Genomic DNA, 40,785 nt, shown 5'->3' on the forward strand with positions numbered 1-40,785 from the left:
GCTTCGGCTCGAGGTGGATGTCCGACGCGCGTTGCTCGAAGGCGTAGCTCCATAGCCAGTCGACGATGTTGACGATGTGCTGGTCGTTCGCGTCGAACTGTTTGTTCGCCTTGCCCAGTTCGACCAGTTGCTCGAAGTTGCTGCGCAGTGCGAGATCCTGGGCGCTGGTCTTGCTGGCGTCGCGGATGGATTTCGCCAGGCTGAAGAACTGGGAAATGTATTGCGCGATATCGAGTGGGTTCGCCAGCACCAGTTCGATGCGGCGGCGCGCCACCTTGGCGATCTCGGCTTCCCATTCGGTGGCGAACGGGTCGGCGGTGGCCACCGTCAGCGTCGTCGCGCTGATGTCGAGCGGCAGGATGTTAAAGCGTGCCGCATAGCTGGCCGACATTACGTCGGCCACCTTGGTGAAATCGATTTTTAATGGATCGATGCGGATGAAGGGCAGGCCGACCTTCGCCGCGCACCATTCGCTCAAGACGTCGAGCGTCAGCAGGCGGTGCGGCGGCTGGTGCGAGAGCAGCTTGCACTGGGCCACGGCGGTCAGCGGGTGCATCGAACCGACCGCGTTCTTCAGGATGGCCTGGGCCTGGGCGAACTGCGCCTTCACCTTGTCTTTCTCGACAATGCCATCAGCCAGCAGCCACGAGAAAATGGCTTGCAGGTCGAGCCGGCGTGGCCGTGCGGGACTGCGGGGGAGGGAAGCGGATTGCGGTGCGTTGGCGTTCATGTTCCCTCGTTTCGCTGTTACCGGGATGCCTCGATACCCTTGACCCACGACTTGGCCGGCAACTTGGTGGCGGCGACAATCTGCGCCGCGCGTGCAGCCAGCGCCGCGTTGTCGAGTGCCGGCCGGGTCTTGAAGCACAGTGCGACGACGTTCCCGTCATGCACTTCCGGCAGGCAGATCACGTGGTCGAACGCGAACTTCATCGCCTTGATGTTCTTGTTGTAGCTCGGGTGGTCGCCGAACAGGTTGACCGTCATGATGCCCCGGTCCGTCAGGCAGTCGTTGCAGGCGGCGTAGAACTCGGGCGTGTCGAGCACGGGGCCGCGCGCGGTGGCGTCGTACAAGTCGCACTGCAGCACGTCGAAACGGCCGTGATGCTCCGGATCCTCGACGAAATCGAGCGCGTCCATTTCCAGGATCTGCAGGCGCTCGTCCTGCGGCGGCAGCTTGAACATCGTGTTGCAGATCGCGATGACCGACGGATTGAGTTCGACGGCCGTGACCTGCGCTTCAGGGAACTGGCGGTAGCAGTATTTGGTGAGCGTGGCCGAGCCCAGGCCGAGCTGGACGATGTGACGGGGAGAATCGAGGAACAGCATCCAGGCCATCATCTGCTGGGCGTACTCGAGTTCCGGCCAGTCGGGCTTGCGGATGCGCATGGCGCCTTGCACCCATTCGGTGCCGAAGTGGAGATAGCGAACGCCGTCCTGTTCGGACAGCGTCACGGGTGCGAATTTGGGTTTGCGCGCGGGGCGGCGCGAGGATTCGGCTTGTTCGATGGACTTGCGTTTGATGAGCATAGGGCGACCTGGTTGAATCGTCCTATTATCGGGGGAGGGGTTCCCGCTGCGCAAGCGCAACGGGAAGAGGGCGAAACGGAGAAGGAGGGGGCGTCCTCCGTTCCGATAACAAACAGATCAGTACTGGGCCGGCTCGACCGACACATTCAGGCGGATACGGTTGCCCGGATCGCGCTGCATGAAGCTGGTGTAGTTCTGGCCACGGTATTCGTAGGTCACGTCGTAGCCGGTGGTGCGCTGTTCGAAGGCGTCGACGGTACGGCACTGGCGCACGGCCTGTTCCTGGACGCCGTTGTAATCCTGGCGGCCGTTGTTTTCGACGCGGTCGCCCACCATGGCGCCGGCGATCGCACCGGCGGCTGCCGCCGCGACCTTACCGTTGCCGCCGCCGACCTGGCTGCCGAGCAGGGCGCCGGCGATGCCGCCGACCACCGAGCCGCCGCTGCCGCGCTGCTGCTGGACCGGCACCTGCTGGTACTCGGTACGGCATTCCTGGCGTGGCTGGCGGATCTGTTCGACGCGCGGCTGTACGCGCACCACGCGGCCGAAGTCTTCGAATTGCGCAGCCTGGGCGAGCGGTAGCGCGCACAGTCCCAGGGCGGAAATCATCAGTTTGGTTTGCATATTCATATAGAACCTCGTCGTAGGTGCTTCAATTAGAGTCGAGCACCTAACAAAACCTCCATGTCTGCGTTGCAGCGTCTTGCCCTGAAGGTTTTGTCAGGCGCTCTAAATCACTTCCACCCATGTATGTTAAACGCGCCAGGTCCATCTAAACGATCTGTGTGGCAACAAAATGTAACAGGGATGCATCTACCAGCCCAAGGGCGACAGAATGGCAAAACACGTAAAAGAGCCCTGATTCGGCCCGAAAAGCGGCAGTTTCTTTCGAATTTGCGCCGCTTGAGCACATTCGGGTTGCTTCGGGTACTACAAAACGTTACCCTTACACACTCAGGGTTATTGGCGCGTGGAAACGATTTAGGAGAGCGGCGTTACCAACCGGGCGCGCATTGGTGAATGGCCCGGCGATTCGAACCACACACCAAGGTCGACTTGAGGGAAAAATGAGTATGTTGATGAGAGTGCCGTCCAATCTTGTGCAGTCCATTCGCGCCTACCGTGTGCCGGAACTGCAGGAGGAAGCGGCGCGACTGGGCCACCATTTCTTGTACGCGCATTGCGCGAACACGCTGACCAAGCAACAGGTGTGCGCCCGCATCGGCGAGAACTTCTATTTCCCCAAGCCCTGCAGCAAGAACTTCGATGCCCTGCGCAACTGCCTGACGAATACGGTAGCCGAGGCCGGTCCCCAGCCGGGCTTCCTGGTCGTACTCGAGCAATTGCCGAGTACCCAGAAATTCGACAAGGAGGCACGCGAGACCCTGCTCGACGTGTTCCGCGACGCCGCCGAATTCTGGGCCGAAAAGAAAGTCCCGTTCCGCGTTTTCTATTCCTTCGAAGTCGACCTGACGGCGCCGCGGTAGTCGCTGCCGGCATGCCCAGGCTCTCGTCGGCATGGGGGCTTGCGGTACAATGCGCGCTATGAAAAACATCGTCATCCTCATCTCCGGCCGCGGCAGCAACATGGAAGCAGTCGTCCGCGCCGCGCAGTCGGAAGGGTGGCCGGCCAGGATCGCGGCAGTGATCAGCAACCGGCCCGATGCTGCGGGACTGGGCTTTGCGCAAGCCCGGGGCATCCCGACCGCCGTGGTTCCAAGCAAGGAATTTGCGAGCCGCGCCGAGTTCGACGCCGCCCTGCAGCAGGAAATCGACCGTTTTGCGCCCGACCTCGTGGTGCTGGCCGGATTCATGCGGATTTTGACCAGCCCCTTCGTCGAACATTACGCCGGGCGCATGCTGAACATCCACCCGTCACTGCTGCCGGCATTCCCGGGACTGGCGACGCACCGCCAGGCGCTCGAGGCCGGAGTGGCGGAACATGGCGCGACGGTGCATTTCGTCACCGCCGAGCTGGACCACGGTCCGGTCATCGCCCAGGCGCGCGTTCCCGTGCTGCCGGGCGATACCGAAGACCTGCTCGCCGCGCGCGTGCTGGTCGAGGAACACAAGCTCTACCCGTATGCCGTGCGCCTGTTCGTCGAGGACAGGCTGCGTATCGAACATGGCGAAGTGCGCGTCCTGGACGCGCGTCTCGCCGACCCATCAGTCATTCAGTAGTTAATCAAGGATTTTCATGAGATTGCCACCAGCAATTCTCGGCAGTACCGAAGAGGTATTGCGCGAGATCTTGCGTTTTACGGCCCCGGCCGACGTCACCCTGTCGCGTTATTTCAAGGACCACCAGCGTCTCGGTTCGCGCGAGCGCGGCGTCGTCGCCGAAGCGGTGTATGCCGTCCTGCGCAACAAAACCTTCTTCACCGATTTCGGCGGCACCGGCGGCACGCCCTCGATGCGCCGCCTGGCCTTGATGGGCCTGGCGGAAACGGCCGGGATCGAGTCGCTCAGCGGCCTGCACGAGGATGAGACCGAGTTCCTCACCCGCATCAAGGAAATCGACCGCTCCCTGTTGCCGCCGCTGGCCCAGGCCAACATGCCGCAGTGGCTGTACGACAAGCTCGTCGCCCAGTATGGCGAGTCCGAGGCGAAGGAACTGGCGGCCGTGCTGAACACGCCGGCGCCGCTGGACCTGCGCGTCAATTCGATCAAGGCCAATCGGGACGAGGTCATCGCGAAATTGGCCGAAGCGCCGATCGTTGCCGAGCCGACGCCGTACTCGCCGCTCGGCCTGCGCATCAAGAAAAAGCCGACGCTGCAGAACCTGCCGCTGTTCAAGGAAGGCGCGATCGAGGTGCAGGACGAGGGCAGCCAGGTGCTGGCCCAGATCCTGGCCGCGCGCCGTGGCGAGATGGTGGTCGACTTTTGCGCCGGCGCCGGCGGCAAGACGCTGGCCCTGGGCGCGACGATGCGCAACACCGGCCGCCTGTATGCCTTCGATGTCTCGGAAAAGCGTCTGTCGAAGCTGAAGCCACGCCTGGCGCGCAGCGGCCTGTCGAACGTGCACCCGGTCCTGATCGCGCACGAGCGCGATGCCAAGATCAAGCGCCTGGCCGGCAAGATCGACCGCGTGCTGGTGGACGCCCCATGCTCGGGCCTCGGCACCCTGCGCCGCAACCCGGACGTCAAGTGGCGCCAGCCGCAAAGCGCCGTGGCGGAAATGCAGGAAAAGCAGGCCTCGATCCTGGACGGCGCCGCGCGCCTGCTCAAGGGCGGCGGCCGCCTGGTGTACGCCACCTGCTCGCTGCTGAACGAAGAGAACGATTTTATCGTTGAGCAATTCCTTGCCTCGCATCCGGACTTCGAATTGGTGCCGATGAGCAAGGTGCTGGCCGAGCAGAAGATCGATCTCGAGATGGACCAGTACCTGAAACTCCTGCCGCACAAGCATGGCACCGACGGCTTCTTTGCCGCCGTGCTGGAGCGTAAGCCGATGGCGCCGAAAAAGCCGAAAGCCGAGACCGCCGTTGCCGAAGATGCGGCCGCTGAAGAGTAAACAAGGAGCCGCGCCCAGATGCCGTTAACCGACCTGCTACAGGACCTGCTGGAAGACATCAGCAACCCGCGCATCCTGTGGCAGGCGCTGGCCCTCGTGGGCGCAATCCTGCTCGGCCTGCTGCTCGCCCACTTCATCCGGCGCAGCTGGCTGCATGAATACGATACGCAGAACGCCTTCCGCCGCCTCGGCGTCGAAGGCTTCGGCCGGGTGGTGGCGCCGCTCCTGATCGCGGCCCTGATCTGGGGCGCGAAAATCGCCCTGCAGCGGCATCAAAGCGTGCACCTGCTGCGCGTGGCGCTGCCGCTGTTTACCTCGATGGCGCTGATCCGCATCGTGTTTTACCTGCTGCGCCGGGTGTTTGCGCGGCATGGTCCCCTAGGCAATGCACTCAAGACCTTTGAAAAAATCCTGGCGCTGCTGGTGTGGGTGGGCGTTGCGCTCTACCTGACCGGCATGTGGCCGGACATCATCCAATTCCTTGACAGCAAAGTCCTGCCGATCGGTGTCGGCAAACACAGGGCTACCCTGCTCGATATCCTGCAGGGCCTCGTCTCGATCGTCGTGCTGATGATGCTGGCCCTGTGGGCCGGCGCCGCGCTCGAAGAGCGGCTGATGGGCCTGGAAGGCTTGCACACCTCATCGCGCGTCGTGCTGGCGCGCATGGGCCGGGCGCTGCTGATCCTGGTCTCGGTACTGGTCAGCCTGAACCTGGTCGGCCTCGATCTGACCGTGCTGTCGGTCTTCGGTGGTGCCCTCGGCGTCGGTCTCGGTCTCGGCATGCAGAGGATTGCCAGTAACTATGTGTCGGGCTTCATCATCTTGCTCGAACGCAGCCTGTCGATCGGCGACCCGATCACGGTCGACAAGTATGCCGGCCGTGTGGCGCGCATCAATACGCGCACGACGGTCCTGCAAGCGCTCGACGGCACGCAAACCCTGCTGCCGAACGAAATGCTGATCACCGGCGTCGTGCTCAACCAGGCCGGCACCAACAAGGCCGTGCGCCTGACGACCCGCGTCATCGTCGCCTACGACAGCGACCTGAACGAGGTCATGGACCTGCTGGTGCGCCAGGCCGACCATGTCGAACGCGTGATCGAGGACCCGGCGCCGGCGGTGCAGCTGAATGCCTTCGGGCCTACGGGTTACGAACTGGAACTGGGCTTTTCGATTGTCGATCCGGAGAAGGGCACCGGCAGTGTGATCTCTGCAGTCAACAAAAATATTTACTCCCTGGTGCATTCCGGCGCCATCCGTTTGGGTTTACCGCCACAAATCCCCTCGCTTTAATACACATCTGGCAAGGATGTGGCGCACATTTCGCGCTCATACACGTTTTAATGCGTTCGTCGTGCCGTGCGTCACTGGAAGTGCGTAGAATGCGTGCTTGACGAGCCCGCGTCCGGCGAACCGGTCCGTGCGGCCAGTCCTTCGCGACCTTCTCCCAGAAAAGACGGCGTGCTTTAGACAAGCAATCACTTTGGAGCCTTAATGAGCTTTAGCAACATCCTGCATTCCGTTCTGGAATTCCTGAATACCGGCCTCGTCGGCCTGAGCGGCTGGGAAGTCGTTCTGTACACGCTCATCGTGACGCACATCACGATCGCCAGCGTGACGATTTACCTGCACCGCCACCAGGCACACCGCGCGCTGGAACTGCACGCGATCCCGAGCCACTTCTTCCGCTTCTGGCTGTGGCTGACCACGGGCCAGGTGACGAAGGAATGGGCGGCCATCCACCGCAAGCACCACGCGAAATGCGATACCGAGGAAGATCCGCACAGCCCGGTGACCCGCGGCATCAAGAAAGTGCTGCTGGAAGGCGCGGAACTGTACCGTGCCGAGAGCAAGAACCTGGAAACGATGGCGAAATATGGCCACGGCACCCCGGACGACTGGATCGAGCGCAACTTGTACACCAAGTACAGCTGGTTCGGTGTCGCCGCGCTGCTGGTGATTAACTTTGTCCTGTTCGGCGTCATCGGCATCACCATCTGGGCCATCCAGATGCTGTGGATTCCAATCACGGCAGCCGGCATCATCAATGGCCTGGGTCACTGGTGGGGTTACCGCAACTACGATTGCAGCGATGCGGCCACCAACGTTTTCCCATGGGGCATCCTGATCGGCGGCGAAGAACTGCACAACAACCACCACACCCATGCCACCTCGGCCAAGCTGTCGAGCAAATGGTATGAAATCGACCTCGGCTGGGGCTATATCCGTGCCCTGGAAATGCTGGGCCTGGCCAAAGTGAAGAAAGTCGCTCCCGAGCCGAAGTTCACGAAGAGCAAAACGGTGGCCGACCTCGACACGCTGCAGTCGGTGATCACCAACCGTTACGACGTGATGGCGAAGTATGCCAAGTCCGTGAAGCACGCTTTCCACGAAGAGCTGGCACACCTGAAGGACAAGGCCGAGCTGGAAAAGCGTTTCCTGAAGTCTTCTCGCAAACTGCTGCAGCGCGAGCCGGCCAAGCTGGAACTGTCGCAAAAAGAACAGCTGATCGAGCTCTTCAAGCACAGCAAGGCGCTGGAGACGATGCACCAGATGCGCGTGGAACTGGGCGCGATCTGGGAACGTTCGCACTCGACCCGCGACCAGCTGCTGCACCAGCTGCAGGACTGGTGCGCACGCGCCGAGGCCTCGGGCATCAAGTCGCTGCAGGAATTCTCGCTGCGCCTGCGCAGCTACGCATAAGCGTCGAAATTCCAAGTAGAAAAGGCTCCCTCGGGAGCCTTTTTTTGTTTTCAATTCTCTTTGTACGCTAGATTCTCTTCAATTGCGCGATGCGCTGGCGCGTCAGCGCGGCCTGGACCGAGATCAGGTCGACCGGCAGGCGCGCGGCGGCAAGAAAGGGCTTCCAGGCATCGCGGTAGGCCAGCCAGACGCGTTCGGTGCTGCGGACATCCTCGCGCGCCACCGTGGAGTCGCCGAGACGCTCCGGATGACCCTTGTCTTCGGAAGGTTTGCCCAGCAGCTCCCGGTAGATGGCATTCAGCTGGAGGTCGAGTTGCGCGAGTTGGGCCGCGCTTGCGCGCGGGAGCGCGCCGCTGGCTGCTTTCAGCAGCGTCTCCATGAATTCCTCATCGCGGCGCCCCATGTCCTGCAGCGCGAATCCCGCGGCGCCTGTGCCGTTCATGTCTGCTTCGTCGGCCGTCTTGCGCGTAAAAGCCTTGGCCGCTGCGCGCAGGCGCGCGAACGGCGCGCGTGCCTGCGCCGGCAAGCCGGTGGCGAAACGCTCGAGCCGTGCGTGACGGATCCGGTCGGCGCGCCCTGCGCCGATGCCGGCGCACACCGCTCCCATACGCCCGCTCGTAATGTGGTCGCACAGGTCGAAGGGGTGGCTGTCGTCTGCTGCCGCTCCGGACGCCAGGTAGGAGATGCGTGCTTCCATTTCCGCTTTCGCCGCGTCGAGCCGGCAGGCGTGGTGGATGGCGCGGCCGGCGTCGCGTGCCACGCCGTAGCCGTTCGCGTACAGCATCATCAATACGGCGTCGTCGCCGCTGGCTTCGGCACATGCGCGGACCTGCTGCCATTCGCCGTTCGAGGTGCTTGCCTGGTCGCGTTTCAGGTAGTACAGGTCGGTGGCCTTGCAGCGCTGGTTGCCGGCAAGCGGCGCCGGGGGCAGGGCCAGCCGAGCGACGCGCATGCATTGCTGGTACCAGTCTTCGCTCTTCGAGAATTCCACCCCGAAGCCCTCGGTATTCGGGTAGGGCGCGACAACCGGTTCCACCGCGTTCACGCCGCAGGCCGGTAGCAGCAGGGCGGCCAGGGCAAGGGGGCGGAGAGCGTGGAGGCAACGCATGGCAAAGGTATTGTCGGGTTTGGACCCGATCAGTATATGCTTTGCTATTTGCTAAAAATGCACCAATTGTCACGCGTGGTGCATAAACGGGCACATAAGCAAAAAAGCCGCACACTTGCGTGGGCGGCTTTTCTTGTACAGCTCCAGGACCAATTACTTGATCTTGGTTTCCTTGTACGGAACGTGCTTGCGTGCTTTCGGGTCGAACTTGATGATTTCCATCTTCGCCGGCATCGTGCGCTTGTTCTTGGTGGTGGTGTAGAAGTGACCGGTACCTGCGGTCGATTCCAGCTTGATTTTGTCGCGGCCAGTTTTTGCCATGATAGCTCCCTAATTAGACTTTTTCGCCACGAGCGCGCATGTCGGCCAGAACGGCGTCGATGCCCAGCTTGTCGATGACGCGCAGGCCGGCGTTCGACAAACGCAGCGAGACCCAACGGTTTTCGGATTCGACGTAGATGCGACGGTTCTGCAGGTTAGGCAGGAAACGGCGTTTCGTTTTGTTGTTTGCGTGGGAGACGTTGTTGCCAACCATCGGTCCCTTGCCAGTAACTTGGCAGACACGTGCCATAGCGCACTCCTTAAAGATAAACTTCCGAATTCGGAAAAACGAGAGTATAGCGTGAAAACCGTCGCGGAATCAATCACTTGCGAAAAACAATTGTGTCTTACTTATGTGCTTCAATTTAACAATTGTAAGATCGTCGCCAGGGCCTTGTTTTGGCGCAGGTAATTGAACGATGAACTCAAAGCTGGCCGTGCTCGGCGAAGGAATGCACCTGTGTCCCCGCCACCACAAAATGGTCGAGCACGCGCACGTCGATCAGGGCCAGCGCCCCAGTCAAGGCACGCGTGAGCGCCAGGTCGGCTTCGCTCGGTTCCGGCATGCCGGAAGGATGGTTGTGCGCCAGCATCACGCCTGACGCATTCCGGCGTAATGCCGCCATCACGACTTCCCTCGGATAGACGCTGGTGTGGGTGAGGGTCCCCTTGAACATTTCCTGGGCGTCGATCAGGCGGTTCTTGACGTCGACGAACAGGACGACGAAGGATTCGTAGGGCTGCAAGCCGAACTTGCCGCGCAAATAGGCTTTCACCACGTCGGGCGAACACAGCGCTTGTCTGAAAAACTGTTCCGAGATCGCGCGGCGCGACAATTCCATCACCGCCTGCAGTTGCGCGTACTTGGCCAGCCCGAGGCCGTGTACCTGCGAGAATTCCTGGGGCGTCGCGTGCAGCAGGCGCTGCAGCGAGCCGAAGTGTTCCAGCATGTGGCTGCCGAGTTCAACCGCGCTGCGCCCGCGTACGCCGACGCGCAGAAAAATTGCCAGCAATTCGGCGTTCGACAAGGCGGCCGATCCTTCGCGCGCCAGCCGTTCGCGCGGCCGGTCCTGTTCCGGCCAATCGTTGATGCCCATAGCGCTCCTCAGTAGTCAAGGGGAGGGCCGATTATGGGCATCGGAAAAGATGCGGTTCTGATCTGCCGCTGAGGTGCGGCAGGCTGGCGGCTAGACGGCCTTGTCCTTCGTGGCGCGCTCGAAACTGACCGGCTGGACCGCTCCGCCCTTGCGCCGGATGACGACCGTGCCGGCCAGCTTGTCGTGCCATCCCTGTTTCTTCGGATCGAAGGCGACCCAGATCAGGCCCAGGCCAAAGGGGATGGTCGAGACGTAGTAGCCGAGATAGCGACCGATCGCCTGGCCTGTACTGGGTTTGTTGCCGGTGCGGGCGTCGACGACCTGGGCGGAGATAGCCATCTTGCCCGGCGTCGCGCCGCGTGCAACCCAGAAGACAACGACCGCAAGGGCCGGCAGCACGAAGGAAATGAGGATGTCGGCCGGTCCCCGAAACGGCAGCGCGCTCGTGTCGTCGCCGCCATATATGATGCGCACCAGCGGTATCGTGAGAAACGACACCAGGATCGTATCGATCAGTGCGGCTCCGACCCGGGCCCAGAAGCCGGCGTATTCATATTGGGTGTCATCGACCACTATCATGCTCCAGGAAACGCGGCCGGAAGTGGCCGCGGCGCCAACGGTAGCATCAATGCAGGGCGGGGCGCAATGAATGCGCGGCTCAGGCGGGTTACCGCTGAACGGCGCTGCTCACCTCGGCCGCCGTGCGGCGCGCATCCTCGACGCCGAGCACGATGCGGTTCCACTTTTCGTTGGCCAGTTCGATGACGACTGGATGGGTGTTGGGGCCGATGAAGACGAACTGCCGGTCGCCATCCTTGTAGAAGGTGCCGGCGTGCAGGACGCCGGGCAAACCCGTCCCGGGCGCGCGCAGGCCGAGCTCACGGCCGCGAAAGCCCTCGTCGGCGGTAGCGCCGCGCACGTTCGCGAGCGGAATGCGGATGCTCCGGTGGACCGAAGCCACCGCCTCCCATGCGCTCAGGCGCACCACCAGTTCGTCCTTCGTCAGTTCGAGTACGGGCATGACCTTCCTTTCAGTTCAGGTGTTCCAGTAGCCGCGCCCCGAGCAGGTGCGCGGTCTCGGGCCCCGATTCTGCGATCGCCTGCCGGCACAGCCCGGCAATCGGCGCGTCATCCGGGACCAGCTCTTTCAATGCGACGATCAGGAGGTCGACCGCGGCGGGCCTGGCGGTCCAGCCCGGGGCGAGCGCGCCCGCCAGCACCTTCTCGAACAGGTTGCGTTTCGAGCCGAAGGCTTTATACAGGCTGCCGCGCTGCAGGCCGGTTGCCGCCAGCAAGTCGTCGATCGATGCCGCGTTGTAGCCAAGGCGGGCAAACAGGTCGGCGGCCTGGGCCAGGACGGCGTCTTCCGTGAAATTCCGCGGTCGTGCCATGTGATCGATCCAGTTGGTTGCATTGACAGCCTATTCTGCCAATTCTGGAACGGTCGGTCAACAATTATTCTGGAACGATCGGTAAATAATGGCGGCGTGAACGGAACGGCGGAGCATCCACGGCTATCGATGCCATGGATGCTCCGCTGTCGCAAAGGAGGATGCGGGGATTATCGGGGAAAGACAGGAGCTGGTCCGTCTGGAACAGGGCGCCTCAGGCCGTCGTTTTGGGCGCCGCTCCTTCGAAGCGTACCGGGTCCGACGCGCCTGCCTTGCGCCGCACGACCACGGTGCCGGCAAGCTTGTCGTGCCAGCCTTGCTTGCGTCCATCAAACACGACCCAGAGAAAGCCAAGGAAGAGCGGCAACGTGGACAGCAAGTAACCGAAGTAGCGAAGCAGGAATTGTTTCGTACTCGGTTTTGCGCCCGTTCGCGCGTCGACGATGGTGGCGGCAATGGCCATTTTTCCCGGCGTGCGCGACTTGTGCATCCAGAACAGCAGGATCAGGACAGGTGCGACACCGTAGGAAATCAGCGGTTGCATGGGGCCCCAGTAGGCATTCGGGTCCTCCAGGTAGCTTATGCCATACACCATCAGCAGTAAAGGATAGATGATGAGGTAGATAAGAAGACCGTCAAGGAAATAAGCGCCAGCGCGTTGCCAAAAGCCTGCATACACCAGTTCGGATTCCATCGATACCATGATTTGCTCCTGGGTAGTTAAGGGATTGCTTGTGGGAAACACGATCGACCTTAGCACTATTGACGCAGCGTGCCCCCGCGTGAACGCAGGCGCATGCAATTGTTTGCTCATCATCATCATGTCGATGTGCGGACGCGACAGTCCGGGCAAAAACGATTTTTCCAGTCGCAACGAGTGCCGAAAACAGCAGCGCCCGGAGGCGGGAAAAGGCCTAAGGCCTTACAATAGCGGTTTGCCCGCCACAACAAATAACATGTCCAACGCTTCCCCTGCTGTCGTCACCGAATCGGCCTACCTGACCCTGCACTACCGCCTTGCCGGCGCGGACGGTACCGACATCGTCACGACCTTCGGCACCAACCCGGCCACGCTGATGCTGGGCCAGGGCCAGCTCGCTCCCTTCCTCGAAGAACGCCTGCTCGGCATGGCCGAGGGTGAGCATAAAACCTTCACCCTGACTGCCGCCGAAGGTTTCGGCGACCGCAATCCCGAGCTGATCCAGTGGGTCTCGAAAGCGACGCTCGACGAGAATTCGGTGCCCGACGCCGACTACAAGGCGGGCGACCTGGTCGACTTCGCCGCACCGGGCGGCGGCCGCTTTGCCGGCATGCTGCGCGAGATGCGCGACGATGCCGCCCTGTTCGACTTCAACCATCCGTTGGCCGGCCAGGATCTGCATTTCGAAGTGAAACTGATTTCGGTCCTGTAACAGGAATACTATGGAAAACGTGGAAAACGAGATTCTGCTTGCCCAGCCGCGCGGCTTTTGCGCCGGTGTCGACCGTGCCATCGAGATCGTCGAACGCGCCCTGCAGCAGTTCGGCGCGCCGATCTACGTACGCCATGAGATTGTCCACAACAAATTCGTGGTGGAAGACCTGCGCAACAAGGGCGCGATCTTCATCGAAGATCTCGACGATGTTCCGGCCGGCAACACCCTGGTGTTCTCGGCCCACGGCGTCTCGAAAGCCGTGCGCCAGGAAGCCGAATCGCGCGGCCTCAAGATCTTCGACGCCACCTGTCCACTCGTGACCAAAGTGCACGTCGAGGTCTCGAAGATGCGCAAGCAGGGCGCCGAAATCGTCATGATCGGCCACGACGGCCATCCGGAAGTCGAAGGCACGATGGGCCAGGCGGAAGAGGGCATGCACCTCGTCGAAACCGTCGAGGACGTAGCGAAGCTGCAGGTCGCCAATCCCGACCTGCTGGCCTATGTCTCGCAGACCACGCTGTCGGTCGACGACACCGCCGAGATCATCGCGGCCCTGAAAGCGCGCTTCCCGAACATCATGGAGCCGAAGAAGGGCGATATCTGCTATGCCACCACCAACCGCCAGGAAGCCGTGAAGTTCATGGCGCCGCAGGTGGAAGTGGTGATCGTGGTCGGCAGCCCGAACAGCTCGAACTCGAACCGCCTGCGCGAGCTGGCCGACAAGCTGGGCACGCCTGCCTACATGATCGACCAGGCCGACATGATCGACCCCCAGTGGATCGCCGGCAAAAAGCGTATCGGCCTCACCGCCGGCGCCTCGGCCCCGGAAGTGCTGGTGCAGGCCGTCATCGACCGCCTGAAGGAACTGGGCGCGGCCAGCGTGCGTGCGCTCGAGGGCGTGGAGGAGCACGTCACTTTCCCGCTGCCGAAGGGGTTGGACGGCGCCCGCAGCGAGGTGGCATAAGTCTTGCTGATAATTCGATAACACAGGAGCTGCTACAACTTTCCGTTGTTAGTTTTTCAAAAAGCTCGCTATGATGGCGACGCTCGGAATGTTTATAGCGGCAACTGTTTTTCCCTTGCCGATGGAAACGGCGGCAGGCCAATGAGCGGCACTTCGGGATTCTCGGGGTGCCGTTTTTGTTATCGAAATATAGAGGTGCGGAAAAGATGGAGACTTTTGTCCAGCAGATACTCAACGGGCTGGTGCTAGGCAGCATGTATGCACTGGTCGCGCTTGGGTACACGATGGTCTACGGGGTGCTGAACCTCATCAATTTTGCCCATGGCGACGTCCTGATGATCGGGGCGATGGTCGGCCTGTCGATCCTGCAACTGCTTGAACACCATTTCCCGGGCCTGCCGGGCTTCATCCAGCTCACCATCGCCATCCTCGGCGCGATTCCCGTCGCCATGCTGGTGAATGTCCTCATCGAACGCATCGCCTACCGCCGCCTGCGCAACGCGCCGCGCCTGGCGCCGCTGATCACCGCGATCGGCGTCTCGATCCTGCTGCAGACCTTCGTCATGGCCATGCCGTGGTGGGGCCGCAGCCCGCTGCCTTTCCCGCAACTGTTGTCCTCGGATCCGATCATGCTGGGCGGTGCCATGATTTCGCAGACCCAGGTATTGCTGCTGGTGCTCGCCGCGCTGGCCATGGTGGGGCTCGTGCTGCTGGTCGAGCGCACCAAGATGGGGAGAGCCATGCGCGCGGTGGCCGAGAACCCGCGCGTGGCCGGCCTGATGGGCGTCGATTCGAACAGCGTGATCGTCGCCACCTTTGCCATCGGCGCCGCGCTGGCGGCCGTCGCCGGCGTGATGTGGGGCGCGAACTACGCCTCGATCACCTTTACGATGGGCGTGCTGCCAGGCTTGAAAGCTTTCTGCGCCGCGGTGCTGGGCGGGATCGGGAATATCTACGGCGCCATGATCGGCGGCCTCCTGCTCGGCATCATCGAGGCGCTCGGCGCCGGCTATATCGGCGACCTGACCGGGGGCTTCCTCGGCAGCCATTACCAGGACATCTTCGCCTTCGTGGTGCTGATCCTGGTCCTGACCCTGCGTCCGTCCGGCATCATGGGCGAGCGCGTGGCCGACCGCGCCTGAGGAGTTCGTCATGGCCTTCCTTACTTTCGACGTCCACCACAACAAGCGCCAGGCCTATGTCACCATGGGCCTGCTGCTGGCCCTGATGCTGGCTTTCCCATTCTTTGCCGCCCAGTACGGCAATTCCTGGGTGCGCATCATCGACATCGCGCTCCTGTACATCATGCTGGCGCTCGGCCTGAACATCGTGGTCGGCTTCGCCGGCCTGCTCGACCTCGGCTACATCGCCTTCTTCGCCGTCGGCGCTTATCTCACCGGCCTGTTCTCGTCGCCGCAGTTTGCAGCCTTGCTCGAGTCCGTCGTGAATTACCATCCGGCGATCGGGGAATCCCTGATTGCCTTATTTGGCCCGGACATCCAGCAAAACGGCATCCACCTGTCGGTGTGGGCAATCGTGCCGCTGGCCGGCCTGGTGGCGGGATTCTTCGGCGCGCTGCTGGGTGCGCCGACGCTGAAACTGCGCGGCGATTATCTTGCCATCGTCACCCTCGGCTTCGGCGAGATCATCCGCATCTTCATGAACAACCTGAACGACCCGATCAATTTCACGAACGGGCCGCAGGGCATCAACATGATCGATCCGATCCGCATCTTCGGCGTGTCGCTCGCCGGCGAAGCGGGCTCACAGTCGACGGTGTATATCGGCGGCTACGGCATGCCTTCGGTGAACGCCTATTACTTCCTGTTCCTGGCGCTGTGCATCGCAACCATCTTCATTACCAGCCGCCTGCAGCATTCGCGCCTGGGCCGCGCCTGGGTCGCGATCCGCGAAGACGAAATCGCGGCCAAGGCGATGGGCATCAATACCCGCAACGTCAAGCTGCTCGCCTTTTCGATGGGCGCTTCCTTCGGCGGCGTGGCCGGCGCGATGTTCGGCGCCTTCCAGGGCTTTGTTTCTCCTGAATCGTTCTCGCTGACCGAATCGATCGCCGTGCTGGCGATGGTGGTGCTCGGCGGAATCGGTCATATCCCGGGCGTGGTGCTGGGAGGCGTGCTGCTGGCGGCCCTGCCGGAAGTGCTGCGCCACGTGGTCGAACCGGCGCAGATGGCGATGTTCGGCAAGGTGATCATCGAAGCCGAGGTGCTGCGCCAGCTGCTGTACGGCCTGGCGCTGGTCGCCATCATGCTGGTGCGCCCGGCAGGCCTGTGGCCGTCGCCGAACCGGGAACAGCGCCCGAATGCGGCGCTGGCGCGCGACGACGAAAAGGAGGCGGCGGCCGTCTGAGGCGCCCTACATCGATGAGCAACTATCTCCTGAATATTTCCGGCGTCAACAAACGCTTCGGCGGCCTGCAGGCGCTGACCGACGTCGGCATCCAGATCCAGCCCGGCCAGATCGTCGGCCTGATCGGCCCGAACGGTGCCGGCAAGACGACCTTCTTCAACGTCATCACCGGCCTGTACCAGCCCGACAGCGGCAGTTTCGAGCTGGCCGGCAAACCGTATTCGCCCTCGGCACCGCATGCGGTAGCCAAGGCCGGCATCGCCCGCACCTTCCAGAACATCCGTTTATTCGGCGAGATGACGGCGCTGGAAAACGTCATGGTCGGGCGCCACGTGCGCTCGAAGCAGGGCGTGTTCGGCGCCATCTTCCGCCACAAGGCGGCGCGCGACGAGGAAGCGTCGATCCGTGCACGCGCCCAGGAGTTGCTGGACTTCGTCGGCATCGGCCAGTTCGCCGGCCGCACGGCGAAATTCCTGTCCTACGGCGACCAGCGCCGCCTGGAAATCGCGCGCGCCCTGGCCACCGATCCGCAGTTGCTGGCGCTGGACGAACCGGCGGCCGGCATGAACGCCACCGAAAAGCTGGCCCTGCGCGAGCTGCTGGTCAAAATCAAGGCGGAAGGCAAGACCGTGCTCCTGATCGAACACGATGTGAAACTGATGATGGGCCTGTGCGACCGGATTACCGTGCTCGAGTACGGCAAGCGCATCGCCGAAGGCGCGCCAAGCGAGATCCAGAAGGATCCGGCGGTGATCGCGGCCTACCTGGGAGGTGCTCACTGATGAGCGACAATATTCTGAAGATCGCTGGATTGAAGGTGGCCTACGGCGGCATCAAGGCGGTGAAGGGCATCGACCTCGAGGTCAACAAGGGCGAACTGGTTACGCTGATCGGCGCGAACGGCGCCGGCAAGACGACGACGCTGAAAGCGATTACCGGCACGCTGCCGGCCTGCAAGGTCGAAGGGACGATGTCCTATCTGGGCAAGCCCCTGGCGGGTACGCAATCCTTCCGCCTGGTGCAGCAGAAGCTGGCCATGGTGCCGGAAGGGCGGGGCGTGTTCACCCGCATGACGATCCACGAAAACCTGTTGATGGGCGCCTACACGCGGGACGACAAGGCGGCGATCGCGGCCGATATCGAGAGATGGTTCGGCGTGTTCCCGCGTTTGAAGGAACGTTCCGGCCAGCTCGCGGGCACCCTGTCCGGCGGCGAGCAGCAGATGCTGGCCATGGCGCGCGCGCTGATGTGCCACCCGACCTTGCTGCTGCTGGACGAACCGTCGATGGGGCTGGCGCCGATCATGGTCGAGAAAATTTTCGAAGTCATTCGCGACGTGTCTGCCCAGGGCATCACCATTTTGCTGGTCGAGCAGAATGCCAAATTGGCGCTGCAGGCGGCGCACCGGGGGTATGTGATGGACTCGGGCCTGGTGACGATGACGGGGAATGCGCAGGCGATGCTGAACGATCCGCGGGTGCAGGCGGCGTATCTCGGCGAATGATCCATCGTATTGCGCAGGGGCATGCGGCGCCGCGATGCATGTGTTGAAACGCGTGGGCACGAGTGCCCACCCTACGTTACACAACCGCTAACTACTGACCGTTGTGCACCGTAGGGTGGGCTCTCGAGCCCACGCGTACACCGTATGAATTGTGTTGACGCAGCAAAGAAAAGGGCCGCCCGAGTAATCGGGCGGCCCTTCTTTTTACACCCCGCGCGCAGCGGGCCAGTAAAATTTAAGCAGCGGCAGCAGCAGCGGCGTTGGCAGCAGCCGGCGCTTTGGCGGCAGCTTGCGAGAACTGCGACACGGCGGCGTTGACGTTGCTTTCGATGGCTTCGACAGCCTGCTTGGTGGTCTTGCTGAACTGCTCGTAGCCGGCGTTGGCGTTGCTGATCGCGGTCTTGACGGCGGCGACGAAGGTCTCCGAACCGGCAGGGGCGTTCTTGCTCACTTCGTCGACCAGGGCGATGACCTTGCGGTTCGCTTCGACGATCTGTCCTTCGGCGGCCTTCGAGAACTCGGCGCCGTTGGCGGTGGCGATGGCGGCCAGCTGGCGGTTGTAGGCGACGGCTTTCTCGGCGGCAGGCTGGGCCTGGGCGGCGGACAGCTGGAAGAACTCTTGCGGGTCCTTGGCCGACAGCAGCTGGCGAGCGGTCGCCGAATTGTCAGCCAGGGTGGCGCGGGCGGTATTGAGGTTCAGCTCGACCAGCTTTTCGACGCTTTCGAAGGTTTTCGCGGTCAGCGACGAAAACAGGGCGAATTGGGTTTCGAAATTGGCTTTGGTGGCATTCGAGAACTGCTCTGGGATTGCAAACATGAGGATCTCCAAACAAGACGTTATAGGAAGGTATGCTGCTAACAACCGGTGCGAATCTGAATGGTGCACCGCAACAGAATCAAGTTTTGCCCATTTTTGAAGCCGCGTCAAGCTATTTTGGTGCGTCGCACCATGCGATTTTCGATTGTTGTTCTCTTGCATCGGAAGAAATACTTCGAGACAACTTTATATGCGTTTTTCATAGGAAAGAGCAACATGGCGGCGAGCGGAAGGGTTTTGCCGCCCATGGTAGACTTGTCAACGCGCACTACGCCATCCGGTGTCCCGGCGCCCGACTGATCAGACCATGGCCGACACCACCGCAACCGCAGGCGCAACCACCACGCAGCACCGCTGGCTGGTGCCCGCCTTCTTCGTCTTCCTCTGGAGTACCGGCTTCATCGTGGCCAAGTTCGGCCTGCCGTATGCGCCGCCGCTGACCTTTCTCCTGTTGCGCTGCCTCGGCGTGCTGCTGGTGCTGGTGCCTATCGTCCTGGTCTCGGGCGCGCCCTGGCCGCGTGGACGCATCAAGCATGTTGCGGTCGCGGGCTTGCTGCTGCAGGCCGGCTACCTGGGCGGCGTTTGGTGCGCCATCAAGATCGGCATGCCGGCCGGGCTGTCGGCCTTGATCGTCGGGATGCAGCCCATTTTGACCGCAGTTGCCGCGCCGCTGATCGGCGAGCGGGTGCGTCCGCGCCAGTGGCTCGGCCTGCTGCTGGGCCTGGGCGGCGTCGCCCTGGTGGTGGCGGCCAAGATCAACCTGGCGGGATTGTCGACGCGCGCCATCCTGTATTGCCTGTTCGCGCTGCTGTCGATCACGGCCGGCACCATGTACCAGCGCCGCTACTGCCCGCAATTCGACCTGCGCACCGGCACCGTGATCCAGTTCGCCGCCACCGTCGCCGCACTGCTGCCATGCGCGATTGTTTTCGAACAGTTGGACCCGGCATTGTCTAAAATAGTGTGGAACACCAACTTCGTCGTCGCGCTGCTGTGGTCGGTGTTCGCGCTGTCGATCGGCGCGATCTTCCTTCTCTTCAAACTCATCCGCCGCAGCAATGCCACCGAGGTGACCAGCCTCCTGTACCTGACTCCGCCCACCACCGCCGTCATGGCCTGGCTGCTGTTCGGCGAGTCGCTCAGTCCGCTTGGACTGCTGGGCATGGTGGTGGCCGTCACCGGCGTCGCATTCGTCGTCAAGAAAAAGGAGCTTCCATGATCTCAAGCCAGCAACAAGAGGCGGTCGATGCCGCCATCACCTCGCGCCGCTCGATCCGCGCCTTCCTCGACAAGCCGGTGGAGCAGGCCGACATCGCGCGCATCCTGGAAGTGGCGGCGCGCGCCCCCTCCGGCACAAACACCCAGCCCTGGAAAGTGTATGTGCTGACCGGCCAGGCCCGGACGGCGCTGTCGGATGCCATCCTCGCCGTGCACACGCGTCCGGAATTGTCGCGCCAGCACACCGAGGAATACGCCTACTATCCGCGCGAATGGGTATCGCCCTTCATCGACCGCCGCCGCAAAGTCGGCTGGGATTTATACAGCCTGCTCGGCCTCACGCGCGAGGACAAGGCCGGCATGGCGGCCCAGCACGCGCGCAACTTCCGCTTCTTCGATGCGCCCGTCGGCCTGATTTTTACCATCGACCGCATCATGGAGCAGGGCTCCTGGCTCGACTACGGCATGTTCCTGCAGAACATCATGGTGGCGGCGCGCGGACGTGGACTGGACACCTGTCCGCAGGCGGCCTTCACCCAGTACCACCGCATCATTGCCGAGCAGCTGAGCCTGCCGGCTAACGAACGGGTCGTGTGCGGCATGGCGCTGGGCTGGGCCGATCCCTCAAAAATCGAGAACTCGCTCGTGACCGAACGCGAGCCGCTGTCGACCTTTGTTCATTTTGTAAATTAAGGTGTTGCGCCCGTCACACAATTGAGAAAGATCGCCGCACAAGCACGCATGCATCGTGCATCAGTCCGTTGTTGTGCGGCAAAATAGACGCGAGGGTGTTAAATTCGCTTGCAGTTGAGTTGGAGGCGAATACACTCATTCATGCCTCATCGGTCGCGTAAAAAGGAAGTAGAAATGTTGAAGCTCCTGTTGTCTGTCCTGGTTTCGCTGTTCCTCGTCGTCGAGCCCGTGTCGGCCGCCGGCGCCGGTGCCGGCGCGCAGGCCGCTTCAAGCAAACAGAAGCGCCAGGCGGTCAAGAAGAGGGCCGCCAGACAACCCGTGGCCAAGGCCGGCCGCAAGGGCAAGCGCGAGGAAGCGGCAAACGTTGCCGCCGCCGAGGACCGCCCGCGCCTGATCCGCCGGGTCGTGAAAGTCAACGGCAAGCGCCGCGTCGTCTACCAGACGATCCGCCGTGCCGCGCCGGCCCTGCTGGCGATCCCCGCGGCGCGCACCGTCGGCGACCTGGCCGGCCTGAACCAGACGCGCGATCCGCTGTCGCTGGCCTCGAATGTGGCTTTCGTGATGGACCAGAACAGTTCGGAAGTACTGTTCGAAAAGAACGCCAACGTCGCGCTGCCGATCGCCTCGATCACCAAGCTGATGACCGGCCTGGTCGTGGTCGAAGCGAACCTGGACATGAACCAGGTCCTCACGATTTCCGAGGACGACGTCGACCGCCACAAGTTCAGCAGCTCGCGCCTGCCCGTCGGCGCGCGTATGACACGGGGCAATATGCTGCATATCGCGCTGATGAGTTCGGAGAACCGTGCGGCGGCGGCCCTGGGACGAAACTACCCCGGCGGAATCAGCGCCTTCGTGGCGGCGATGAATGCCAAGGCACGCGAACTGGGCATGCACGACACCCGCTACGTCGACGCCAATGGCCTGTCGAGCCAGAACGTCTCGAGCGCCCGCGACCTGGCGAAACTGGTGGCGTATGCGCACCAGAAGCCGCTGCTGCGCCAGTATTCGACCGATCCGGACTGGGTGGTGGAGGCCAGCGGCCGCCCTATGCGCTACAACAATACGAACTACCTGGTGCGCATGCCGGACTGGAATATCGGCCTGCAGAAGACCGGTTTCATCAACGAAGCAGGGCGCTGCCTGGTGATGCAGGCGATGATCCAGGGCCGCAACGTGATCATGGTCTTCCTCGATTCCAAGGGCAAGATGTCGCGTACGGCCGACGCCGGGCGCATGCGCCGCTGGCTGGAAGCGCTGGCGCCGGACAGCATCACCCGGCCGACGGCGAGCCCGGTCGCTACCAGCGATGCCGTCCCGGCCTCGTTTTCTGCGGTGTCGGCGGCAGCCGTGCTGCAAAAGCGCTGACCTGTACGGAGAAAAAAACAACGGCGCCCGCGGGCGCCGTTGTCGTTTATGGCGTTGGTTTCTCAGGCCACCGAGGCGGCCCGGAAACCGAGCGTCGCCGAAATCTGCCCGGCCGTCTGCACCAGGTCGTCCAGCCACTCGTCCTGCAGGCGGTCGGCCGGCGCCGAGATCGACAGGCCGGCGACCAGCTTGCCGCTGTCGTCATGGATGCCGGCGGCCATGCAGCGCACGCCCAGTTCCAGCTCTTCGTTGTCGCGTGCATAGCCGCGCGCCCGTACCAGGCTCAGCTCGCGCTCGAGCTTGGTGAGATCCGTGATCGAATTCTTGTTGTGGCCGGCAAGGCCCGTGCGCGTGGCATAGGCGCGGATGGCCTTGGCCTCGTCCACCGATAAAAACAGCTTGCCGGTCGAGGTGAGGTGCAACGGGCCGCGTCCGCCGATCGCGCGTACCACCTGCATGCCCGAGCGCTCCGAGAAGGCGCGGTCGATGTAGACGATCTCGTCGCCCTGGCGTACCGACAGGTTCACGGTCTGCTGGGTTTTCTTGTGCAGGGCGCGCATGAAGTCGAGCGCCGCTTCGCGCACCGACAGCCGGCTTTTGACGACATTGCCCAATTCCAGCAGGCGCATGCCGAGCCGGTAGGTGCCGGGCTCGACGCGGTCGACGAAGCGGGTGACGACCATGTCGTTGAGAATGCGGTGGGCGGTGGAGGGATGCAGGCCCGACACTTTCGACAATTCCTTCAGGCTCACCGGATCGGGATAGGTCGCCAGTGCGTCGAGCAGGGCGACCATGCGCTCAATCACCTGGATCGATGTCTTGGGCGCTTCAAGGGTTTCGATTTTCATGATGTGGTTGGTGCAGTGCGGTATCGTCCTTACTTTATACCATAATGCGGAAAGCAGGGACCATTTTGCTAGTACGGTTCATCTAACGTACGCCGCGTTCCCGGCCCGGCGCAGAACGGGCATAATGGGATCTTCGTGTCTTCTTAGAAATATAATGGAACATCAGACCAGCGAATTCAAGAGCAAGAGCGGCTTTAAACGCATTCTGGCCGCGTCGAGCTATACCGTGCAGGGCCTGGTCATGGCCTGGCGTATCGAGCACGCCTTCCGCCAGGAGCTGCTGGTCTTCGTGCTGGGCCTGATCTTCGCGTTCGTGCTGCCGGTGTCCGCCTTCGAGCGACTGACGCTGATCGGCGTGCTGTTGCTGGTGCTGATCGTCGAACTCATCAACTCGGCGATCGAGGCGGTGGTCGACCGGATCTCGCTCGAGCGCCATCCTCTGTCGAAGAACGCCAAGGACTTCGGCAGCGCCGCGGTCGGGCTGACGGTGCTGCTGGCCGCGATTACCTGGGGCACGGTGCTGTACAACCGCTTCATGTAAAACAAGGTAGTGACGGCCGAGCAAACTTGTCAAAAATGCCGCAGAATAGCTGAACGGCTGCGGCGTCATCAGAACGTCGTGCCTTTTCCCAACTCCTGGAGATGACCATGACCTTACGCCTCGGCGACACCGCACCCGATTTCGAGCAGGATTCCACGATCGGCCGCATCCGCTTTCACGAGTGGGCAGGCGATTCGTGGGTAGTGCTGTTTTCGCACCCGGCCGACTTCACGCCGGTCTGCACGACCGAACTGGGCCTGACGGCCAAGCTCAAGCCCGAATTCGACAAGCGCAACGTCAAGGCGATCGCGCTGTCCGTCGACCCGGCCGAGCAGCACAAGAACTGGATCAAGGATATCGAGGAAACCCAGCAGACCGTGGTCGGCTTCCCGATCATCGCCGACGCGGATAAATCGGTGTCCACCCTGTACGACATGATCCACCCGGAAATGTCGGCCACGGCGACCGTGCGTTCGCTGTTCGTGATCGACCCGAAGAAAAAGATCCGCCTGACCATCACCTACCCGATGAGCACTGGCCGCAACTTCGACGAAGTGCTGCGCGTGATCGACGCGCTGCAGCTGACCGACGGCTATTCGGTGGCGACGCCGGGCAACTGGAAGGATGGGGATGACGTGATCATTCCGCTGACCGTGCAGGATCCGGCCGTGATCGCCGAAAAATATCCAAAGGGCTTTACGGCGCTGCGGCCGTATCTGCGCTTGACGCCGCAGCCGAACAAGTAAGCCTTGCCGCAGCCTTGACGGAACGACGAACGGCTGCGCACCGTAGGGTGGGCACTTGTGCCCACGCTTTCGAACGATTGCACATCGGAACGTATGCCCGTTGAGGGCGTACATGATCAATCGGTGATCCGCGTGGGCACAAGTGCCCACCCTACGTTATTTTCCGAATATCGACTCGCGGCTGCGATACCCCCATTCCCACTGTACGCATAAGTAAATAAGAAACCCATCGTTTGTCCCACGGCTGACCCAGCTTACCCTTGGGGCATGTTGATGACTTATATTACGGCCGGCTTTGCCGTCGGCTTGCTGGTCGGAATGACCGGCGTGGGTGGCGGCTCGCTGATGACGCCGCTCCTGACCCTGCTGTTCGGTATCTCTCCGACCGTCGCGGTCGGCACCGATCTCGCCTTTGCGTCGATCACCAAGAGCGCCGGCACCATTACCCACCGTTTCAATGGCACCGTCAACTGGGCCATCGTACGCCGCCTGTGCCTGGGCGCGCTGCCGGCTGCGTTGATCGCGACCCTGATCCTGAGCCAGTTCGGCGCGCTCGACGCACGCATCGGCCAGATCATCCGCTATTCCATCGCCGGCTCCGTCATGCTGACCGTCGTCGCATTGCTGTTCCGCCGCCGCATGCTGGCCTGGATCAAGGCCCACCCCGAGCGCCAGCTGCAGGGCAAGGCCTTGAGCGCGGCCACGATCATCGCCGGCGCGGTGCTCGGTACCCTCGTCACCGTGTCCTCGATCGGCGCCGGCGCCGTCGGCGCGACCCTGCTTGTCATGCTGTATCCAAAACTGACCCCGGCCGAAGTGGCCGGCACCGACATCGCCTACGCCGTGCCGCTGACCGCGATTGCCGCCGCCGGCCACTGGTGGCTGGGTTCGATCGACTGGACGCTGCTGGTCACCCTGCTCATCGGTTCCCTGCCGGGCATTACCCTTGGCTCGATGCTGGCCCGCAAGGTGCCGGAACGCTTCCTGCGCGCGCTACTGGCGATGACGCTGACCGGCGTCGCCTTCAAGCTGATCTATTAAACGGTGCAGGCTTCACCACGCTAATAGCATTATTCATCTATACAAATGAAGATTCCTTCGTTTGGTTTATGAGCCGTAGGTGAGATTATTACAGTCCATTAGAAGAATTTGTAATAAGGACGCTATGCCTTCACTTACGCGCGCGCCGGGCCGGGTCATCCCCGGCTTCGGACTGTCGCTCGGGTTCACGATCTTTTATCTCGCGCTGATCGTCCTGATCCCGCTGTCGGCCGTCTTCCTGAAAACGTTCACGATGACCTGGGAAGCGTTCTGGACGGCGGTTTCGTCCGAGCGCGTGGTCGCCTCCTATAAGCTCAGCTTCGGCGCCTCGCTGATCGCGGCCGGCCTGAACGTGATTTTTGGCGGCATCGTTGCCTGGGTGCTGGTGCGCTACAAGTTCCCCGGTAAACGCTTCATCGACGCCCTGGTCGACCTGCCGTTCGCGCTGCCGACCGCCGTGGCCGGCATCACCCTGACCGCCCTGTATTCGAACAATGGCTGGATCGGCAAATACCTCGAACAGTTCGGCATCAAGGTCGCATTTACCCCCCTCGGCGTGGTGGTGGCGCTGACCTTCATCGGCCTGCCGTTCGTGGTGCGCACGGTGCAGCCGGTGCTGGAAGAAGCCGAGCGCGAACTGGAAGAAGCGGCCGCCAGCCTGGGCGCGAGCCCGCTGCAGACCTTCTTCCGCGTGATCCTGCCCTCGATCGTGCCGGCCCTGCTGACCGGGTTCGCGCTCGCCTTTGCGCGCGCCACCGGAGAGTATGGTTCCGTCATCTTCATCGCCGGCAACCTGCCGATGGTGTCCGAGATCACGCCGCTCTTCATCATCACCAAACTGGAGCAGTACGACTACGCCGGCGCCACCGCGATCGCGGTCGTGATGCTGGTCGTCTCGTTCATCCTGCTCCTGACGATCAACCTGTTGCAGGCCTGGACCCGCAGAAGGGCAGGCAAGAAATGAGTGCAGTCCTGGATAAACCACTCGCCGCGGCGCCGCGCGCTGTGCGTCCCGTGAAAACCAATGCCTTCGAGCCGAACTGGGTGCGCTACACCCTGATCGCCGTCGCGCTGCTGTTCCTGACCCTGTTCCTGTTCGTGCCGCTGGTCGCCGTGTTCACCGAAGCGCTGAAAAAGGGCTGGGATACCTATGTCGCATCGGTGCTCGACCCGGACGCGATTTCCGCCATCAAGCTGACGCTGATCGCGGCCGGCATCGCGGTGCCGCTGAACCTGGTCTTCGGCGTGGCCGCAGCGTGGTGTATCGCCAAGTTCGACTTCAAGGGCAAAAGCATCCTGCTGACCCTGATCGACCTGCCGTTCTCGGTCTCGCCGGTGATCGCGGGCCTGATCTACGTGCTGCTGTTCGGCGCCCAGGGCTGGTTCGGGCAGTGGCTGATGGACCACGACATCAAGATCCTGTTCGCGGTGCCGGGCATCGTGCTGGCGACCGTTTTTATTACCTTCCCGTTCGTCGCACGCGAGCTCATTCCCTTGATGCAGCAACAGGGAACCGAGGAAGAAGAAGCGGCGCTGGTGCTGGGCGCCTCGGGCTGGCAGACCTTCTGGCGCGTGACGCTCCCGAACATCAAATGGGGCCTGCTGTACGGCGTCATCCTGTGCAATGCGCGGGCGATGGGCGAGTTCGGCGCCGTATCCGTGGTGTCCGGCCACATCCGCGGCGAGACCAACACCATGCCGCTGCAGGTCGAGATTCTCTATAACGAATACAACTTCACGGCCGCGTTTGCGATCGCATCCTTGCTGGCGCTGCTCGCGCTGGTGACGCTGGCCGTCAAGTCCTTTATCGAATGGCGTCTGCACCTGTCGATGCGTGCCGACGCCGGTACACCGGAGCGCCCGCAATGACGATCGAAGTCCAACACATCCGCAAGCAGTTCGGCCAGTTCCAGGCGCTCGACGACGTCTCGCTGCAATTCCCGAACGGCGAACTGACCGCCTTGCTCGGCCCCTCGGGCTGCGGCAAGACCACGCTGCTGCGCATCATCGCCGGCCTCGAGCATCCGGACAGCGGCTCGGTGCTGCTCGACGGCCAGGATGCGTCGAGCAGCCATGTGCGCGAGCGCCAGGTCGGCTTCGTGTTCCAGCACTACGCGCTGTTCAAGCACATGACGGTGTTCGAGAACGTCGCCTTCGGTTTGCGCGTGCGTCCGCGCCGCGAGCGCCCGTCGGAGCAGCAGATCCGCGACAAAGTAAAACAGCTGCTGGAACTGGTGCAGCTCGACTGGATCGCCGACCGCTATCCGCCGCAGCTGTCGGGCGGCCAGCGCCAGCGCATTGCCTTGGCGCGTGCGCTGGCTGTCGAGCCGCGCGTGCTGTTATTGGATGAACCGTTCGGCGCGCTGGACGCCAAGGTGAGGAAGGAACTGCGCCGCTGGCTGCGCCGCCTGCACGACGACCTGCACGTGACCTCGATCTTCGTCACCCACGACCAGGAAGAAGCGCTCGAAGTGGCGGACCAGGTGGTCGTCATGAACAAGGGCCGCGTCGAGCAGCTGGGCACGCCGGCGAGCGTCTACAACGCGCCCGCATCGCCCTTCGTCTACAGCTTCCTCGGCAACGTCAACCTGTTCCACGGCCGCGTGCACGATGGCGTGCTGGCCAGCGGCGATGCGCTGTTCGACGCGCCCGGCCATGGTGGCGTGCAGAACGCCGACGGCATCGGCTATGTGCGTCCGCACGACCTCGACGTCGAACGCTACACGCCGGGGCAGCAGGGCATCGTCGTGAAACTGCGCCGCGCGCATGCGATCGGCCCGCTGGCCCAGCTCGACCTCGAACGCGCCGACAATGCCCAGCTGATCGAAGCCGTGATTCCGAACGAGCGCTTCGCCGGCCTCGGCCTGAAGGAAGGCGAGACCCTGGTCGTGCGTCCGCGCCAGATCCAGGTATTCGTCGACGAAGGAGGCGGCATATGAACTTCCAGCAGCTGCGTTCGGTGCGCGAAGCGGCGCGCCGCAATTTCAACCTCACCGACGTGGCCGCTGCGCTGTTCACCTCGCAGCCCGGCGTGTCGCGCCAGATCCGCGAGCTCGAGGACGAACTCGGCGTCGTCATTTTCGAACGCAACGGCAAGCGCCTGACCGGCCTGACCGCGCCCGGCAAAGGCATCCTCAAAATCGTCGAGCGCCTGCTGGTGGAAGCGGAAAACCTGTCGCAGGCGAGCCAGGAATATTCGGCCCAGGACAGCGGCACGCTGACCATCGCCGTCACCCACACGCAAGCGCGCTACGCGCTGCCGCAGGTGGTGCAGTCCTTCCGCAACGCCTTTCCGAACGTGCGCATCGCCTTGCAACAAAGCGCGCCGGAACACATCGCGGAATACGTGCTGTCGGGACGTGCCGACATCGGCATCGCCACCGAAGGTTTGTCGGCGTTTCCGGACCTGGTCTCGTTCCCGTGCTACCGCTGGAGCCACGTCGTCGTGGCGCCGGACGGGCATCCGCTGCTGAATAAAATGCCGCTGCGGCTGGAAGACCTGGCCGAGTATCCCTTGATTACCTACGACGTCGGCTACACCGGCCGCGGCCATATCGACGATGCCTTCAGCAAGGCTGGACTGGCGCCGGACATGGTCTTGACCGCCATGGATTCGGACGTCATCAAGCAGTATGTGTCGCTGGGGATGGGGGTCGGGATCATTGCGTCGATGGCCTTCGACAATGGGCGCGACAAGGGGCTGCGGGCGATCGAATCGTCGCACCTGTTTGCGCCAAATGTGACGCGGCTGGCCGTGCGGCGCGGGGCTTACCTGCGCGCGTATGCCTACCACTTCATCGAACGTTTCGCGCCGGGGTTTACGCGGGCGGATATCGAGCGCTCGCTGGCGGACGAGGCGGTGGCGATTTAGAGGGTGTCGGGGCGGGCGCAGCTGAGCGGCGGATAACGATCACCGCGTGGGCGGGGGACCCGTCCACGCGTTCAACGAACGTGCGAATGTCGAAAAACCTTATTGACCTGGATTTGTAATCCGCGCATGAATCGCATCGATCGCGGCCACCACCTCGGCCGACAACACGATCTCCGCCGCATCGATGTTCTCCTTCAGCTGTTCCAGCGTCGTCGCCCCGATGATGGTCGCCCCCACGAACCAGCGCGAATAACACCATGCCAGCGCCATCTGCGCCGGCGTCAAGCCGTTTGCCCGCGCCAGCGCCGCATACTCGGCGGTCGCCGCCAGCGTCTCGGGCCGCACGTAGCGCGGACTCCAGTTCGGCGGGAAGATCGTCAGGCGGCCATGCGCCTTCGGATCGTCGAGGTACTTCGCCGTCAGCTGTCCGAACGCCAGCGGACTGTAGGCCAGCAGGCTCACATCGGTCCGGAAGCAGGTCTCGTCGAGCAAGGACGTTTCGAACGCGCGCGCGGTGAGGTTATATAAATTCTGGATCGTCGCAATCCGCGGCAGGCCGCGCATCTCGGCCTGCTTCACATATTCGCACACGCCCCACGAGCTCTCGTTCGACACGCCGATCTCGCGGATCTTGCCCGCCTTGACCAGTTCGCCGAGTGCGCCCAGCGTCTCCTCGATCGGCACGCTGCTGCGCTCGCGCTTCGGATCGAAACTGTTGGCCCCGAAGATCGGCAGGTTACGGCTCGGCCAATGGATCTGGTACAGGTCGATGTAGTCCGTCTGCAGGCGCTGCAGGCTCGTCTCGACCGCCGCGCGTACGTTGGCCGCGTCGAGGTCGTGCCCTGCGCCGCGGATCCAGCCCATGTTCGCATTCGGCCCCGCGATCTTCGAGGCGATCACCAGCTCGTCGCGGCGGCCGCGTGCCTTCAGCCAGCTGCCGATGAAGCGCTCCGTGGAACCCTGCGTCTCGGCGCGGCCCATCACCGGATACATCTCCGCAGTGTCGATGAAATTGATGCCGCGTTCGACCGCGTAGTCGAGCTGGCGGTGGGCCTCAAGCTCCGTGTTCTGCTCGCCGAAGGTCATGGTGCCGAGGCAGACCTTCGACACCATCAACTCGCTGCGTCCCAAGCGTTTGCGTTCCATATGTGGCTCCTTATGCGCGCAGCGCGTCGGCGCATTCGCGCACCAGGGACGGGCCGCGGTAGATCAGGCCACTATACAGCTGCACCAGCTGGGCGCCGGCCGCGATTTTTTCCTTCGCGTCCTTCCCCGACAGGATGCCGCCGACGCCGATGATCGGCACCGCGTTGCCAAGCTCCTTCTTCATCGCGCGAATGACGATGTTCGACAGGTCGAACACGGGCGCACCCGAGACGCCGCCGGTTTCATGGCCGTGCTTGTAGCGCTCGACGTCGCGGCGGTTCAGCGTCGTATTTGTCGCGATGACGCCGTCGATCCGGTGGCGCAGCAGGGCGCCGGCGATGTCGCGGATCTGCTCGGCGTCGATGTCCGGTGCGATCTTCAAAGCCAGCGGCACGTAGCGGCCGTGCTGGTCGGCCAGGCGCGTCTGTTCCGCCTTCAGCTGCGCGAGCAGGGCGTCGAGTTCCGAAGCGCCCTGCAGCTGGCGCAGGTTCTTCGTGTTCGGCGACGAGATGTTGACCGTGACGTAGCTCGCGTAGGGATAGACCTTGCGCAGGCATGCGAGGTAGTCGTCGGCGGCGCGCTCGATCGGGGTGTCGGCGTTCTTGCCGATGTTCAGGCCGAGCACGCCCTGCTTTTCCTGATAAAAACGGGAAGCCTGCACATTGGCGACGAAGGCGTCGACGCCGCCGTTATTGAAACCCATGCGGTTGATGATGCCGCGTGCGGCCGGCACGCGGAACATGCGCGGCTTCGGGTTGCCCGCCTGGGCGCGCGGCGTCACGGTGCCGATCTCGATCGAGCCGAAGCCCAACGCAGCCAGGCCATCGATGTAGGCGCCGTCCTTGTCCAGGCCTGCCGCCAGGCCGACCGGGTTCGGGAAGGTGATGCCCATCACGGTACGCGGATCGGGCGCAGGCTTCTTGAACATCCCCGTCATGCCGCGCTGGGCGGCGTTACGCAGGGCCGGCAGGGTCAGGTTGTGTGCGGTTTCCGCAGGCAGCCGGAACAGCAGGGGACGGGCGAGGGTGTAGAGGATTTTGTCGGACATGGCGCGCTCGAAAATAGATTGCGCAATTGTACCGTGCCGAACAAGCGCGTTAGCGGTCCAGTATTCCCCAGTTACCTTTGATACGCGCCTCCAGGGGCCGGAAGTTGATTTTATAAGCCATCTTCGGGCTCTGCTCGATCCAGTAGCCGAGGTAGACGAAGGGCAGGCCGAGTTCGCGCGCCTGCGCCACCTGCCACATCACGTTGTAGGTGCCGAAGGAAGCACCGGGCACGTCCGGGTCGAAGAAGGTGTAGACGGAGGACAGGCCGTCCGACAGGACGTCGATGATCGAGACCATGCGCAAGGTGCCGTCCGGCTCGCGGAATTCGACCAGGCGCGTGTTGACGCGGCTTTGCAGCAGGAACTGGGCGTACTGGTCGCGGCTGTCCTGGTCCATGCCGCCGCCGACGTGGCGCGTGGTCTGGTAGCGCAGGTAGAGCGCGTAATGCTCGTCCGAGAACGACAGGTTGGCCACCATGGCGCTCAGGTCGCCATGGCGCTTCCAGGCGCGGCGCTGCGTGCGGTTCGGGGCGAACTCGTTGCAGCGCACGCGCACCGGGATGCAGGCCTGGCAGCCGTCGCAATACGGGCGGTAGGTAAAAATGCCGCTGCGGCGGAAGCCGTTCTTCACCAGCTCGGAATACACGTCCGCGTTGATCAGGTGCGAAGGCGTGGCGACCTGCGAGCGCGCCTGGCGTGCGTCGAGGTAGCTGCACGGATACGGGGCGGTCGTATAGAACTGCAGCGTGGAGAAGGGCAGGTCATTTAAGTGCGTCATGCAGAGCTCTCGGCGACGTGATGGACCTATTCTAACGAAAGCAGGACCCGGACACGGTTAAGCATCCAACGGTGCGACCGGTTCCCAGGAGCTGATCGCCGGCTCGCGAATCGCGGCCCGCAAATGCTGCAGGAACACGCTGCGCGGAATCGGCGCCGCGCCCAGCGAGGCCAGGTGTCCCGTTTCCTGCTGACAATCGACCATGCGCACGCCGTTCTTGCGTAAAAACGCTACAAGATAGGCCAGCGCCACCTTGGAGGCGTCGGACACGCGCGCGAACATCGATTCGCCATAAAACATGCGTCCGATGCAGACGCCGTAGGCCCCGCCGACCAGCTCGCCATCGAGCCAGACTTCGGACGAATGCGCGTAGCCGAGCGCGTGCAGGCCGGTATAGCCATCGATGATGTCTTCCGAAATCCAGGTGCCCGGACCGTCGCGGCGCGGTGCGGCGCAGGCACGCATCACGGCTTCGAAATCGCTGTCGAAGCGCACCTGCCAGGGGCCGCCGCTCGTGCGGCTGCGCTCGACGCGGCGCAGGGTTTTTTTGAGGCTGTCGCTGACCTTGAAGTCGTCGGTGTACAGGACCATGCGCGGATCGGTGCTCCACCAGAGGATAGGCTGGCCCTCGGAAAACCAGGGAAAGATGCCGTTCTGGTAGGCGAGCAGCAGGCGCTGCGGCGACAGGTCGGCGCCGGCCGCAAGCAGGCCCGGGGCGTCGATCGTCAGCGCCTCGGATACGTCGGGAAACGGCGTATGCGCATCAAGCCAGGGAATCATGGTGGATCTCGCTGGGTCAGTCTGGTTCGCGTGGCGCGATCATCGGGCGCTTGATGTCGTGGCTGTGCACGCCGTACGTGCTGGACACTCCCTCACGCATTTTGACGCGGTCGGCAAAGAACAGTTCCAGTGTTGTGCGTATCGTCGGGAAGGCGAGCTCGTCCCAAGGGATGTCGCGCTCGGTGAACAGCTGCACTTCCAGGCTCTCTTCGCCCGGCGCAAAGTCGAGGTCGAGCAGGCGCGCGAGATAAAACATGTGGACCTGGTGGACGTGGGCGACATTGAGCAGGGTGAACAGCTTGCCGATCTCGATGTGGGCGCCGGCTTCCTCCTCGGTCTCGCGCACGGCGGCCTCGGCGGTGGTCTCGCCGTTTTCCATGAAGCCGGCCGGCAGCGTCCAGTAGCCGCGGCGTGGCTCGATCGCGCGCCGGCACAGCAGGACTTGCAGCGTGCCGTCCTTCTCCCAGACAGGAATGGAGCCGATCACCATTTTCGGGTTCTGGTAATGAATCGTGCCGCACTGCGTGCACACGTGGCGCGGGCGGTTGTCGCCTTCGGGAATGCTTAGTGCGACCGCATGGCCGCACTCGGAACAAAAGTTCATAAGGAGTCGGAAGAATGAATATGCGGCTACTTTACACCCGATTCGGGCGACTGTGCCGCCGCGCCGGCTCGACAGCAGTATTGCATCGACAGGATTTATATCGTCAATCATCCATGCCCTAGGCATTGGATTTGCCTAAACAGCCGAACCCGCGTATAATTCATTTCACAGACGCGGGGTGGAGCAGTCTGGCAGCTCGTCGGGCTCATAACCCGAAGGTCACAGGTTCAAATCCTGTCCCCGCAACCAGAATTCAGAAAGCCGTTGATTCGAAAGGATCAGCGGCTTTTTCGTTTTGTTCCCCTGGCCGGACTCGACTTGCATCAAGAAAGCGTCGGATTCGCCGCACCTGCCGAACTCTGCGTTGTCGAACAAAACACCATTAGCGGGTTCGACCATGATAACTGTTGAAGACATCAACGACGCCTGGGGCTGGATGGGCTTGCGGGCGGTCGAAATACTCGGCGCCAACGCCTTCGGCAACCTGATCCTGCGCGACGCGGACGGCAGCTACTGGCGCCTGCGTCCGCAAGACCTGTGCTGCGAGCCGGTCGCCGGCAACCGCGCCGCGCTCGATGCGCTCTCCTATAACCAGGATTTTCTCAACGACTGGTACATGCCGGAACTGGTCGACCTGGCCGAGTCCACGCTCGGGCCGCTGACCGACGACCGCACCTATTGCCTGAAAATTCCCAGCGCCCTCGGCGGGCATTACGGCAGCGAGAACCTGGCGACCGTGCCTTTGTCGGAGCTGATCCGGTTTTCGGGGGAAGGGGCGCAGCAGCTCGACGGCTTGCCGGGCTGGTCGTAGGGGTGGACGAGGCCAATGGCCTCATCCACGGTTTTATCGGGCATGCCCACGCGGAACTCAGCATACCCTGGTCGGTATTGTTGCCGGAACGATCAGTGTCAACCCGCAGTTTGATTCAGGCTCGCCCATAGATACGCCGCCGCCATCGTCCGATGCGGGCTGTAGCGTGCCAGCCAGGCCTGGGTCCGCGCCTGGTCGGGCTTCTGCGCTTCGCCCAGCAGCCGGCCCAGCGCGCCGCGCACGGCCACGTCGCCTTCGAGCGAGCAGTCGGCAAAGCCATAGCCGCGCAGCAGCGTGTAGTTGACGGTCCAGGGGCCGATCCCCTTGATCGCCAGCAGCGCGACGGCCGCACGTGCGGGATCGTCGTCCTGCGCCAGGTGCAGTTCGCCGTCGGCCGCCATGCGCGCCACGCGCAGCAGGGTCTCGGCCTTGGCGCGCGAGAACTTGCGGCTGGTGAGCGCGTCCAGGTCGAGGCGTGCGACATCTGGCGCTTCCGGATAGCACCACAGCCCTTCGCTGTGCGGCCGCCCCGCCTGCGCGATGAAGGTGCGGCGCAGGCTGATGGCAAACGGCAGATTGATCTGCTGGCCGATGATGGCCCAGGTCAGCGCTTCGAACACGCTCGCCGATTGTACGATGCGCAGTCCCGGCTGGCGCGCCACCAGCGGCACGAACACGGGGTCGTGGCGCACGAAGGCGGCGAAGAGCGCCGGGTCGATGCGCAGGGCGAGGATGCTGCGCAGGGCGTCGTGCGCGGCCGCCAGCGTCGCCGCATCGAGTTCGCCATCGGCGGCGATGCGGCACTGCGCTTCGTGCGGCGTCAGCAACACATCGAACAGCACCGGCACGCCACCGAGCAGGACGGCCTTGCGAATGCGCTGGCCGCTGACCTGTTCCGCCAGTCCCTCGGCATCGCGCGCATGAAAGGCGAGCACGTCGGCGCTGCGATAGTCCTGCGGCAGCGCCATCGTGAACGATTGCATCGTCATGGTTTGACGGCAGCGGTGGCGGGACGGCCGAAGCGCGGCACGAAGCCCGTCACCAGCGCCGTGCCGACCAGCACGATGGCGGCGCCCGCCAGCGTATGCCAGCCGACGGCCTCGCCCAGGAACAGCGCGCCCCACAGGATGCCGAACACGGGATTGAGGAAGGTCACCGTCAGCGCGGAGGTCGGCCCGACTTCGGCGATCAACCGGAAATAGATCAGGTAGGCGATGCCGCTGCACAGCACGCCGAGCGCCAGCACGGCCGCCCACACGCCCGGGGTGGCGGTCCCGGGCGAGGGGAAGAAGGGCAGCGCAGGCAGCACGAACAGGGTCGCGGCCCACATCGTGCCGTGGGCGTTGGCGAAGGGCTCGACGGTCCTGGCCGATTTCGCATACAGGCTGGCGATGCTGTAGCACAGGGCCGCCGCCAGCGCCGCCGCCACGGCAATGCCGGCGCCGGGACGCGTGGACACATCGTCGAAGCCGACCAGCAGGGCCACACCCGCCGTGCCCAGCAACAAGCCAAGACCGCTGCGCAGGGTGATCGGCTGGCGCGCCCACACGGCACCGATCAGCGCGCCCCACATCGGGGCAGTAGCGTTCAGCACCGACAGCACGGACGCGCTCAAGGTGCGCGCGCCGTAGGCGAACAGCAGGAAGGGCAAGGCCGAGTTGAAGAAGCCCAGCATCAGGTAATGCTTCCAGTTGGCGCGCAGGTCGAGGCGCTTGCGCAGCACCAGCCCGACGGCGGCCAGGAACAGGGCCGCGAACAGCACCCGGTATTCGATCAGCACCGCCGGCCCGAGCACGGGCGCGCCGATGCGCATGAATAGGAAGGAGCCGCCCCAGATGGCGGCCAGCAGCAGGAGGCGCAGGAAGTTGGCAGTGTTCATGATCGATTCAGGAAGCGGAGGCGCATCGTCGCACACGGCGCCGCGCCGCGCATCCTGTTTTTTGCTCGGGTATCAGACGGCGCAGATGTCGGTCGTGGCCGGCTGCTGCGCCGCCGCGTGCGGCACCAGCATCGCCGTCGGTACGCCGTTCTTAATGGCCGTCATTTCGGCCAGGATCGCGATGCCGATCTCGGACGGCGTCTTGCTGCCGATGTAGAGGCCGATCGGGCCGTGCAGGCGGTCGAGCTGTTCCTCGCTGAGGTCGAACAGTTTCAGGCGCTCGCGCCGGCGCGCATTGTTCAGGCGCGAGCCGATCGCGCCGACATAGAAGGCGTCCGACTTGAGCGCTTCCATCAGCGCGAGGTCGTCGAGTTTCGGATCGTGGGTCAATGCCACCACGGCGCTGCGCGCATCGAGCTTCGACTCGGTCACGAGGTCGTCCGGCATCGTATGCACGAGTTCGACGCCGGGCAGATTCCAGTCGGCCCGGTATTCCTCGCGCGGATCGCAGACGATGACGCGGTAGTCCATTGCGCCCGCCACCTGCGCCAGGAAGCGGGACAGGGGACCGGCGCCGATGATGAACAGGCGCCAGCGCGGGCCGTGGATCGTGTACAGCGCCTCGTTTTCGACGCGCAGCACACTGCCGGACGCGGCGCGCGTCAAGGTGACGGCGCCGCTGGCCAGGTCCAGGCGGCGTTCAAGCAGTTCGCCGCCCTCGAGACGCTGCAGGAGTTCGCGCAGGCCGCTGGCGCTGCTCAAGGGTTCGATTGCGAGTTCGATGGTGCCGCCGCAGGGCAGGCCGAAGCGGTGCGCGTCGTCGGCGCTGATGCCGTAGCTGACGATGTGGGGACGCGCGTCCGGGGAGATGCCACGCGCGCGCACGTTCTCGATCAGGTCGTCCTCGATGCAGCCACCGGAGACGGAGCCGATCACACGGCCATCGTCGCGCACGGCCAATGTCGCGCCGATCGGGCGCGGGCTCGAGCCCCAGGTCTTGATGACCGTGACCAGCTGGCAGCGGTGGCCGGCGTCGAGCCAGCTCGCGGCGGTCTTGAGTACGTCGAGGTCGAGGCTGTCCATGGTTGCGTGGGGGCTGCTGGGGAGGGACTTCAATGATACAAAAAAAGGAGGAACGGCGTCGGCGGAGGCGCCGCTGCGGCTTTGTAGCGTGGGCGGGTCCCCCGCCCACGCGTACAACCAGCGCAAGAAAAGCCGAGCAGGCATTTCACACGCTACGATGCGATCACGGCGTGAGCGGCTTCTTCGCGCTCTTCTTCGCCTTCACGTCCTCGATCGCCAGCTCCATCGCCGTCAACCTCGCCGCGGTCGACGGGTGGTTCGCCGTAAAGCCATTCACCACGCTGGCCGGATGGGCCGCCGCAAAACGCTTCCAGAACGCCGGGACGCCCTCGATGTTGTAGTCGGCCCGGGCCAGCAGGAAGACCGCGAGGCGGTCGGCGGCGGCGTCCAGGTTCGACGGCATGGCCTTGATGCCGGCACTGCCGTTGAGCATGCCGGTGTCGGGACTCATGCGCGTCAGGTTGTCGATCACGCTGTCGAGCGTGGCCTGGTTGCGCTGGGCTTTCGGGTGCTCGAGGATGTTGTGCGCCATCGTGCGCGCCAGCACATAGGCCAGCTCGTCGTCGTTGCGTGCCACGCCCAGCATGCCGCGCGTAAGCATCACGCGCGAACCGTCGGCGTAGGCGTTGACGTTGTCGCCATTGCCCAGCTCGATGCCGAAGCCGCAGGCGCGGGTGACCGGGATGCTCAGGTCGCGGGGGCGGCCGTCGCGCTCGATCGTCAGCGGCAAGGCAGTGTGGGCCGACATCAGGCTGCCGAACACCGCGCCGACCGTCGACGGGGCGCTGGCGCCGGTCGGCAGCGGCTTGCCGCCGGCCGCGACCAGGTCGTCGCCCAGGCGCAGCCCGGCTTTGGCCGCGCCGCTGCCGGCCAGCACGCCGGTGACCTGCAGCCGCTCATCCATGCCGAAGGCCACGTGCGCGGCCTCGTTGTAGATGCCGGGGTAGGAGTGGCGGTTCTTCGCAGTGAAGCCGAGCAGGTTGCGCGCGTGTTTCGGGCACAGCTCGGCATTGTCGATCAGCAGCGGGGCCGCCACGCGGTACAGGCGGTCCTGCATCGCCGCCATTTTCGTCAGTGTGTCGGCCGCGGCCGCCATCTGCGGCGTGAGCGGCGTGCCCTGCGGCGTTTCGGTCACGGGCCCGCCCGGGATGCCGGGCTGGCGGATCTGGGGCTGGGTGCCGCAGGCGGCCAGCAGGACGGCGGTGGCGATCCCCAGTGCGGCGGGGCGCAGACGTTCAATGCGAATCATTTTTCTCCTTTTCGCAGCTAACAGATCCCCCATGGCGGCGTTGCATCGTCTGGCCGTACTAACCTACTGTCTTCGACGATGCGCCTTGCCCTGGGGGCTCCGTTAGCCGCTCTTTTTAATGTTTTCCGGTGCTCCCGAACCCTCCGGCGCCCCGTTCGCTCGATGCAAACTCTTCGACGACATTGAAGCCCACCTGCAGGACGGGCACGATCACCAGCTGCGCCAGGCGGTCCAGCGGTTGCAGCGTAAAAGCGGCATGGCCGCGGTTCCAGGTCGAGACCATCAGCTGGCCCTGGTAATCGGAGTCGATCAAGCCTACCAGATTGCCGAGTACGATGCCGTTCTTATGGCCGAGTCCACTACGCGGCAGGATCATCGCCGCATAGCCCGGATCGGCCACGTGAATGGCGAGACCGGTCGGCACCAGCACCGTCTGGCCGGGTTCGAGGACGAGCGGCGCCTCGATGCAGGCGCGCAGGTCGAGGCCGGCGCTGCCGGGGGTGGCGTAGGCCGGCAGCAGTTCCTTCATGCGCGGGTCGAGGATCTTGATGTCTATCGTTTTCATGCGTTCTTGTTGTATGAATCAGGGAAGCTCAGGTAAGCAAGGAGCGCTGCTCGAGGCGCTTGCCGATTTCGGACACCAGCTGGCGCGCCAGCGTCAGCTTGTCGGCGCGCGGCAGCACGGTGTGGCCGTGTTCGTCGAACAGGACGATCGAATTCTCATCCTGCCCGAAGGTGTGGTGGCCGATGTTGCCCACCAGCAAAGGGATGCCCTTGCGTTCGCGCTTGGCGGCGCCGTACTCGACCAGGTTTTCGGACTCCGCCGCAAAACCGACGCAATACGGCCAGCCCGACAGCGAAGTGGTCGCCGCCACCGAGGCCAGGATGTCGGCGTTCTGCACGAATTCGAGCTGGGGCGCCGCGCCGCCTTCCTGCTTTTTCAGTTTCTGGTCGCTGGCGTTCGCGACCCGCCAGTCGGCCACCGCCGCGACGGCGATGAACACGTGCTGACCCTCGACGCCCGCCATCACCGCGTCGTGCATCTGCTGGGCGGACAGGACGTCGATGCGGCGCACGCCGTGCGGCGTCGAGAGGGCCGTCGGGCCGGACACCAGCGTCACCTCGGCGCCGGCTTCGCGCGCGGCGCGGGCGATGGCATAGCCCATCTTGCCGGACGAGAGGTTCGTGATGCCGCGCACCGGGTCGATCGCTTCGAAGGTCGGTCCGGCCGTGATCAGCACCCGCTTGCCGGCCAGGATCTTGTGCTGGAAGGAGGCGATGAGCTCTTCCAGTAACTGCTCCGGTTCCAGCATGCGGCCGAGACCGGTCTCGCCGCAGGCCTGTTCGCCGGCCGCCGGGCCGAAGATGCGAATACCGTCTTCGCGCAGGGTCGCGACGTTGCGCTGCGTGGCCGGGTTCTGCCACATCTCGACATTCATCGCCGGCGCGACCAGCAGCGGCACGCCGGCCGGACGCGCCAGGCACAGGGTCGAGAGCAGGTCGTCGCAGACGCCATGCGCGAGCTTGCGGATGAAGTCGGCCGAACAGGGCGCGACCAGCACGGCATCGGCGCCGCGCGTGAGGTCGATGTGCGCCATGTTGTTCGGCATGCGCGGATCCCACTGATCCAGCCAGACCGTGTTGCCCGACAGGGCCTGCAGCGTCACGGGCCCGATGAAATGGGTGGCGGCATCGGTCATCACGACCTGCACGCTCGCCCCCTGCTTGATCAGCGCACGGCACAGTTCCGCCGCCTTGTAGCAGGCCACGCCCCCGGACAGGCCGAGGACGATTTTTTTACCTTGCAGGTCCATGCTCATGCCGAATGCTCCGTCAGTGCTTGCTCAGTGTTTATTTACGCGCCGCAGTTCGTCGACGATGAACAGGAAGGCGCCGACCGAGATGCCGATGTCGGCGACGTTAAAGGCCGGGAAGTGGCCCCAGCCGCGCCAGTAGAAGTCGAGGAAGTCGATCACGTGGCCGTAAGCGACGCGGTCGATCACATTGCCGACGGCGCCGCCCAGGATCAGGGCCAGGGCCCAGCAGAACAGGCGCTGGCCGGCGTGGCGCTTCATGAGGTAGAGGATGAAGCCGATGGCGCCCACCGCGATCGCGGTGAAGAACCAGCGTTGCCAGCCGCCCTGGTCGCCGAGGAAGGAAAACGCCGCGCCCGGGTTATACACGAGCACCAGGTTGAAGAAGCTGGTGACGGGTAGCGTTTCGCCATAGGCGAACAGTTTCGAGATCGTGATCTTGGTCAGCTGGTCGACCAGCACGACGAGGAAGGCGATGCCGAGCCAGGGGCCGATACCGGTGCCGGAGGCGGCGTCGATGCCTGGTTTCTGGGCGG

General features: G+C 63.6%; 48 protein-coding genes and 1 tRNA gene (1 of these 49 only partly in view). 23 read left to right on the top strand and 26 right to left on the bottom strand.

Annotation, left to right across the window (positions count from 1 at the left end; genetic code table 11):
- From tfpB to ACI48I_RS03240, 3 genes are all read right to left on the bottom strand, one after another.
- On the bottom strand, window positions 1-730 hold the 5' portion of the coding sequence (tfpB, locus tag ACI48I_RS03230) for a type IV pilus assembly ATPase TfpB (RefSeq protein ID WP_498573321.1). Its footprint begins 1,094 nt before the window's first position; 730 of the gene's 1,824 nt are visible here — the first part of the coding sequence; it begins with the start codon at window positions 728-730; its stop codon lies off the left edge, out of view.
- 17 nt (window positions 731-747) lie between these two features.
- The gene (locus ACI48I_RS03235) at window positions 748-1,530 is read right to left on the bottom strand and encodes a spermine/spermidine synthase domain-containing protein (protein ID WP_498573322.1); all 783 of its coding nucleotides are present in this window, start codon (window positions 1,528-1,530) and stop codon (window positions 748-750) included.
- A gap of 117 nt (window positions 1,531-1,647) precedes the next feature.
- The gene (locus tag ACI48I_RS03240) at window positions 1,648-2,160 is read right to left on the bottom strand and encodes a glycine zipper 2TM domain-containing protein (protein ID WP_193688612.1); all 513 of its coding nucleotides are present in this window, start codon (window positions 2,158-2,160) and stop codon (window positions 1,648-1,650) included.
- Window positions 2,161-2,597: 437 nt separating this feature from the next.
- On the opposite strand from ACI48I_RS03240, the gene ACI48I_RS03245 reads away from it, so the two are divergent.
- From ACI48I_RS03245 to ACI48I_RS03265, 5 genes are all read left to right on the top strand, one after another.
- Window positions 2,598-3,017, top strand: a complete 420-nt coding sequence (locus ACI48I_RS03245) for a barstar family protein (protein WP_193688613.1) — start codon at window positions 2,598-2,600, stop codon at window positions 3,015-3,017.
- Between the two features lie 58 nt (window positions 3,018-3,075).
- Window positions 3,076-3,711 carry a phosphoribosylglycinamide formyltransferase gene (purN, locus tag ACI48I_RS03250; RefSeq protein ID WP_498573323.1) on the top strand — a complete coding sequence of 212 codons (636 nt, stop codon included), beginning with the start codon at window positions 3,076-3,078 and terminating at the stop codon, window positions 3,709-3,711.
- 16 nt (window positions 3,712-3,727) lie between these two features.
- A complete protein-coding gene (locus ACI48I_RS03255; protein WP_498573324.1) occupies window positions 3,728-5,044 on the top strand; it encodes an RsmB/NOP family class I SAM-dependent RNA methyltransferase in 1,317 nt (438 codons plus the stop codon).
- A gap of 18 nt (window positions 5,045-5,062) precedes the next feature.
- Window positions 5,063-6,337, top strand: a complete 1,275-nt coding sequence (locus tag ACI48I_RS03260; RefSeq protein ID WP_498573325.1) for a mechanosensitive ion channel family protein — start codon at window positions 5,063-5,065, stop codon at window positions 6,335-6,337.
- Window positions 6,338-6,538: 201 nt separating this feature from the next.
- Window positions 6,539-7,747: a DesA family fatty acid desaturase gene (locus tag ACI48I_RS03265; protein WP_193688617.1), complete on the top strand. Its 1,209-nt coding sequence runs from the start codon at window positions 6,539-6,541 to the stop codon at window positions 7,745-7,747.
- Between the two features lie 67 nt (window positions 7,748-7,814).
- On the opposite strand, the gene ACI48I_RS03270 is transcribed toward ACI48I_RS03265, so the two are convergent.
- The 8 genes from ACI48I_RS03270 to ACI48I_RS03305 all read right to left on the bottom strand — a co-directional run bounded on the left by ACI48I_RS03270 (window position 7,815) and on the right by ACI48I_RS03305 (window position 12,367).
- Entirely contained in the window at window positions 7,815-8,855 is a 1,041-nt protein-coding gene (locus ACI48I_RS03270; RefSeq protein WP_498573326.1) for a lysozyme inhibitor LprI family protein, read from the bottom strand.
- 153 nt (window positions 8,856-9,008) lie between these two features.
- Window positions 9,009-9,179 carry a 50S ribosomal protein L33 gene (gene rpmG, locus ACI48I_RS03275; RefSeq protein WP_182991897.1) on the bottom strand — a complete coding sequence of 57 codons (171 nt, stop codon included), beginning with the start codon at window positions 9,177-9,179 and terminating at the stop codon, window positions 9,009-9,011.
- A 10-nt stretch (window positions 9,180-9,189) separates the two neighbouring features.
- Window positions 9,190-9,426, bottom strand: coding sequence for a 50S ribosomal protein L28 (gene rpmB / locus ACI48I_RS03280; protein ID WP_193688619.1), 237 nt, complete (start codon window positions 9,424-9,426; stop codon window positions 9,190-9,192).
- 175 nt (window positions 9,427-9,601) lie between these two features.
- Entirely contained in the window at window positions 9,602-10,273 is a 672-nt protein-coding gene (gene radC, locus ACI48I_RS03285; RefSeq protein ID WP_498573327.1) for a RadC family protein, read from the bottom strand.
- Window positions 10,274-10,363: 90 nt separating this feature from the next.
- Complete coding sequence (locus tag ACI48I_RS03290; protein WP_227496699.1) at window positions 10,364-10,846, bottom strand: RDD family protein; 483 nt, start codon at window positions 10,844-10,846, stop codon at window positions 10,364-10,366.
- A gap of 94 nt (window positions 10,847-10,940) precedes the next feature.
- Window positions 10,941-11,294 (bottom strand): hypothetical protein, encoded by a 354-nt coding sequence (locus ACI48I_RS03295; RefSeq protein ID WP_193688622.1) that lies wholly within the window; start codon window positions 11,292-11,294, stop codon window positions 10,941-10,943.
- A gap of 10 nt (window positions 11,295-11,304) precedes the next feature.
- Window positions 11,305-11,664, bottom strand: a complete 360-nt coding sequence (locus ACI48I_RS03300; protein WP_193688623.1) for a TetR/AcrR family transcriptional regulator — start codon at window positions 11,662-11,664, stop codon at window positions 11,305-11,307.
- 214 nt (window positions 11,665-11,878) lie between these two features.
- On the bottom strand, window positions 11,879-12,367 hold the full coding sequence (locus ACI48I_RS03305) for an RDD family protein (RefSeq protein WP_498573328.1): 489 nt from the start codon (window positions 12,365-12,367) through the stop codon (window positions 11,879-11,881).
- 253 nt (window positions 12,368-12,620) lie between these two features.
- On the opposite strand from ACI48I_RS03305, the gene ACI48I_RS03310 reads away from it, so the two are divergent.
- The 6 genes from ACI48I_RS03310 (at window position 12,621) to ACI48I_RS03335 (ending at window position 17,914) form a co-directional block, all read left to right on the top strand.
- Window positions 12,621-13,076, top strand: coding sequence for an FKBP-type peptidyl-prolyl cis-trans isomerase (locus ACI48I_RS03310; RefSeq protein WP_498573329.1), 456 nt, complete (start codon window positions 12,621-12,623; stop codon window positions 13,074-13,076).
- A gap of 10 nt (window positions 13,077-13,086) precedes the next feature.
- The gene (gene ispH / locus ACI48I_RS03315; protein WP_193688625.1) at window positions 13,087-14,043 is read left to right on the top strand and encodes a 4-hydroxy-3-methylbut-2-enyl diphosphate reductase; all 957 of its coding nucleotides are present in this window, start codon (window positions 13,087-13,089) and stop codon (window positions 14,041-14,043) included.
- Window positions 14,044-14,249: 206 nt separating this feature from the next.
- Complete coding sequence (locus ACI48I_RS03320; RefSeq protein WP_193688626.1) at window positions 14,250-15,185, top strand: branched-chain amino acid ABC transporter permease; 936 nt, start codon at window positions 14,250-14,252, stop codon at window positions 15,183-15,185.
- A gap of 10 nt (window positions 15,186-15,195) precedes the next feature.
- A complete protein-coding gene (locus tag ACI48I_RS03325; RefSeq protein WP_193688627.1) occupies window positions 15,196-16,410 on the top strand; it encodes an ABC transporter permease subunit in 1,215 nt (404 codons plus the stop codon).
- Between the two features lie 14 nt (window positions 16,411-16,424).
- Window positions 16,425-17,192 (top strand): ABC transporter ATP-binding protein, encoded by a 768-nt coding sequence (locus tag ACI48I_RS03330; RefSeq protein ID WP_193688628.1) that lies wholly within the window; start codon window positions 16,425-16,427, stop codon window positions 17,190-17,192.
- Window positions 17,192-17,914, top strand: a complete 723-nt coding sequence (locus ACI48I_RS03335; protein ID WP_193688629.1) for an ABC transporter ATP-binding protein — start codon at window positions 17,192-17,194, stop codon at window positions 17,912-17,914. Before ACI48I_RS03330 ends, ACI48I_RS03335 begins: the two co-directional genes overlap by 1 nt.
- 235 nt (window positions 17,915-18,149) lie before the next feature.
- On the opposite strand, the gene phaP is transcribed toward ACI48I_RS03335, so the two are convergent.
- Window positions 18,150-18,731: a TIGR01841 family phasin gene (gene phaP / locus ACI48I_RS03340; protein WP_193688630.1), complete on the bottom strand. Its 582-nt coding sequence runs from the start codon at window positions 18,729-18,731 to the stop codon at window positions 18,150-18,152.
- Window positions 18,732-19,038: 307 nt separating this feature from the next.
- Between phaP and ACI48I_RS03345 the strand changes: the two genes are divergently transcribed.
- From ACI48I_RS03345 to pbpG, 3 genes are all read left to right on the top strand, one after another.
- Window positions 19,039-19,950 carry a DMT family transporter gene (locus tag ACI48I_RS03345; protein ID WP_193688631.1) on the top strand — a complete coding sequence of 304 codons (912 nt, stop codon included), beginning with the start codon at window positions 19,039-19,041 and terminating at the stop codon, window positions 19,948-19,950.
- Window positions 19,947-20,642 (top strand): nitroreductase, encoded by a 696-nt coding sequence (locus ACI48I_RS03350; protein ID WP_193688632.1) that lies wholly within the window; start codon window positions 19,947-19,949, stop codon window positions 20,640-20,642. The genes ACI48I_RS03345 and ACI48I_RS03350 overlap by 4 nt, the downstream gene beginning before the upstream one ends.
- Window positions 20,643-20,816: 174 nt before the next feature.
- Entirely contained in the window at window positions 20,817-22,010 is a 1,194-nt protein-coding gene (pbpG, locus tag ACI48I_RS03355; RefSeq protein ID WP_498573330.1) for a D-alanyl-D-alanine endopeptidase, read from the top strand.
- 62 nt (window positions 22,011-22,072) lie between these two features.
- Here pbpG and ACI48I_RS03360 read toward each other — a convergent pair whose 3' ends face one another.
- Window positions 22,073-22,858: an IclR family transcriptional regulator gene (locus tag ACI48I_RS03360; RefSeq protein ID WP_193688634.1), complete on the bottom strand. Its 786-nt coding sequence runs from the start codon at window positions 22,856-22,858 to the stop codon at window positions 22,073-22,075.
- A 154-nt stretch (window positions 22,859-23,012) separates the two neighbouring features.
- Between ACI48I_RS03360 and ACI48I_RS03365 the strand changes: the two genes are divergently transcribed.
- The 7 genes from ACI48I_RS03365 (at window position 23,013) to ACI48I_RS03395 (ending at window position 29,057) form a co-directional block, all read left to right on the top strand.
- Window positions 23,013-23,399 (top strand): diacylglycerol kinase, encoded by a 387-nt coding sequence (locus ACI48I_RS03365; RefSeq protein WP_193688635.1) that lies wholly within the window; start codon window positions 23,013-23,015, stop codon window positions 23,397-23,399.
- A 107-nt stretch (window positions 23,400-23,506) separates the two neighbouring features.
- Window positions 23,507-24,145 carry a peroxiredoxin gene (locus ACI48I_RS03370; RefSeq protein ID WP_498573331.1) on the top strand — a complete coding sequence of 213 codons (639 nt, stop codon included), beginning with the start codon at window positions 23,507-23,509 and terminating at the stop codon, window positions 24,143-24,145.
- Window positions 24,146-24,412: 267 nt separating this feature from the next.
- Complete coding sequence (locus ACI48I_RS03375) at window positions 24,413-25,186, top strand: sulfite exporter TauE/SafE family protein (RefSeq protein ID WP_193688637.1); 774 nt, start codon at window positions 24,413-24,415, stop codon at window positions 25,184-25,186.
- Between the two features lie 124 nt (window positions 25,187-25,310).
- Entirely contained in the window at window positions 25,311-26,150 is an 840-nt protein-coding gene (gene cysT / locus ACI48I_RS03380) for a sulfate ABC transporter permease subunit CysT (protein ID WP_193688638.1), read from the top strand.
- Window positions 26,147-27,055, top strand: a complete 909-nt coding sequence (gene cysW, locus ACI48I_RS03385; RefSeq protein ID WP_498573332.1) for a sulfate ABC transporter permease subunit CysW — start codon at window positions 26,147-26,149, stop codon at window positions 27,053-27,055. The genes cysT and cysW overlap by 4 nt, the downstream gene beginning before the upstream one ends.
- Window positions 27,052-28,125, top strand: coding sequence for a sulfate/molybdate ABC transporter ATP-binding protein (locus ACI48I_RS03390; RefSeq protein WP_193688640.1), 1,074 nt, complete (start codon window positions 27,052-27,054; stop codon window positions 28,123-28,125). The genes cysW and ACI48I_RS03390 overlap by 4 nt, the downstream gene beginning before the upstream one ends.
- On the top strand, window positions 28,122-29,057 hold the full coding sequence (locus tag ACI48I_RS03395; RefSeq protein WP_193688641.1) for a CysB family HTH-type transcriptional regulator: 936 nt from the start codon (window positions 28,122-28,124) through the stop codon (window positions 29,055-29,057). The genes ACI48I_RS03390 and ACI48I_RS03395 overlap by 4 nt, the downstream gene beginning before the upstream one ends.
- 99 nt (window positions 29,058-29,156) lie before the next feature.
- Here the strand turns inward: ACI48I_RS03395 and ACI48I_RS03400 are convergent, their stop codons facing one another.
- Genes ACI48I_RS03400 through ACI48I_RS03420 form a run of 5 tightly spaced genes read right to left on the bottom strand, consistent with a single transcriptional unit; the run spans window position 29,157 to window position 33,413 of the window.
- Complete coding sequence (locus ACI48I_RS03400; protein WP_193688642.1) at window positions 29,157-30,203, bottom strand: aldo/keto reductase; 1,047 nt, start codon at window positions 30,201-30,203, stop codon at window positions 29,157-29,159.
- 10 nt (window positions 30,204-30,213) lie between these two features.
- Complete coding sequence (locus ACI48I_RS03405) at window positions 30,214-31,251, bottom strand: quinone-dependent dihydroorotate dehydrogenase (protein ID WP_498573333.1); 1,038 nt, start codon at window positions 31,249-31,251, stop codon at window positions 30,214-30,216.
- Between the two features lie 49 nt (window positions 31,252-31,300).
- Complete coding sequence (locus ACI48I_RS03410; protein WP_193688644.1) at window positions 31,301-32,029, bottom strand: arginyltransferase; 729 nt, start codon at window positions 32,027-32,029, stop codon at window positions 31,301-31,303.
- A 57-nt stretch (window positions 32,030-32,086) separates the two neighbouring features.
- On the bottom strand, window positions 32,087-32,809 hold the full coding sequence (aat, locus tag ACI48I_RS03415) for a leucyl/phenylalanyl-tRNA--protein transferase (protein WP_193688645.1): 723 nt from the start codon (window positions 32,807-32,809) through the stop codon (window positions 32,087-32,089).
- Window positions 32,810-32,825: 16 nt separating this feature from the next.
- Complete coding sequence (locus ACI48I_RS03420) at window positions 32,826-33,413, bottom strand: NUDIX hydrolase (protein ID WP_498573334.1); 588 nt, start codon at window positions 33,411-33,413, stop codon at window positions 32,826-32,828.
- Between the two features lie 172 nt (window positions 33,414-33,585).
- On the opposite strand from ACI48I_RS03420, the gene ACI48I_RS03425 reads away from it, so the two are divergent.
- Window positions 33,586-33,662: transfer RNA gene (locus tag ACI48I_RS03425), tRNA-Met, on the top strand.
- Here the strand turns inward: ACI48I_RS03425 and ACI48I_RS03430 are convergent.
- A complete protein-coding gene (locus ACI48I_RS03430; RefSeq protein ID WP_193688647.1) occupies window positions 33,633-33,812 on the bottom strand; it encodes a hypothetical protein in 180 nt (59 codons plus the stop codon). The two genes, ACI48I_RS03425 and ACI48I_RS03430, sit on opposite strands and share 30 nt — an antisense overlap.
- On the opposite strand from ACI48I_RS03430, the gene ACI48I_RS03435 reads away from it, so the two are divergent.
- Window positions 33,811-34,224, top strand: a complete 414-nt coding sequence (locus ACI48I_RS03435; protein ID WP_193688648.1) for a T6SS immunity protein Tdi1 domain-containing protein — start codon at window positions 33,811-33,813, stop codon at window positions 34,222-34,224. The two genes, ACI48I_RS03430 and ACI48I_RS03435, sit on opposite strands and share 2 nt — an antisense overlap.
- 98 nt (window positions 34,225-34,322) lie before the next feature.
- On the opposite strand, the gene ACI48I_RS03440 is transcribed toward ACI48I_RS03435, so the two are convergent.
- The 7 genes from ACI48I_RS03440 to lspA form a co-directional block, all read right to left on the bottom strand.
- Window positions 34,323-35,213, bottom strand: a complete 891-nt coding sequence (locus ACI48I_RS03440) for a DNA-3-methyladenine glycosylase family protein (RefSeq protein ID WP_498573335.1) — start codon at window positions 35,211-35,213, stop codon at window positions 34,323-34,325.
- The gene (locus ACI48I_RS03445; RefSeq protein ID WP_193688649.1) at window positions 35,210-36,103 is read right to left on the bottom strand and encodes a DMT family transporter; all 894 of its coding nucleotides are present in this window, start codon (window positions 36,101-36,103) and stop codon (window positions 35,210-35,212) included. Before ACI48I_RS03445 ends, ACI48I_RS03440 begins: the two co-directional genes overlap by 4 nt.
- Before the next feature lie 72 nt (window positions 36,104-36,175).
- Window positions 36,176-37,186, bottom strand: a complete 1,011-nt coding sequence (locus ACI48I_RS03450) for an XdhC family protein (protein WP_498573336.1) — start codon at window positions 37,184-37,186, stop codon at window positions 36,176-36,178.
- Between the two features lie 163 nt (window positions 37,187-37,349).
- The gene (locus ACI48I_RS03455) at window positions 37,350-38,435 is read right to left on the bottom strand and encodes a M48 family metallopeptidase (RefSeq protein WP_193688651.1); all 1,086 of its coding nucleotides are present in this window, start codon (window positions 38,433-38,435) and stop codon (window positions 37,350-37,352) included.
- A 115-nt stretch (window positions 38,436-38,550) separates the two neighbouring features.
- Entirely contained in the window at window positions 38,551-39,000 is a 450-nt protein-coding gene (gene dut / locus ACI48I_RS03460) for a dUTP diphosphatase (RefSeq protein ID WP_193688652.1), read from the bottom strand.
- Between the two features lie 28 nt (window positions 39,001-39,028).
- Window positions 39,029-40,249: a bifunctional phosphopantothenoylcysteine decarboxylase/phosphopantothenate--cysteine ligase CoaBC gene (gene coaBC / locus ACI48I_RS03465; protein WP_193688943.1), complete on the bottom strand. Its 1,221-nt coding sequence runs from the start codon at window positions 40,247-40,249 to the stop codon at window positions 39,029-39,031.
- Between the two features lie 30 nt (window positions 40,250-40,279).
- The gene (lspA, locus tag ACI48I_RS03470) at window positions 40,280-40,768 is read right to left on the bottom strand and encodes a signal peptidase II (protein WP_498573344.1); all 489 of its coding nucleotides are present in this window, start codon (window positions 40,766-40,768) and stop codon (window positions 40,280-40,282) included.
- Window positions 40,769-40,785: the final 17 nt, after the last annotated feature.

It is taken from the genome of Massilia sp. LXY-5 (assembly GCF_059801075.1).

Excerpts from the sequence above, each read along its gene's own strand:
- ACI48I_RS03345 (WP_193688631.1), top strand. The coding sequence starts at position 19,039 with ATGGCCGACACCACCGCAACCGCAGGCGCAACCACCACGCAGCACCGC.
- ACI48I_RS03455 (WP_193688651.1), bottom strand. The coding sequence starts at position 38,435 with ATGATTCGCATTGAACGTCTGCGCCCCGCCGCACTGGGGATCGCCACC.
- ACI48I_RS03350 (WP_193688632.1), top strand. The coding sequence starts at position 19,947 with ATGATCTCAAGCCAGCAACAAGAGGCGGTCGATGCCGCCATCACCTCG.
- ACI48I_RS03300 (WP_193688623.1), bottom strand. The coding sequence starts at position 11,664 with ATGGCACGACCGCGGAATTTCACGGAAGACGCCGTCCTGGCCCAGGCC.
- ACI48I_RS03235 (WP_498573322.1), bottom strand. The coding sequence starts at position 1,530 with ATGCTCATCAAACGCAAGTCCATCGAACAAGCCGAATCCTCGCGCCGC.
- ACI48I_RS03365 (WP_193688635.1), top strand. The coding sequence starts at position 23,013 with ATGGAACATCAGACCAGCGAATTCAAGAGCAAGAGCGGCTTTAAACGC.
- ACI48I_RS03410 (WP_193688644.1), bottom strand. The coding sequence starts at position 32,029 with ATGACGCACTTAAATGACCTGCCCTTCTCCACGCTGCAGTTCTATACG.
- ACI48I_RS03240 (WP_193688612.1), bottom strand. The coding sequence starts at position 2,160 with ATGAATATGCAAACCAAACTGATGATTTCCGCCCTGGGACTGTGCGCG.
- ACI48I_RS03430 (WP_193688647.1), bottom strand. The coding sequence starts at position 33,812 with ATGGTCGAACCCGCTAATGGTGTTTTGTTCGACAACGCAGAGTTCGGC.
- cysT (WP_193688638.1), top strand. The coding sequence starts at position 25,311 with ATGCCTTCACTTACGCGCGCGCCGGGCCGGGTCATCCCCGGCTTCGGA.
- ACI48I_RS03400 (WP_193688642.1), bottom strand. The coding sequence starts at position 30,203 with ATGGAACGCAAACGCTTGGGACGCAGCGAGTTGATGGTGTCGAAGGTC.
- ACI48I_RS03445 (WP_193688649.1), bottom strand. The coding sequence starts at position 36,103 with ATGAACACTGCCAACTTCCTGCGCCTCCTGCTGCTGGCCGCCATCTGG.
- ACI48I_RS03325 (WP_193688627.1), top strand. The coding sequence starts at position 15,196 with ATGGCCTTCCTTACTTTCGACGTCCACCACAACAAGCGCCAGGCCTAT.
- ACI48I_RS03435 (WP_193688648.1), top strand. The coding sequence starts at position 33,811 with ATGATAACTGTTGAAGACATCAACGACGCCTGGGGCTGGATGGGCTTG.
- pbpG (WP_498573330.1), top strand. The coding sequence starts at position 20,817 with ATGTTGAAGCTCCTGTTGTCTGTCCTGGTTTCGCTGTTCCTCGTCGTC.
- ACI48I_RS03320 (WP_193688626.1), top strand. The coding sequence starts at position 14,250 with ATGGAGACTTTTGTCCAGCAGATACTCAACGGGCTGGTGCTAGGCAGC.
- ACI48I_RS03375 (WP_193688637.1), top strand. The coding sequence starts at position 24,413 with ATGTTGATGACTTATATTACGGCCGGCTTTGCCGTCGGCTTGCTGGTC.
- dut (WP_193688652.1), bottom strand. The coding sequence starts at position 39,000 with ATGAAAACGATAGACATCAAGATCCTCGACCCGCGCATGAAGGAACTG.
- ACI48I_RS03440 (WP_498573335.1), bottom strand. The coding sequence starts at position 35,213 with ATGACGATGCAATCGTTCACGATGGCGCTGCCGCAGGACTATCGCAGC.
- coaBC (WP_193688943.1), bottom strand. The coding sequence starts at position 40,249 with ATGGACCTGCAAGGTAAAAAAATCGTCCTCGGCCTGTCCGGGGGCGTG.
- ACI48I_RS03270 (WP_498573326.1), bottom strand. The coding sequence starts at position 8,855 with ATGCGTTGCCTCCACGCTCTCCGCCCCCTTGCCCTGGCCGCCCTGCTG.
- ACI48I_RS03310 (WP_498573329.1), top strand. The coding sequence starts at position 12,621 with ATGTCCAACGCTTCCCCTGCTGTCGTCACCGAATCGGCCTACCTGACC.
- ACI48I_RS03405 (WP_498573333.1), bottom strand. The coding sequence starts at position 31,251 with ATGTCCGACAAAATCCTCTACACCCTCGCCCGTCCCCTGCTGTTCCGG.
- ACI48I_RS03420 (WP_498573334.1), bottom strand. The coding sequence starts at position 33,413 with ATGAACTTTTGTTCCGAGTGCGGCCATGCGGTCGCACTAAGCATTCCC.
- phaP (WP_193688630.1), bottom strand. The coding sequence starts at position 18,731 with ATGTTTGCAATCCCAGAGCAGTTCTCGAATGCCACCAAAGCCAATTTC.
- ACI48I_RS03335 (WP_193688629.1), top strand. The coding sequence starts at position 17,192 with ATGAGCGACAATATTCTGAAGATCGCTGGATTGAAGGTGGCCTACGGC.
- ACI48I_RS03265 (WP_193688617.1), top strand. The coding sequence starts at position 6,539 with ATGAGCTTTAGCAACATCCTGCATTCCGTTCTGGAATTCCTGAATACC.
- ACI48I_RS03305 (WP_498573328.1), bottom strand. The coding sequence starts at position 12,367 with ATGGTATCGATGGAATCCGAACTGGTGTATGCAGGCTTTTGGCAACGC.
- ACI48I_RS03395 (WP_193688641.1), top strand. The coding sequence starts at position 28,122 with ATGAACTTCCAGCAGCTGCGTTCGGTGCGCGAAGCGGCGCGCCGCAAT.
- ACI48I_RS03295 (WP_193688622.1), bottom strand. The coding sequence starts at position 11,294 with ATGCCCGTACTCGAACTGACGAAGGACGAACTGGTGGTGCGCCTGAGC.
- aat (WP_193688645.1), bottom strand. The coding sequence starts at position 32,809 with ATGATTCCCTGGCTTGATGCGCATACGCCGTTTCCCGACGTATCCGAG.
- ACI48I_RS03370 (WP_498573331.1), top strand. The coding sequence starts at position 23,507 with ATGACCTTACGCCTCGGCGACACCGCACCCGATTTCGAGCAGGATTCC.
- radC (WP_498573327.1), bottom strand. The coding sequence starts at position 10,273 with ATGGGCATCAACGATTGGCCGGAACAGGACCGGCCGCGCGAACGGCTG.
- ispH (WP_193688625.1), top strand. The coding sequence starts at position 13,087 with ATGGAAAACGTGGAAAACGAGATTCTGCTTGCCCAGCCGCGCGGCTTT.
- purN (WP_498573323.1), top strand. The coding sequence starts at position 3,076 with ATGAAAAACATCGTCATCCTCATCTCCGGCCGCGGCAGCAACATGGAA.
- ACI48I_RS03360 (WP_193688634.1), bottom strand. The coding sequence starts at position 22,858 with ATGAAAATCGAAACCCTTGAAGCGCCCAAGACATCGATCCAGGTGATT.
- ACI48I_RS03390 (WP_193688640.1), top strand. The coding sequence starts at position 27,052 with ATGACGATCGAAGTCCAACACATCCGCAAGCAGTTCGGCCAGTTCCAG.
- ACI48I_RS03260 (WP_498573325.1), top strand. The coding sequence starts at position 5,063 with ATGCCGTTAACCGACCTGCTACAGGACCTGCTGGAAGACATCAGCAAC.
- ACI48I_RS03255 (WP_498573324.1), top strand. The coding sequence starts at position 3,728 with ATGAGATTGCCACCAGCAATTCTCGGCAGTACCGAAGAGGTATTGCGC.
- ACI48I_RS03245 (WP_193688613.1), top strand. The coding sequence starts at position 2,598 with ATGAGTATGTTGATGAGAGTGCCGTCCAATCTTGTGCAGTCCATTCGC.
- cysW (WP_498573332.1), top strand. The coding sequence starts at position 26,147 with ATGAGTGCAGTCCTGGATAAACCACTCGCCGCGGCGCCGCGCGCTGTG.
- ACI48I_RS03330 (WP_193688628.1), top strand. The coding sequence starts at position 16,425 with ATGAGCAACTATCTCCTGAATATTTCCGGCGTCAACAAACGCTTCGGC.
- ACI48I_RS03450 (WP_498573336.1), bottom strand. The coding sequence starts at position 37,186 with ATGGACAGCCTCGACCTCGACGTACTCAAGACCGCCGCGAGCTGGCTC.
- rpmB (WP_193688619.1), bottom strand. The coding sequence starts at position 9,426 with ATGGCACGTGTCTGCCAAGTTACTGGCAAGGGACCGATGGTTGGCAAC.